Below are 57,671 nucleotides of genomic sequence, written 5' to 3'. Positions count from 1 at the left end.
TCTTCTATTGTGAAAGGAGGAAGGTCTGAACTGTTTAAAATTTCTAAATCGCTGACTAGTAATTCTACTTCACCAGTAGGAATATCTTTGTTTTTGCTCTCTCTTTCTATAACCTCACCCTCTACCTGAATTACGAATTCTCTAGATATCTCTTTTACTCTGTTAATCAATGATTCCTCTGTGCGTCGTTGATCGAATATCAATTGAGTTATGCCATATCTATCACGAATATCTACCCATATAAAAAAACCTTTGTCGCGAATTTTTTGGACCCAACCACTCAATTTTACCCTTTTACCCACATGAGATATATCCAAATCGCCACAAGTATGTGTTCTGTACATCTATTTATTTTTTTAAAAAGAAAAAACTATTTGAGAGGAACAAAAGTAACAAAGTTAAATACAGTTTTAACACTTAAAATTTAAGTTTGGAATAAAAAGACTTTAAAGAAAAAAAGTAAACTTTATTTAGAATAATAAGTGATAAAAAGTATAAATTTGCGCCCAGTTATATGGTCCATGGTGTAACTGGCAACACGTCTGGTTTTGGTCCAGAAGAGTCTAGGTTCGAGCCCTAGTGGACCAACTTTAATTTAAAGAGAATCTTTAAAAGGGTTCTCTTTATCTTTAAAAGATTTTCATCTCATCGGCCTTTACGTATCCTCGTCTATTATGGATATTTGTGAATTTTCCCTTCCAAACGGAATAAGGGTGGTACATCAAACTGTAAATAATCCCATTGCGCATTGCGGCATATCTATAAATACTGGAACCAGAGATGAAAATGAGCATCAATATGGCATGGCTCACTTTGTAGAGCATCTATTATTTAAAGGAACTAAAAAAAGAAAACCACATCACATTCTAAGTAGGATAGATGAAGTAGGTGGATATATAAACGCCTTTACTAGTAAGGAAGACACTTCTGTCCACGCCTCTTTTCTATGCGAATATTACAAAAGGGCTATAGAACTTTTGTTCGACATAGTCTTTAACTCTACCTTCCCAGAGATAGAAATAGAAAAAGAAAAAAAAATAGTAATAGACGAAATAAATTCCTATAAAGATTCTCCTTCAGAATTAATATTCGATGAGATAGAAGAGCTAGTATTCAAAGGATCCCTAATGGGAAATAATATACTAGGAGATGAAAAAAGCATAAAAAGTTTCGGCAGAGATCAAGTCATTTCATTCTTAGATGAGAAATACAATACCGATGAAATAGTATTTAGTTTTGTAGGAAATATCAGCCTGACAAAAATAGAACGAGAAATTAAAAAACACGCCCTATCGATAAAAACTAATACTAGAAAATCCCAACGGGAAAAAGTAGGAGAATACAAAGCTATCTACTTAGAAAAGGAGATGAACACACATCAATGTCACGCTGTAATAGCAAACAGATCTTTGGATTTAAACCACAAGGACATATATACAGTATCGCTGATAAACAATATACTTGGAGGACCTGCTATGAATTCACGTTTGAACCTAATCGTGAGAGAGAGATACGGACTAGCATACAATATAGAATCTTTTTGTTCTAGTTATTCCGACACAGGTATCTTAGGAATCTACGTAGGATCTGATAAAAAAAATATCTATAAAAGTTTAAACATCATAAAAAAAGAGCTGAAAAAGTTAAGCACAAAAAAGATAAGTTATACTCAACTTAAGAAATATAAAATCCAATTTATAGGACAGTTGACCATAGGACAAGAAAATAATGCTTCTCGTATGTTAGCCAATGCAAAATCTATATTGTCATGCCCAAGGATAGAGACCTTTTCGGAAATAAGAAAAAGAATAGAATCAATAGAAGAAAGTGATATAATAGAGGTTGCAAACCTCTTGTTTAGAGAGAAAGACTTAACTACACTTATATATAAATCACAATGAACGACATTTTAATAAATCAAAAAATAGAAGAATACATCATCAATCACAGTGATGACGAACCAGAATTATTGTATTCTCTTTATAGGGAAACATACCAAAAACACGTAAATCCAAGGATGTTATCTGGGCATTATCAAGGACGTATCCTCTCTATGATAAGCAAGATAATCAGGCCAGAAAAAATATTAGAAATAGGAACATTTACAGGATACTCATCACTTTGCTTGGCTGAAGGATTAAAAGAAACAGGACGTCTATACACCATAGACATAGATGAGGAACTAAAAGATATAATCTCTAAATATTTTAAATTATCTAAATACTCCAATCAACTAACGAATATCGTAGGAGATGCTATAGAGGAAATCCCTAAAATAAAAGAAAAATTCGACCTAGTATTCATAGATGCAGATAAAGAGAATTACTGCAATTATTTCAACATGGTTTTTCCTAAACTCAACAAAAATGGAATAATCCTAACAGATAACGTTCTATGGAGTGGTAAAGTTATAGAAGAACTAAATGACAAAGACTCAGATACAAAGGCAATTATAGAATACAACAAAATGATAAAAGAAAATCCTCTGGTAGAGGTAGTCGTACTACCCATAAGAGATGGACTGAGTTTAGTCAGGAAGATATAATACACGAAGAAGCTGTCTCAAAACCGAGGCAGCTTTTTTTCTGTTTAAAAGTGTAGTTTTTACCTGTTAGTTTATCTCACTAACTGATTGATAATCAAATAGTATGAATACAAATTTCAGGGACTACAACCAATGACAAAATGGCCTTTTCCCACCTAGTATCGAAGAATTGATTCCTGCAGATCATCCTGTGCGAGTTGTCAATGGCGTGATTGAACAGATGATACTCAAAGTGATGGTATATGCTTACATGGATAACACCTATTCTTCAAAAAAAATTAAGAAAGCAACGCGTGAAAACATCATTTATATGTGGCTTTCAGCTCAACAGGTAGTAGATCACAATACCATTGTTCGATTCCGTAGTAAAAAACTCAAGACCATTTTTAAAGATATTTTCAAACAAGTGGTCTTGTTATTAGCGGATGAAGGTTTGTTAACCCAGATTATTCATAGTCGTATGAATTTTTCGGATAGAATCTATCACTTTATCCAGTATTTATAAGCAGTCATTGATGAACTCAGAGTTATAAATGGTATATTTTTATTCCTCATTTTTGGGCTATATCTAAAGTGGTTATTTTTGGTTGAATCCCTTTAAAAATAGCACTTTATATTCAAATTGAAATACAAACCATGAATAATCCAGGTTAACACTCAAGGAAGTCTTTACAGATGGGACTAAGATTGAATCCATGGCAGAACGTTATATTTTTGTTTGGGGTAATGCGATTAAGACTCGTAAAGAGAAAATGTCCGAGCAGCTGGAAAATATGTGGCAGTATGCTCAGAGTATCGCAGATGAAGAAGATCTAGATTCTACCCCTCAAGACTTTAGCAAGAACAAATACTATCAACCTGAGTTCGATTAATAATTTGTTTAGTAAAAATGCTTGAAAGCCTTGTATTAACTAGGGTTAAAGAGACTCGGGTTTGTGATAAATTGAATGTTTTTGTGCAAAAAGTATCAAAATTTCATTAAATCGGTCTAAGTGTACAAAAGAATTCCAATAACTACACTAGCAACCTCTTAAATCCCAATAAATTTAAAAGATTCAAGTGATTTTATTAATCGAACTCAGGTTTTTAGAATTAAAACGTTGAATTTTAGAGCGTTAAATTACTCTAATTCCATTGTTTTTATTGACTATTTTACACCTAATTATTAATCGAACTCAGGTATAAAGGGATGAAAAAAGCAGAATTAGAATTAGAATTTGGATTACATGCTTTGGCACACAATCTTCGAAAAAAGGTATCATAAAAAGGAACTTCCTTTTAAAAGGAAAGTAAAATGTATCGCTACATACCAAAAATTAAAAACCCCCTCATTTCATTAATGAGACGGCTTCTGAAGTTGTTTTGAACTAAAAAAATGCACTATGAAAAAAATATTTTTATTACTCTCACTTTTATTTGTTTTTAGCACATCTATAAATGCCCAAGATGCCTTTAGTGGTAATATAGAACCAAAAACTAAAAGTATAGTCAAAGCTGATGTGGGTATATTGTTATTATCTGCAGCAGGTAGTTACTTTAACAAGGATGATGAGCTAATATTAGCTTTACCACTTAGTTATGAAAAGATGATAAATAATCATCTGTCTTTTGAAATTGGAATATCCACAGTTATTCGTATTATTTATGTTATTTATGACAAATTTATTCCTATTTCTACTACTTTTATTTTGGGACCAAGAGTTTCTTTGAGATATTATTTTTTTTCAATTACTTCTCCTGTTATAGGAGTTTATTCTGATCCTATAGGCTTTTATTTATCACCTTTTTTAGGAAATAATTTTATTATTGATAGTGAAAGGGTGGGGATCATAGATTTTAATGGAGGTTTAACAATGGGCTATCAGTGGATTACATCTGATACAGATATTTATTACGATGTCGAACTTGGAATTTTATTTGGAGGCGAATTTACTGGAAATGGCATTCGCCCATATATTGGGGCAGCAGTTTCATTGTTTTCTATAGGTTATCTTTTTTAGGTAATTTAGGTTTAAGGCTGATAGTGGGGGGGTGAGTACTTGCGCTCATGAGGCTATTTTTATTAGAAATTTGACATTTCTTACAAAGGAAACATTAACTAAATGGGAATATTCTAGCAATATTACACTCGTAATAATGAAATAAATCTTAACCTAGAAATCTGACTATAAGCGCTTTATCTTATTCAAAAGCTATTTATTTTAAAAGAGTTTAAATGGGGAATTTAATTATCGCAATGAAATTTTATTATATTGACCCGATCAATTCATAAGAGAGCTTCTCTCTTTGAAGTTGTTCTGAACTAAAAAAATGCACTATGAAAAAAAACTTTTTATTACTCTCACTTTTATTTGTTTTTAGCACATCTATAAATGCCCAAGATAACCCTAATAGCAATATAGAACCAAAAACTAACAGCATAGTCAAGGCTGATGTGGGTATGTTGTTATTGTCTCCACCACATAGTTACTTTAAGAATAAGAATAACAAGCACAATAACAATAACAAGGATGAGGAGATAACATTAGCTTTTCCATTTAGTTATGAAAAGATAATAAATAATCATCTGTCTTTTGAAATTGGAATATCAACATTTATTCATATTAATTATAATGGATCTTTTCCTCCTCCTACTACTACTACTTTTACTTTGGAACCAAGAGTTGCTTTGAGATATTATTTTTTTTCAATTACTTCTCCTGTTATAGGAGTTTATTCTGATCCTGATCCTATAGGCCTTTATTTATCACCTTTTTTAGGATATAATTATAGTATTAATAGTGAATGGGTGCGTGGCGTACAACGTTTTAATGGAGGTTTAACAATGGGCTATCAGTGGATTATATCTGATACAGATATTTATTGCGATGTCGCACTTGGAATGTTATTTGGAGCGGTATTTACTGAATATGACATTCAGCCATATTTTGACTCAGCAGGTTCATTGTTTTCCATAGGTTATCGTTTTTAAGTAATGTATAAATCAAATATTTAGTTTTTTATAAATAAAATATCCTATTAATCTCTCAATTAGATCATAAAACTGACTTTCAGTATAGAAATGTTAAATTAAAAAAACGCATTATGAAAAAAATCTTTTTGATATTCACTCTCTTATTTATTTTCAATTCATCAATAAAGGCTAAAGATGCCCTTAGTGGTAATATAGAGCCAAAAGCTAATAATATAGTGAAGGTTAACGTAGGTGGTGTATTACTTTATGCAATCCAGGGTTTGATGAACTTAAAACCGGATTTAACTTTACCGATTAGTTATGAAAGAGTCATAACTAATAAATTATCTTTCGAGATTGGAATAACATCGACTATTATTGATGGGGATGGGAATGACAATGAGATTAATTATTTTTCCAATTTTGGAGCAGATGTTGCTTTGAGATATTATTTTTATTCAGATAGTGCTCCTATAGGTTTTTATTTATCTCCTTCTTTAGTGTATGGTGGTGAAGGTAATGTATTAGGCCCAGAGTTGCTAATTGGATATCAACACATCATGGGTAATACTAGTATTTTTTTTGACATTGCATTGGGGGCTGGATATGAAGTTTATTCTGAACAACGTTCTTGGTGGCCAACAGCTTTATTGTCTATGGGCTATCCTTTTTAGGGGAATTATAATTCACGAAACTAAATTAGCAGTTTATATAAACAGAATACTAACCTGAGTTTGATTAACATATTAGTCGAATTCAGGTTATAAATTTAGGATTAATGTTTTTTATTGAGTTAAATTTGTGCGCACTACCTAAAATAAAAATAATTGAGTAATATGAAAAAGGATCTTAAAATTTTTGAATTAATAGAAAAGGAAAAGAACAGACAGATTAAAGGTTTAGAGCTGATTGCTTCGGAGAACTTTGTCAGTGATGAGGTCATGAGAGCTTCGGGTTCTATACTTACCAATAAATATGCTGAAGGATTTCCCAATAGGCGCTATTATGGCGGATGTGGTGTTATAGACGAAATAGAACAGTTAGCCATAGATAGAGCTAAAACTTTATTCAATGCAGAATACGCAAATGTTCAGCCTCATTCAGGCTCTCAAGGTAATGCGGCTATATATTTTTCTTGTTTAAATCCTGGAGATAAGATTTTGGGTTTTAATCTTTCTCACGGGGGTCATTTAACACATGGTTCTCCAGTAAATTTTTCTGGGAAAATATACAACGCTTCTTTTTATGGCTTGGAGAAAGAAACGGGGAGATTAAATTACGATGATATACAATCCATGGCTATAAAGGAAAAACCCAAGATGATTATAGCTGGGGCTTCTTCTTATTCTAGGGATATTGATTTCAAAAAATTCAGGGAAATAGCCGATAGTGTAGGAGCTCTTTTATTAGCAGATATATCACATCCTGCTGGATTTATAGCTAGAGGTATTCTAAACGATCCTATTCCTCATTGTCATTTTGTTATGACTACTACCCATAAGACTTTGAGAGGTCCTAGAGGAGGGATCATCATTATGGGGAAAGATTTCGATAATACATTAGGTATAAAAAACCTTAAGGGCGGAGGCTTGAAGAAGATGTCATCAATTATAGATTCAGCTGTTTTCCCGGGTTGTCAGGGAGGTCCGTTAGAGCACACTATAGCAGCTAAGGCCGTGGCTTTTGAAGAGGCTATGTCTGATGATTATTTCGACTACATATTACAGGTGAAAAAAAACGCGGAAGTATTGGCAGAAGAGCTAGTTAAAAAAGGTTATGATATAATTTCTGGAGGAACTGATAATCACTGTATACTCATAGATTTAAGATCTAAAAATATTACTGGTAAGGAGGCTGAGGATTGCCTATGTAAAGCAGATATTACTGTAAATAAAAATATGGTTCCTTTTGATACGGAGTCTCCTTTTATAACGTCGGGCATTAGAATAGGTACTTCTGCTATAACTACTAGGGGCTTAAATGCAGCAGATATGCCTATGATTGCCGATCTAATAGATAGAGTTATAATAGATAATGATGACGAGGATATGATAGAGGGAGTCAAGGCAGATGTGAATAAATTCATGGAGGATAGACCTCTTTTTGCTACTCAAAAAATATAGGGGAGATAGCCTAAGTAGTATATTTTTTTTTCTTTGAAAATATGAATAAAATCATTAGATTGCTCTGATTAGGGGAAGTGATTTTATATTGCTTTATTTTTTTTGTTGTAGGTGGTAGAAAAATTGATCATGGCAAATGATTTACAAATAGAGAAGAGAAATATACTGCGTAGCTATAGGTCTTTATTAAAAAATCCTTATCAAAAGTTGAGCGATGGTGATATAAGAGACATAAGGAAATCTTTTGATTTTGCTTTAGAGGTTCACAAAGATCAACGTAGGAAGTCTGGGGAGCCTTATATATATCATCCAATTGCTGTAGCGAAGATCGTAACCGAGGAGATAGGTTTAGGAAAAGTATCTATAATTTCTGCTCTGCTTCACGATGTGGTGGAGGATTCTAGTTATACATTGCATGATATAGAGGAGCATTTCAGTCCAACAGTAGCTAAAATAGTAAAAGGCCTCACAAAGATTACAGAGGTAAAAAACAGCAATTCTTCTCAGCAAGTTGAGAACTTTAGAAATATGTTGTTGACTCTCTCCGATGATGTTAGAGTAATACTTATAAAGTTAGCAGATAGGTTGCACAATATGCGGACTTTAGATTCCATGTCTCGCAATAAGCAAATAGAAAAAGCATCAGAGACTTTGTTTATCTATGCTCCTTTGGCTCATAGATTGGGTTTGTATAATATAAAATCTGAATTAGAGGATTTAGGTTTGAAATATACTGATCCACACTCTTACAATAGCATTCAGTTGAGGATAAAAGAATCAGAGTCAAAACAGAAAGAGTATATAAGAAAAATTTCAGAAATAGTAAGTGAAGAGTTAAATAGGCACAGTATTAAATTCGAAATAAAAGGCAGGCCTAAATCCATATATTCCATAAACAAAAAGATAAAAGAAAAGGATATAGATATAGATCAGATATATGACATCTTTGCCATACGTATTATTTTCGAATCTAATATAGAAGATGAAAAATTTAATGCTTGGAAAATATATTCTATAGTAACAGATAAGTTTAAACCTAAACCTTCGCGTCTAAGAGATTGGCTCTCTACTCCAAAAGCCACTGGTTATGAAGCTTTACACACCACGGTGATGGGCTTGGATGGCAAGTGGGTAGAAATTCAGATTAGGTCTCAGCGTATGGATGAGATTGCAGAGAGGGGATATGCTGCTCACTACAAATACAAAAATGCCAATACCAAGGATAATTTTGACACTTGGATTTTGAAGCTCAAAGATATGTTGCAAGATCTAGATGTGGATTCTGCAGAATTTGTAGGAGATTTCACATCTAATTTGCATCAAGAGGAGGTGTATGTATTTACTCCAAATGGAGATTTAAAGTCATTACCGTTAGGGGCTTCTGCTCTTGATTTTGCTTTTGAAATTCATGCAGAGATAGGTCTTACATGTCTTGGAGCTAAGATCAATGGTCGTCTATTTCCTCTTTCTCATAAGTTGAAAAATGGAGATCAGATAGAAATAGTGACTTCTAAAAATCAAAAGCCAAAGGCTGATTGGTTAAATTTTGTTATCACTGGCAAGGCAAAATCAAATATAAAAGCATCTCTTAGAGAAGATAATAGAAAGATAGTCAAGGAGGGCAGGGAGATTTTGACCCAAAAATTGAGTGTGTTAGGAACTGATTTTGATGAAAAAACTACTAACAGTTTAGTTTCATTTTTCAAAGAGAAAAAAATTTCTGATGTGTTCTATAAAGTTGGTGTTGGTGCCATTAGGAGTACTAATATAAAGAGGTTTGTAGAAAGCAGGAAGGGCATAATAAGGAATATTAGAAGTAGGTTAAAGAGAAAATACGATTCACTGAGGCAGAAGAGAGCTTTGCTCCTTAAGGACAAGGAGCAAAAGTATAAGACTATAGTTTTTGGTTCAAATGAGCAAGAGTTAGAGTATAAATTATCTGTCTGTTGTAATCCAGTTTATGGAGATAATATATTTGGGTTTACCTCTATCAATGATAATATTGTAAAAATTCACAGAGAAGATTGTCCTAATTCTGTCAATATGATATCCAACTACGGCCATAGGGTTATTAGGGCAAGGTGGGTAGATTTTGCAAACGATACTAGTTTTTTGTCTTCAATTAAAATAAAAGCGGTGGATAACAATGGCTTATTAAGTGGGGTAACTAACATTTTATCTACAGAAATGAATATAGTCATAAAGAGTCTCAATGGATTTGAGAAATCAGGTGTTTTCGAAGCTAATCTATCTGTTATGGTTCATAGCCTTGGGCAGTTGGAAGATTTATTAGGTAGATTAAAAAAAATAGAGGGAGTTTATTCTATCAAGAGAGTGTAGCTTTGCGATCTATTTTATCTAGTATGGTGTTTTGTAATTTTTTTATGTAATTTTCTTATGTTAAATGATGATTTAGGGTTTATTAAAAGGGATGAGTCAAATCAGGGGAGATTAAAAGTTATTATAGGTATTTTATCAATTTTATTATTTTCTGCAATTGGATTTGCTCTATACGAGTGGAATGACAGTGTTGAGGTGCAGAGGTTTTTAAATGAACAAAAGAAAGATTTAGAAAGAGAGTTAAGTGATATTGCAGATAGTTATCAAGTCGTTTTATCTGATAAGGATAGTCTAAATACTCTTCTTCACTCCGAGCGAGACAGCGTATTGAAATTAGTCAATTCTGTAAAGAAAATGAAAGCTACTATAACTTCTTTAAAGAGGTATAAATTTCAAGTAGAAGTTTTAAGGAGAGAAAAAAAGGAGTTGTTTAGGCTTGCAGATTCTTTGGACAGAGCAAATGAAGTTTTGATTGCACAGAGGGATAATGCCGAAAAAAAATTAAAAGAGGAAATAGATAAGGGTGAAGTGTTAAAAAATGAAAATAAAAAATTAAAAAATAATGTAGAGATAGCTAAAACTCTAGAGGCTAGAAGTATAAAAAGCGAGGCTATTATAGTTAATGAGAGTGGAGCATTGGAATCTACTGATTATGCTTTTAGGGCTGATAAGGTAAGGGTTTGTTTTACATTATCTAAGAATAATATAATTTCCAAAGGATACAAAAACATATATGTCGTAGTCAACACTCCTGATGATAAACTATTAGGTGTGTCTGTACATGGTAACAGAGAATTTAAAGATGTCTATGGCGATCAGAGAGCTTATAGTGCTACTAAAAAAGTGTATTACGACAATGAAAATTTAGATGTCTGTGTATATGTAGATTCAACTAAAGGGGATATTATTTCAGGAACTTATTTGGTGGGTATGTTTGTAGAGGGGAAATTTATAGGTGAGGAGACAATGGAGTTAAAGTGATGTTAGTTTTGTCTACTAAAAAAATACCTGCGCAATACAAGAGAATTTTTAAGAGTGGAATAGAGTTTAAGGAGTATTCTTTTATCAGCATAAAGTATACACCTCCAGTTCTAGAGGAGGTTAAAAACAGTAATATTATATTCACTAGCAAGAATTCGGTAAGGTCTATTGAGAGTCAGATATGTAAGTGGCGTAAAAATAGTTTCTATTGCGTTGGGGAGCAAACTTTTGATTATTTACAGGTTTTAGGTATAAGTGAGGCATTTTCTTTTTTTAATGTAAGTGATTTAGCTGATTTTCTAGTTCAGAAAAAAATAGACGACATTTTATTTTTTAGAGGGGATATTAGCTTAGATGTTTTGAGTACTAGAATTGGGAATTCTAGTGTTAAATACAGAGAGATCGTAGTTTACAAAACGGTGTTAAATCCAATAGAGGTCGATGAGAAAAGAGTTTCCATAATTATGTTTTTTAGTCCTTCGGCCGTGAGGAGTTTTTTTTATAAAAACAGATTGTGTTCCAAGACAAAATGTCTTTGTATAGGTCTTACTACGGCTATGGAGCTGAGAAAATACTCTGACAATTGTTTTTATACACCTAAAACCCCAAGTGTTAAGGGTGTGATAGAACTATTAAAAGCAGAAATTAAAAATGATAAAAAATGATATTCTTTTAAGGGCTTTAAGGGGTGAAGAGCTATCTAGGCCTCCTGTTTGGATAATGAGGCAGGCTGGCAGGTATTTGCCAGATTTTAGAGCGATAAGGGCTAAGTATTCATTTTTCGAATGTTGTCAAAGGCCTGAATTAGTTTCAGAGATAACCATTATGCCAGTAAAGCAGATAGGGGTAGATGCTGCTATATTGTTTTCTGATATACTGGTCGTTCCCAAGGCTATGGGCATAGATATAGAGATGAAAGAGGGCATAGGTCCTTATATTCAAAATCCAATAAGGTCTGAGAGTGATTTAAAAAGAATCTTTTTAGATGGTGTCATTGAAAATTTATCTTACGTATTTAAGGCTGTTGGGCTCACAAAGAGAGAGTTGAATGGACAAGTCCCTTTGATAGGTTTTGCAGGATCCCCTTGGACTATACTTTGTTATATAACACAAGGTCAGGGCAGTAAGGTCTTTGACAAGACAAAAGAGTTGTGTTATAGGGAGGCCTCTTTTGTTCATAGATTACTTCAATTGATTACAGATGTCACTATAGAGTATCTCAAAGAGAAGATTAGGTCTGGTTGTGATGTAATTCAAATTTTTGATAGTTGGGGGGGTATATTATCTCCTTATGACTATGATAATTTTTCATGGAAATATATTCAGCAAATAATAGATGCTATTAAGCCTATGACAAAAATTGTGGTGTTTGCCAAGGGATGTTGGTATGCTTTGGAAAAGATGAGTGAGTCAGGAGTCGATGCTTTAGGCATAGATTGGACTATATCTCCAAAATACGCGAGATCTGTTACTAATGGGCGCATTACCCTTCAAGGTAATTTAGATCCTAGTTGTCTTTTTTATCGGGCTTCTGAGATAGATAAGGTAACTAATGAGATGATAGATAATTTTGGCAGCACAAAGTACATAGTCAATTTGGGTCATGGAATACTGCCAAATATACCATTAGATAATGTAAAGACATTTGTAGAATCAGTAAAAAAATATAGTAGAGAACAATAGATAAAAAGTTATACTTTTGGGCATTGTATTTTGTTGATACAAGCAGTGTTTTATAAGTAAAAAAAAATTGTAAAGTTAAAGTTAAAGTTAAAATCATGTCAGATATTGCATTAAAAGTAAGAACAATTATAGTAGAGAAGTTGGGTGTTGATGAAAATGAGATAACTCCAGAGGCTCAGTTTTCTACTGATTTAGGAGCAGATTCTTTAGATACTGTAGAGCTTATAATGGCGTTTGAAAAGGAATTTGATATCAGTATCCCTGATGATAAGGCTGAAAACATTACTACTGTAGCTCAGGCTATAGAGCATATAGAAAAAGAGCTGGCTAACAAGTAATTTTATATCTATTTCTATGCAGTTAAAACGAGTTGTAGTTACGGGAATGGGTAGTTTGACTCCTATAGGAAATACTGTAGATGAGTATTGGGAGTCTTTGTTGAAAGGGGTAAGTGGAGCAGCTCCTATCACTTATTTTGATGCGTCTAATTACAAGACTAAGTTTGCTTGCGAGTTAAAGAATTTTTCTGTGTCTGATCATATTAGTAGAAGGGATATCAATAAAATGGATCTCAATACTCAGTATGCTATGGTATCTGCTCATGAGGCTTTTTTAGATTCTGGCATAGATTCTTGCAAAGAAGTTAATAAGGATCGTGTGGGGGTTATTTGGGGATCTGGAATAGGAGGATTGAAAACCGTCGAGGAGGTGTTGTTGGATTTTTATGAAGGAGGCGGTGAGATGCCGCGTTTTTCTCCTTTTTTTATACCAAAGATGATAGCGGATATTACTGCTGGTCACATATCTGTTAGATATGGGTTTAGGGGGCCTAATTATGCTACTGTGTCTGCTTGTTCTTCATCGGCTCACGCTTTGATAGATTCTTTTAATACAATTCGTCTGGGTAAAGCTGATATTATTTTTGCTGGAGGTTCGGAGGCTACTATTACTAGATCTGGTATAGGTGGATTTAATTCTATCAATGCTCTCTCTGTTAGAAATGACGATCCTTCTACGGCATCTCGTCCTTTTGATAAGGATAGGGATGGCTTTGTTATGGGCGAGGGGTCAGGCACGATGGTATTAGAAGAATATGAACATGCTAAAAATAGGGGGGCGAAAATATATGCTGAATTTATAGGTGGAGCTATGTCGGCAGATGCTCATCATATTACTGCTCCTCATCCAGAGGGTTTGGGGGCTAAAAATGTTATGATTGAGTGTATAAAAGATTCGGGTTTGTCCAAGGAGGATATAGATATGGTTAATATGCATGGCACTTCTACTCCTTTGGGAGATATGGCTGAAGTAAAGGCGGTTAAAGATGTGTTTGGCGATCATGTCTATAATATTAATATTAATTCTACAAAGTCTATGACTGGGCATCTTCTTGGAGCTACTGGAGTGGTTGAAGCTATATCTTGTGTTTTAAGTATTAGGGGATCTTTTGTGCCGCCTACTATAAATCATTTTACTGATGATGATTGTATAGATAGCAGGTTGAATTTTACTTTTAATAAATCCCAGAAAAGGGATGTAAATGTAGCTATGAGTAACACATTTGGATTTGGAGGGCACAATGCTTGTGTGATGTTAAAAAAGATATAAAATTTTTTTAGTTTTATTACAAAACTATAATTACATTTGCAGCCTTGGAGCTATTATTAATTTTAGAAGTTAAGCCGATGTAGCTCAGTTGGCCAGAGCAGCTGATTTGTAATCAGCGGGTCGTGGGTTCGAATCCCTCCATCGGCTCTTTGTTTTTTTTGGGGAGATACTCAAGCGGTCAACGAGAGCAGACTGTAAATCTGTTGGCTTCGCCTTCGTAGGTTCGAATCCTGCTCTCCCCACATAAAATAGGCGGGAATAGCTCAGTTGGTAGAGCATCAGCCTTCCAAGCTGAGGGTCGCGAGTTCGAGTCTCGTTTCCCGCTCTAAAATTTTAGAGGCCGGTGTAGCTCAGGGGTAGAGCGCTTCCTTGGTAAGGAAGAGGTCACGGGTTCAACTCCCGTCATTGGCTCGGTATTTTTTGTTGGTATTTGTAACTTAGTTGGTAGTTAGTAATTTTTTTAAAAGTAAAAAGTAGACATGGCAAAGGAAAATTTTAATCGTTCTAAGCCGCATTTGAATATCGGAACGATAGGTCACGTGGATCATGGTAAAACCACTTTGACAGCTGGTATTACAAAGGTTTTGGCTGGTAAAGGGTTGGCAGAAGGTAGAGATTTTGAAACTATCGATAATGCTCCAGAGGAAAAGAAAAGAGGTATTACGATAAACACTTCTCATGTTGAGTATCAGACTGAAAACAGACATTATGCTCATGTGGATTGTCCTGGTCATGCCGATTACGTTAAAAACATGGTTACTGGTGCGGCTCAGATGGACGGTGCTATATTGGTTGTAGCAGCGACAGATGGTCCTATGCCTCAAACTAGGGAACATATTCTTTTAGCTCGTCAGGTTGGGGTTCCTCGTATTGTTGTTTTCATGAATAAATCAGATATGGTTGATGATGAGGAATTGCTTGAGCTAGTTGAGATGGAGATAAGGGATTTGCTTTCTTTCTATGAATACGATGGCGATAACTCTCCAATAATAAGAGGGTCTGCTTTAGGAGCTCTCAATGGAGAGGAAAACTGGGTTGCTAAAGTGGAAGAATTGATGGAATCTGTAGATAGTTGGATAGAATTGCCTCAGAGAGATATAGATAAGCCTTTCCTAATGCCTGTAGAGGATGTATTTTCTATTACTGGTAGGGGAACGGTAGCTACTGGAAGTATAGAAACTGGAGTAGCCTTAACTGGTAATACAGTTGATATTATTGGTATGGGGGCGGAAAAGTTAACTTCTACTATCACTGGTGTGGAGATGTTTAGGAAAATATTAGATAGGGGTGAGGCTGGTGATAATGTTGGATTGTTGTTGAGAGGGATCGAAAAAGATCAGATAAAAAGAGGTATGGTTATATGTAAGCCTGGTTCTATAACTCCACATACAAAATTCAAGGCAGAGGTTTATATACTGAAAAAAGAAGAGGGTGGTCGTCATACTCCATTTCATAACAAGTACAGGCCTCAGTTTTATTTGAGAACTACTGATGTTACTGGTGAGATACAACTTCCTGAAGGTGTTGATATGGTTATGCCTGGTGATAACTTAACTATTACAGTTGAGCTGATAAATGCAGTAGCTTCAAGTGTTGGATTGCGTTTTGCGATTCGTGAAGGAGGTAGAACTGTAGGTGCAGGTCAGATAACTGAGATTATTGAGTAGGTTATAGAACTTTGTTTTAGTTTATGGTAATATTGTTCTGGCTGCTTTGTTAAAAATTTTGGTTTAAATTTTGATGTTTGTTTAATGGAGGTTTTGATTTGAACCTATAAAATTTGGAGGCCATAGCGCTAGACTACGGGAATAGCTCAGTTGGTAGAGCACTGGTCTCCAAAACCAGGTGTCGGGAGTTCGAGTCTCTCTTCCCGTGCGGCAAGAGGTTGGATAAGTTAAGACAAAATAATTAACTATTATGTTTGTAAATAGATTTGTGGATTATATCAAGGAGTCGTATGTCGAGTTAAAATTTAAGACTTCTTGGCCTACTTTAGAGGATTTACAGGTAAACGTCATTGTAGTTGCTGTTTCATCTATCCTTTTTTCCATAATGATATTTTTAATAGATAAGGTGTTTAACAGTTTGATATCCAATTTTTTTAGTTTACTGTGATCTATGGACAGAGATAAGTGGCATGTCATACGCGTCGTAAGCGGTAAGGAGAAAAAAATAAAATCTCATATAGAGAATGAAGTCTCTGTGTTGGGGCTCAGTGAGTCTTTGTATCAGATTTTGGTTCCTACTGAAAAAGTTTATCAAATAAAAAACGGGAAAAAAATTAGTAAGGATAAAATTCACTTTCCAGGATATGTGATGATAAATGCGGATTTGAGTGGAGAGCTTCCTCATATTATAAAGTCTACTCCTAACGTGGTTGGTTTTTTGGGCGAAAGGAAAGGAGGCGATCCTATCCCTATGCGTAAGCATGAGGTGAGTAGGATGTTGGGTGATATAGATAAGTTCTCAGAATCTGATGAGAGTGTTAGTATACCTTATATGGTTGGGGAGTCTGTTAAGGTCATAGATGGAGTTTTTAGCGGGTTTATTGGGGAAGTTGAGGTTATTAATGAGGAGAAGAGAAGGTTAGAGGTTATGGTCAAGATTTTTGGTAGAAAGACGCCTTTGGAGCTAAACTATATGCAAGTAGAGAAAATATAGTTTTAGTTCGATATGGTTTATTAAAATTAGTGGGGATTGGGCTTGAAAACAAGATTAAAAAATGGCAAAGGAAGTTAAAAATATAATAAAATTACAAATAAAGGGAGGTGCAGCTAATCCTTCTCCGCCTGTTGGGCCTGCTTTGGGTGCTAAAGGGGTTAATATTATGGAGTTTTGTAAGCAATTTAATGCTAGAACTCAAGATAAACCTGGTAAAGTTGTTCCAGTAACTATATTTGTTTACAGTGATAAATCTTTTGATTTTGTCATAAGAACGACTCCAGCTGCAATACAGCTTTTAGAGATAGGTAATTTCAAAAAAGGTTCTTCAGAACCTAATAAATCTAAAGTAGGTGCTGTAAATTGGGATCAAATAAAGTCTATAGCAGAAGACAAGATGTCAGATCTAAATGCTTTCACTTTAGAGTCGGCTATGAGTATAATCGCGGGCACAGCTAGATCTATGGGGATTAATATAGAGGGAAATAAACCTTTTTGAACATTGAATAAATCAATATGGCAAAATTAACAAAAAAACTAAAATTAGCTATTGCAGACGTAGATTTGACTAAAGGTTATTCTATTAGAGAGGCTAGTGAAATAGTAAAGAAAATAACTTATGTGAATTTTGATTCTTCTGTAGATCTATCAGTTCGTTTAGGTGTTGATCCTCGTAAGGCTGATCAGATGGTAAGAGGTGTTGTAGCTTTACCACATGGTACAGGTAAGGATGTTAAAGTATTGGCTTTAGTGACTCCTGATAAAGTTCAGGAAGCAAAAGACTCAAATGCTGATTTTGTAGGTTTAGATGAATATCTTCAGAAGATAAAGGGCGGTTGGACTGATGTAAACGTTATAGTTACTATGCCTAGTATCATGGGTAAGTTAGGGCCTTTAGGTAGGATATTAGGGCCTAGGGGATTGATGCCCAACCCTAAGACAGGCACTGTGACTATGGATATAGGTAAAGCCGTTGAAGATATCAAATCTGGTAAGATAAATTTCAAGGTTGATAGATATGGTATAGTAAACGCTTCTATAGGTAAGGTTTCTTTTGAGCCAAAGAAGATAGAAGAGAACATAATGGAATTATTGGAGACTTTAAACAGATTAAAGCCTGTGTCTTTGAAAGGAACCTATGTTAAGTCTGTTCATCTTTCTAGCACTATGAGTTCTAGTATTAGAATAGAGAATAATTAAGTTAACCTTTAAAGTTCTGAGAATATAAAATGAGAAGAGAAAAAAAAGAAGAGCTTGTAAATGATTTGATAGATAAAATTGATTCGGCTAACAACATATATTTAGCCGATATATCTGGATTGAATGCTAAGAGCAATAGCAGTTTGAGGAGGGATTGCTTTAAGGAGAACGTCAAATTATTAATGGTTAAAAATACCTTGATAAAAAAGGCTATGGACGCTTCTACAAAAGACTTAGAAGGCGTTTATATTTCCTTGAAAGGCAGTACTTCTGTTATGTTGTCTGAGGTTGGAAACACTCCTGCTAAACTAATAAAGAAAAATAGAGCAAAGGGCAGTAAGTTGCCGCTTTTAAAAGCAGCTTATATAGAGGGAGATACTTATATAGGCGATGATAAATTAGAGTCTTTAATAAGTATAAAATCTAGAGAAGAGATTATTTCTGGAATTGTGGGTCTACTTCAGTCTCCTGCTAAGAATGTTATTTCTTCTTTACAGTCTGGAGGTCAAAAGTTATCAGGGGTTATTAAAAGTCTATCTGATAGATAAATTTAGATTAGAAGAATTGTTACGCACTAAAAAAAGTATATATTAAAAAAGCAAAAATTAAGTAGATAAAATGGCAGATTTAAAAAAATTAGCAGAAGAATTAGTAAGTATTTCTGTTAAAGAGGCTAACGAGTTAGCTAAAATTTTAAAAGAAGAATACGGTATAGAGCCTGCTGCAGCTGCAGTGGCTGTGGCAGCTGGTCCATCTTCAGGAGGAGGGGAAGCTCAAGACGATGAAAAAACATCTTTTGATGTTATCTTAAAAGATGGAGGTGCTTCTAAATTAAAAGTTGTAAAAGTTGTAAAAGAGCTTACAGGTTTGGGACTTAAAGAAGCAAAAGCTATTGTAGATGGAGCTCCTGAAGTTGTAAAAGAGGGTGTTTCAAAAGATGAAAGTCAGGCTCTTAAATCTCAATTAGAAGAAGCGGGAGCTACAGTAGAGATTAAGTAGGGGGTACTACTTTTTTACTTTTAAGATGTTTGAAAATGAAATAATGAAATGTTATTTCATTTTCGATCTTTTTTTGCTATATAATAGTTTTTAATTTTTTAATATTCCATTCCATTGTCATTAGCAGACCACTCAGATAGAAGAATAAATTTTGCTTCAATAAAAGATATAAAGGATACAGTAGACTTCTTAGATATACAAACCAAATCATTTGAGGATTTCTTTCAGTTAGAGACTAAGTTTGAAGATAGGGTAAATGAAGGTTTATTTAAAACTTTTAATGAAAATTTCCCTATTACTGATACTAGGAATCAATTTGTTCTAGAGTTTGTGGATTACTTTGTAGACTCTCCAAGGTATTCTGTCGATGAGTGTATAAGTAGAGGACTGACCTTTAACGTGCCTTTAAAGGCTAGGTTAAAACTATATTGTACTGATCCGGAACACGAAGAGTTTAAGACAGTAGTTCAGGATGTCTTTTTGGGTAATATCCCGTATATGACCAAGAGTGGTACTTTTATAATAAATGGTGCGGAAAGGGTTGTGGTTTCACAATTACATCGTTCTCCTGGAGTCTTTTTTGGTCAGTCTTTTCACGCTAATGGAACTAAATTGTATTCTGTTAGAATAATACCTTTCAAGGGGTCATGGATAGAGTTTGCTACTGACATAAATAATGTTATGTATGCATACATAGACAGGAAGAAGAAATTACCCATGACCACTTTATTGAGAGCTATAGGTTACGAGAACGACAGGGATATATTGGAATTATTTGATATGACCGAGGAGGTTAAAGTATCTAAAGCTGGACTCAAGAGAGTGTTGGGGAGGGTCTTAAACGCGCGTGTGTTAAAGACATGGCGTGAAGATTTTGTAGATGAAGATACTGCTGAGGTGGTTTCAATAGACAGGAATGATATAATCATAGATAGGGGTGTAATCTTAGAGAAGGAGCATATACAGCAGATTTTAGATAGTGGTGTAAAATCTATTTTTATCAATAAGGAGGATGGCTCAGATGGCGATTACGCTATAATAAACAATACTCTTGAGAAAGATACTACAAACTCTGAGAAAGAGGCTGTAGAGTACGTTTACCGTCAATTGAGAAATACTGAACCGCCAGATGAGGAAACGGCAAAAGGAATTATAGATAAGTTATTTTTCTCTGAAACTAGGTATAGTCTTGGAGAGGTTGGTAGGTATAGAATAAATAAAAAGCTGTCTAGGGATGTAGATTTAGACATGCAAGTCTTGACTAAAGATGATATTATAGACATTGTAAAGCATTTGATACAACTCATTAACTCTAAAGCTGATGTAGATGATATCGATCACCTTTCAAATCGTCGTGTCAGAACCGTTGGAGAGCAATTAGCTAATAGATTTAGTGTAGGTCTTGCTCGTATGGCTAGGATGATGAGAGATAGAATGAATGTTCGTGATAATGAGGTCTTTACACCTGTAGATTTGATAAATGCTAAGACATTATCTTCTGTTATAAACAGTTTTTTCGGAACTAGTCAACTATCTCAATTTATGGATCAGACTAATCCATTATCTGAGATTACTCATAAGAGGAGGTTATCTGCTTTGGGGCCTGGAGGACTTTCTAGAGAGAGAGCGGGCTTTGAAGTTAGAGACGTACACTATACACATTACGGTAGGTTGTGTCCTATAGAAACTCCTGAAGGGCCTAATATTGGACTTATATCTTCTCTGTGTGTATACGCTAAAGTAAACAGATTAGGATTCATAGAGACTCCTTATAGAAAAGTTAATAATTCCATTGTAGATTTAGATTCTGAACCTATTTATTTAACGGCTGAAGATGAGGAAGACGCTGTTATAGCTCAAGCTAATGCTAAGATAAACGAGGCGGGCGAATTTATTAAAGATAAAGTTAAATCTAGGCAGGAGGGAGATCTACCTATTATAGAGCCACATAAGGTAAACTATATGGATATTGCTCCTAATCAGATTGCCTCTATATCTGCTTCGTTGATACCTTTTTTAGAGCACGATGATGCCAACAGAGCTTTGATGGGATCTAATATGATGCGTCAGTCAGTGCCTCTGTTAAATCCCGAAGTTCCTATTGTGGGAACTGGATTGGAAAGTAAGGTAGCTAAAGATTCTAGAGTGTTGATCAATGCAGAGGGCAGTGGGGAGGTGCTAGATGTAGATTCTCAACACATCTATATAAGGTATGAGAGGTCAGACTACGATAGGTTAATAAGTTTTGACGAGGATGTTAAGAGGTATGATTTAGTCAAATTTAGAAGGACTAATCAGAGTACTGTTATAAACCTAAGGCCGATTGTTAAAAAAGGACAAAAAGTAGTTAAGGGACAGGTCTTATGTGAGGGTTTTGCTACTAAGCAGGGTGATTTAGCTCTAGGGCGTAATTTAAAGGTTGCTTTTATGCCTTGGAAGGGGTATAATTTTGAAGATGCCATAGTTATAAGTGAGCGTGTCGTTAGGGAGGATATCTTCACATCTATACATATAGATGAATATTCATTAGAATCTAGAGAGACTAAATTAGGCCCTGAGGAGTTCACTTCAGATATCCCTAATGTCAGTGAGGATTCTACTAAAGATTTAGATGAAAATGGAATAATCAGGATAGGTGCTAAGATTGGTCCTGGTGATATTTTAATAGGTAAGGTTACGCCTAAGGGTGAAAGTGAGCCTACTCCAGAGGAAAAATTATTGAGAGCTATTTTTGGTGATAAAGCTGGTGATTGGAAGAATGTTTCACTAAAAGCTCCTTCGTCTCTTAACGGTATAATTGTCAATACTAAATTATTTTCTAAGAGCATCAAGAATAAAGATGTAAGAGCTAAAGATAAGATAGCTTTAAAGAAAGCTGAAGACGAGTATTTGGAAGAAGTAAACAAGTACAGAGAGATTTTAATAGCTAAGATTTACTCTTTAGTATCTGGCAAGAAATCTAAGGGGGTATTTTCAGATTCGGGAGAGGAGATAATAGCTAAAGACGTAAAGTACACTTTAAAAGTTTTGAGTTCTGTAGAGGTAGATTTTGATACCTTAATTGGAGGGAAGTGGGTTTCGAGTAGTGAGATTAATGAAACTATTTCTAAGATTTTAAATAGTTTCAAAATAAAAGTAGGTTACATCAGAGCCAAGTACAAGCGTCAGAATTTATCCATTATGATAGGTGATGAATTACCTATTGGTATACTGAATTTAGCTAAGGTTTATGTAGCTAAGAAGCGTAAGCTAAAAGTGGGGGATAAGATGGCGGGTCGCCACGGTAATAAAGGTATAGTATCGAAAATAGTTCGTGAAGAGGATATGCCATTTTTGGAAGATGGAACTCCAGTGGATATAGTATTAAATCCTTTAGGTGTACCCTCTCGTATGAATTTAGGGCAAATTTATGAAACGGTATTGGGTTGGGCAGGAATGGAATTGGGCAAGAAATTTGCGACTCCTATATTTGATGGAGCTTCTTTGGAAGAGATAACAAAGTACACAAGGGAGGCAGGGATTCCAGATTTTGGCCATACTTATCTGTATGATGGAGGAACAGGAGAGAGGTTTGATCAGCCAGCTACTGTGGGTGTTATATATATGTTGAAATTAGGACATATGGTAGATGACAAGATGCACGCTCGTTCTACTGGACCATATTCTTTGATTACTCAACAGCCTTTGGGAGGTAAGGCCTTATTTGGTGGACAGAGGCTAGGAGAGATGGAGGTATGGGCATTAGAGGGATTTGGAGCTTCTAATATTTTAAGAGAGATGCTGACTGTTAAATCAGATGATATAACAGGTAGGGCTAAGACTTATGAGGCTATAGTTAAGGGGGAAGAATTACCTGAGCCAGGTATACCTGAATCTTTCAATGTATTATTACACGAGTTGAAAGGCTTAGGTCTTAAAATGTCTTTCGAGAATACAAAAAAAAATAAAGTTTAATTAAACTACTACACTACTATATAAATTATGAGGGTAACTAATGATAGCGTGAATAGCGATTTCGATAAGATTACTATAAGCCTAGCGTCTCCAGAGTCTATTTTAAGTTCTTCATACGGTGAAGTTCTAAAGCCAGAGACTATAAATTATCGAACACATAAGCCTGAGAGAGATGGTTTGTTTTGTGAGAGAATATTTGGTCCTGTTAGAGACTACGAGTGTTCTTGTGGGAAGTACAAGCGTATAAGATACAAAGGTATAATCTGTGATAGATGTGGTGTAGAAGTAATAGAAAAGAAGGTTAGGAGAGATAGAACGGGGCATATAACTCTGGCAGTTCCAGTGGTTCATATTTGGTATTTCAGATCATTGCCAAATAAGATAGGTTATTTATTGGGTATTTCTTCAAAGATTTTGGATTCTATAATTTACTATGAAAAATACGTAGTAATCCAGCCTGCTGGTGTATTGAATTCTAAAGGAGAGCCTCTGAATAAGATGGACTTATTAACTGAGGAAGAGTATTTAGATATAGTTGATAAATTACCGGTAGATAATCAGTATTTAGAGAATACTGATCCAAATAAGTTCATAGCTAAGATGGGGGCAGAATGTCTTTATGACATATTAGAATCTACAGATTTAGACAAGTTGAGTTATGAGTTGAGGGATAAAGCCAATAATGAAACCTCTAAGCAGAGAAAGCAGGATGCTTTAAAGAGGCTTCAGGTGGTTGAATCTTTTAGAGATGCTAGGAGTAGGGTAGAGAATAAGCCAGAGTGGATGATTCTAAATATATTACCTGTAACTCCACCAGATTTAAGGCCTTTAATGCCTCTTGATGGAGGTAGATTTGCCACTTCAGATTTAAATGATTTGTATCGTAGGGTTATAATTAGAAATAACCGTTTAAAGCGATTGCTAGATATAAAGGCTCCTGAGGTCATTTTGAGGAATGAAAAACGTATGCTACAGGAATCGGTGGATTCTCTCTTAGACAATACTAGAAAATCCTCTTCTGTAAACACAGAGGTCAATAGGCCTTTGAAGTCTTTATCTGATTCTTTAAAAGGTAAGCAGGGGCGTTTCCGTCAGAATTTGTTGGGTAAGAGGGTGGATTATTCAGCTCGTTCTGTAATTGTAGTCGGGCCTGAACTGAAAATGCATGAGTGTGGTTTACCTAAAGATATGGTGGCAGAATTATACAAGCCATTCATTATAAAGAGACTTATAGACAGGAACATAGTAAAGACGGTAAAATCAGCAAAAAAGATAATAGATAAAAAAGATCCTGTAGTTTGGGATATATTAGAAAATGTAATAAAGGGTCATCCCGTGTTGTTAAACCGAGCTCCTACTCTTCACAGATTGGGGATTCAGGCTTTTCAGCCTAAGTTGATAGAGGGTAGAGCTATTCAGTTACACCCTTTGGTGTGTACTGCTTTCAACGCCGATTTTGATGGGGACTTAATGGCTGTGCATTTACCTTTGGGGCCAGAAGCTATATTAGAGGCTATGTTATTGATGTTGGCTTCTAACAATATATTAAACCCAGCCAATGGAGCGCCTATAACTGTTCCTTCTCAAGATATGGTATTAGGGCTTTACTATATGACTAAAATGAGAGTCTCCACTGATGATTATAAGGTAAAGGGAGAGGGATTAGTATTTTACTCTCCAGAGGAACTCATGATAGCTTATAATGAGCGAAAGGTAGAACTCCATGCCTCTATAAGAATTAGAATGGTCAATGAGCAGGGTGTAAGTGAGATAATAAACACTACCGTAGGTAGGGTTATATTCAATCAGGTTGTTCCCAAAGGGGTTGGATACATAGATAAGGTTTTGACAAAAAAGACTTTGAGAGATGTTATCTCTAGTGTATTGGAAAAAACCGATGTTCCTACTACTGCTAATTTCTTAGATGATATTAAAACTCTTGGTTATGAGAACGCTTTCAAGGGAGGCTTATCTTTTAGTATAGGAGATATCATTGTGCCTGAAGAGAAAACAGATATGGTATCTAAAGCCAATGATAGTATAAATGTCATCACTGGTAATTATAACATGGGGCTTATAACTAACAATGAGAGGTATAATCAGGTAATTGACGTGTGGACGGATACTAATGCTACACTTACAGAATTAGCTATGAAACGTTTGAAAGAAGACAATCAAGGTTTTAATTCTGTTTACATGATGTTAGATTCTGGTGCGAGGGGATCTAAAGAACAGATTCGTCAGTTGAGTGGTATGCGTGGTTTGATGGCTAAGCCTCAAAAATCTGGCTCTTCAGAGGGAGAGATTATAGAAAATCCTATTATAGCTAACTTCAAGGAGGGATTATCCATATTAGAGTACTTTATATCAACTCATGGAGCTCGTAAAGGTCTTGCCGATACTGCATTAAAGACTGCAGATGCAGGGTATCTGACTCGTCGTTTGGTCGATGTAGCACAAGATGTGATAATTAGAGAAGAAGATTGTAATACTCTAGTAGGAATAGAGGTATCTGCATTGAAGAAAAATGAAGAAGTTATAGAGACTTTGTATGAAAGAATTATAGGTAGAATTTCTCTTCACGATGTATATGATCCTGTTAGTAATGAGTTGTTGGTAGCTATGAATGATGAGATAACAGAGAGAGAAGCAGCTCTTATAGAAAAATCATCTGTAACATCTGTGGAAGTTAGGTCTGTTCTTACTTGTGAATCTGAGAGAGGTGTATGTGTGAAGTGTTACGGAAGAAATCTATCTAATAATAGAATAGTTCAAAAGGGTGAGGCTGTTGGTGTTATAGCTGCCCAATCTATTGGAGAACCAGGTACACAGCTTACCTTACGTACTTTCCATGTGGGTGGTACTGCAGGAAATATATCAGAGGGATCTAGTTTGATAGCTAAGTTTGACGGTGAGATCAAATTAGAAGATATAAGAGTTATATACAAGAGGGATGATGAAGGTAAAGATGTTTCAGTAGTAGTTTCTCGTTCATCTGAAGCTAAAATTCTAAATTCTGAAAATAAAAATATCCTTTCGGTAAATAATATTCCATACTCTTCCACCATTTTTGTCAAAGATGGAGATAAGGTGAAAAGAGGAGATGTTATTTGTTCTTGGGATCCATATAATGGAGTTATCATATCTGAGATAGAAGGAACCATAAAGTATGAAAATATAATTCAAGGAGTTACCTATCAGGTAGTCGTAGATGAACAGACCAGGTTTAAAGAAAAGGTTATTACAGATTCTAGAAATAAGAAAATTATATCTATGTTATCTGTATTAGATCGAGATGGAAATGTTGTAAAGTCTTATAATTTACCTGTGGGAGCGTATCTTATGGTAGAGGATGAGGAGGAGGTGAAAATTGGAAAAGTCTTGGTTAAGATTCCTAGAAAATATGCTAAGGCGGGGGATATAACAGGGGGTCTACCTAGGGTGACAGAGTTATTTGAGGCTAGAAAATCTTCTAATCCAGCTGTTGTTTCAGAGATAAATGGTGTAGTTTCTTTTGGAAAGATAAAAAGAGGTAACAGAGAGATTATAGTAGAGTCCAAACAAGGTGAGATCAAAAAGTATTTGGTTAAGATGTCTAATCAAATATTAGTTCAAGAGAATGATTATGTAAAGGCAGGATTAGCCCTTTCTGATGGAGTTATTACTCCTCAAGACATTTTAAATATAAAGGGACCTACTGCTGTACAAGAATATTTGGTCAATGAGGTACAAGATGTGTATAGGTTGCAGGGGGTAAAGATAAACGATAAGCACTTTGAGGTTATAGTTCGCCAGATGATGACTAAGGTTCAGATCGTAGATTCTGGAGACACTAAGTTTTTAGAGGGGGCAGTAGTACATAAACGAGATTTCCATAAAGAAAACGACTCTGTACTCAACAAGAAGATAATAGAAGATTCTGGAGACAGTGAGAAGTTTTCTAATGGACAGATAGTTACAAATAGAGAGTTTAACGATGAGAATTCTAAGTTAAAGAGAAGTGATAAAAAAGCTATGATGTCTAGGGATGTGATACCAGCTGTGGCAACTCCAGTGTTACAGGGGATTACTAGGGCTTCTCTACAGACTAAATCTTTTATATCTGCTGCTTCTTTCCAAGAGACTACTAAGGTATTAAATGAGGCTGCTGTCAATGGTAAATCAGATTATCTAGAGGGATTAAAGGAAAATGTAATAGTGGGACATAAGATACCTGCTGGTACTGGTATTTTTGATATTGATAAAACACAAGAGAATATAGAAAGTGAATTAGTAGAGGAGCTTAAGGTAGAGTAAAAATTAAAAAAACATGTTATATGAGCAATATTGATAATAAAGCAAATAACAAGGAGAATCATTTAGATATAGAAATAGAGTTAGATGAGTCAGTATCTGAGGGGACCTATTCAAATCTAGCTATTATAAATCATTCTGCCACGGAGTTTATTATAGACTTCATAAATATAATGCCAGCTATGCCTAAGGCGAAAGTCAAGTCTAGGGTTATTTTGACACCTCATAATATCAAGAGGCTATCTATGGCTTTAGATAAAAATCTAAGTAAGTACGAGTCTCAATTTGGTGAGATAAAAGTAGAGGAGGAGGTATTACAGGGCAATATGCCTATAACTTTTGGATCTACAGGAGAAGCTTAGTTATTTTATTGAATAATCACTATTATGGAAGTTGTCAAGTGTTTGATAATAGGTTCTGGTCCAGCTGGTTATACGGCTGCTATATATGCATCTAGGGCGGATTTGAAACCGGTAATGTATACTGGATTAGAAGTCGGAGGGCAACTAATTAACACTACAGATGTGGATAATTTTCCTGGTTATCCAGATGGGGTTAAAGGTAGGGATATGATGGAAGATCTAAAAAATCAAGCTGGTAGATTTGGCACTGTTTTTAGATTTAAAAATGTAGTAGATATAATTCCATCGCTAGAAGAGGGAGGTTTACATAAAGTTGTCATTGAAGATGGAACAGAGCTCAGTGCTAAGACAGTTATTATATCAACTGGTGCTACGGCTAAATCCCTTGGCATACCTTCTGAAACTAGACTGAAAGGATATGGAGTTTCAGCTTGTGCTATATGTGATGGTTTTTTCTATCGTGGTCAGAGTGTCGCTGTTGTTGGGGGAGGGGATACTGCTGCTGAGGAGGCTTCGTATCTATCGAATATATGTTCTAAAGTAACTTTGTTAGTTAGAGGAACTGAGATGCGTGCTTCTAAGGCAATGCAAAATAGGGTTCTAGATAAAGAGAATATAGAGGTATTGTTTAATACTCAGGTGCAGGAGGTTTTAGGGGATAGTGAAGTCACAGGTGTCAGCATTATAAATAGTAACACAGGTGATATAAGAGAGCTGAGTATAAGTGGATTATTTGTAGCTATAGGTCATAAGCCTAATACGGATATATTTAGAGGGAAGTTAGATATGGATGAGATGGGTTATATCATAACAAAGCCTGATTCTACAAAGACCAATTTACCTGGAGTGTTTGCTGCTGGTGATGTTCAAGATAAACATTATCGTCAAGCGGTTACTGCTGCTGCTACTGGTTGTATGGCTGCTTTGGATGCAGAGAGATACATACAGAATAGCAATTAATTTTGGTTTGAGACAACTTTAAGCGATAGTGTCATACCTCATTATTGAGAACTCCTCCTTGTAGACTATAACAGTTTTTAAATCCTCTTTCCCTCAAAATGTTTACTGCTTTTAAACTTCTTTGTCCTAATTGACAAATTAAAACTAGACTCCTTTGATCGTCTATTTCATTTATCTCATCCAAAATAGATTCGATATTTTTTTCAACTACTTGTATTTTTTTTATTCTGGGCAATTCATCGAGATTTCTAATGTCTATAAATAATGTATTAGGATTCTTTTTTGCTAATTCGAGAGATATTTCAAGAGATGATAAACTGTGAATATCACAATTTAAAAGGTCATAATTTTCGCCTTTAAAATAATTATTTGATGATGTTTTTACATCCTCATCTATATTAGTTTTACAAATATCAAAAATGGAAATATCGTTATTTAAGGAATTGAATGTCAATAATTTACCTGAAAGAGGGACACCTATCTTTAAAATTATCTTTAATATTTCATTAGCTTGAATACTTCCTATTATCCCTGGGAGCACTCCCAATACGCCACTCTCTGAACAAGAAGGAATAAAAGCTTGAGGAGGATGCGCAAATAAGCTTCTGTAGTTTGGGCCTCCTTTATAATTAAATACAGATACCTGCCCTGAAAACTCATTTACAGAAGCATATACTAATGTTTTATCCAAGGCTACACAAGCGTCATTTAGTAAATATTTAGTAGAAAAATTATCTGTTCCATCAGCTATTATATCATAGCCTTCAATAATATGAGATATATTTTTTCTAGTTAGTCGATCCGCATAAGACTGTATGGAGATAGTAGGGTTTAGATTGTAGAGCTTTTTTTGGGCTATATGAGATTTATATTTACCTATGTCGTCTGTTCCAAACAGGACCTGCCTTTGTAGATTAGACTCTTCTACACGATCGTGATCTATAATACCTATTTTTCCTACTCCTGCTGCTGCTAAATATTGTAAAATAGGACAACCCAGGCCTCCAGCTCCAACTATCAAGACCTTAGCCTTAAACAGTTTTTGTTGGCCTTTATGACCTACATCTCTCAAGGAAATATGTCTATCGTATCTCGACATAGCACGGACAAAATTATCTTAAATATTCACAAATAATAAAATGAAAAACTATAAAAACAAAAACAGACAGTCCTTTACACGGCTGCCTGTTTAGAGTTGAATGAATGAGTGTGGTTTTAAATTAGTTTGATTTAACCACCTTAACCCAATAATGACCCTTTATATCAGTATTCTCCTTAAGAGTATACTTTACTTCTGCTCCATTAGAAAAATCTTTAGCGCCAGTAGGATCTGCTGTTAAAGTAAGACTAGAAGGAGAAGTAATATTAAAGGTAAGTGTTAAAGTATCTAAACCTGTAGTGCCAGAAGACACGGTAATGGTTATAACCCTAGTAGTCTCATCAACAGAAGTTACATTAGCTCCAGTAGAAGGAGAAGTAACAGTTATATTTCCTGCAGTCACAACCTTAGTAGAATCATGTATAAAGACATCATATTTTTTTGATGTAGAGCCATTTTCAGCTCTTACTGTATATGTAACTGGATTTTCATAAGAAAAAGTTTGTTCTCCACTTGGAGAAGTTATAGTAGCATAATCTGATTGTTTTATAGTAGGAGTTGAACTTGCTGGAGGGCTGGTCACAGGTACAACTATTCTGCCTTTATCATCAGTACTGCCAGTAACTGTCTCTGTAATATCACCTTGATCAGAATTAATTGCAAAAGATGTAATTTGAGCTAGATTTGATTTTGTCCTAGTTACTGTAACTGCATAAGTTTTTGTCATTCCATTAGCTGTTACTGTATAATCAACAGCGGTGCCGCTAGTAAACTGCTGAGGGTTATCCTTAGCAGGATTAACAGTAGGAGAGCCATCTCCTCCCAACTCAATTGTAGGAGTTAGAATTATTTTATTCTCAGTCCCTTCCGAATCCTTCTTAACCGTAGCAGGAAGCGTTACTGTTATGGTACTATTAGCATGATCAATTGCCCCAGTTACATCGGTATCACCTAGATTTTTACCATTATTGCCACTAGTGTCTTTTCCAAACTTAAATGACTTAATAAATGGCCCTTTAACGGCTTGTACAGTATAAATACTTTTAGAGCCAGTATCGGTTTTTATTAGAGTAAATTGTTTGCCATTAATATCTCCAGATGTCCCCGAAGCAGGAGTTAAAGTATAGCCTTGAGTAGGCTCACTCGTATAATTTAAATTTGTTAAATCAATATCAGTGCTACGGCTAGTAACTTTATGATCAAACTTTAATTTTATTGTTCCAGTATTACTAGTGCCGCTAGGATGCGTAAATTCAGCAATTACCTCACCTGCAATGCCATTTGTTTCATTAGCTTGTATAGTAAACCCTGTCAATTTTGGCGCCGCTTCTTTAGTTAGAGTTACAGTGTATGTTTTTGTATATCCTGGCAAATACTGATTTGGAACGTTAACAGTTTGAGTATTATTACTACTAAAATCCAAAGCAGTAGGAGTAACATAATCTGCAGCAATATTATCCCCAGTAATAGAAGCTTTTAAATTTGTTATATCAACCGTATTAGCTACTCTAATTGCTATAGTTCCAGATCCTAAAAAATTACCGTGATTAATAGGTGAAGCGCTATATTCAGTTGGACTAGTAGGAAACCCACTATTACCTGCATTTTGAGTTTTAGTAAACTTAAATTCAGTTATTCTTGGCTCTTTATAAACTTTTACAGAATACACTTTTCTTCCTCCAGCAGGACCTACTGCACTATATTTTACAGCAGTTGTATGAGAAGAGCTGAAATCAGTAGCTTCAGTATAAGAAGTAGTTCCAGATTCTCCCTTGTATATTTGAGTTCCAGAAGGAGCGGTGCTAGCTGTAACAGTTGGTACTAACTCAGTTAAAGTAGCATCATGAGGAACTTTAACAATTATAGTTCCATCATCTTTAACATCACCTGATATATCATTTACAATATTTTTACCACTATTACCGCTTTGAGTAAATGTAAAACTTCCTATCTGAGGTTCAGTATTTTGAGTTACAGAAACTGTATATACTTTAGTAAAATCTGTAGCTGAAGAATTAGACGATGTTACAGTATATTTAACAGGAGTAGCAGTAGATTGAGAAAAATCTGTCTGAGCAGAAGGAGTAAAATCAGGTTTAGTATTCTCTCCCACTTCGATTGTAGGAGTTAAATTAGATAAAGTAACACCATTAGGAACTGTTACAGATATAGTGCCAGCAATGTGATCGATTATCCCTGTTACACCTTCACCAGTTATACCCGTATTAGTAGAACTCCCGCCAGACTCAGCAGCAGCAAACTTAAATGATTCAATATAAGGCCCTTTAACTACTTCAACAGTATAAACTCTTTGAGAACCTAAAGCAGTTTTCAAAGTGAATTCTTTGCCATTAATATCTTCAGATATTGTGCCAGCAGCTGGATCTAAAGTGTGATTATCTGGAATGGTAGCAGTAAAACTTAGACCAGTAAGATCAATACTCTCATTATAAGGAATCTTCAATAAAATCCTACCTGTAGCAGTTTCAGTGTCATCAGTTATAACAGCAGCAACCTCAGCTTTAATGCCTTTCCCTTTATCAGCATTTATTAAAAAACTTGATAAAACAGGTGTCGATTCTCTAGTCATATAAACAGTGTAGTCTTGAGTAGTATTGTCAGGAGAAGTCAACGTAAATACTTTTTTATAACGTTTAGGAGAAGGTGTTTCAGTAGACTGCTCAGAAGGTTCCTCAGTAGACTCTTCAGAAGGGTTTTCAACAAGTTCAAAATCAGTTTCTTCACCACTAGCAGGGGATATGGTAGTCCCTTCACATGAGGTTATATTAAACTTTAAGCCAGTTAGTTCAGCCGAACTAGGAACTGTTAATGATATAGTATGATTGTTAATATCTATATCACAGTTTATATCAGAACCTAAATTTTTTCCCTCATTTTCAGAATCCAATAAGGAAAATGATTCTATGCATATATTCATATTATCTTCTATAATTTTCTTTTTATCACAAGAGAAAAAAATTATCGATAACAACACGAAAGAGAAAATAATACTCTTTACAAAATAATTTTTCTTAAACATAATTTTAATAATATAACTGGTAAAAAAACTACAATCCTTTAAATGCCACAGCATTCAAAGTATTAGCCATAAGACTTATCCTAATCTCTACCCCAAAGAACAGAGAATTTAATATACCAGCTAAGATAGTAGTAATTATTTAATCCCCGTTTTTTTTATATAAACAAAAACAGACAGCCGTAAAACTGACTGCCTGTTTAGAGTTGAATAAGTATAATTGGAATTTATTTATTAACCAGCTGAACCTTCAACCGTTACCTTAACCCAATAATGACCCTTTACAACATTATTCTCCTTAATAGTATACTTTACTTCTTTTCCTGCAGAAAAATCTTGAGCGCCACCAGTAGGTTCTATGCTAAGATTAGAAGATGTAGTATCAGTCAAAGTAAGCGTTAAACTACTAAGATCAGTATTCTCAGGCACAGTAACAGTTATAACTCTGGTAGTTGCATCAATAGATGCAGAAGCTCCACTAATATCATTAGTTCCATCTGTTATTTTCAAACTATCAGCAACTATAACCTTAGTAGAATCATATATATAAACGTTATAACTCTTTGTTCTACTATTATCCTCAGATGTTACAGTATATTCTTTTGACTCATCATACGAAGTAAAAGTTTGAGCTCCAGTTGGAGAAGTTATAGTAGCATAATATAATGTTTTTACAGTATAATTTGTTGAAGTTATTGGAAGATCGGTCACAGGCACAATTATTCTTCCTTTATCATCAGTGTCAGTCTCCGAAATAAGACCTTGTCCTGATTCTATTGCAAATGATTTAATCATAGCTTCAGTTGAAGGTGTTCTAGTTACAGTAACTTGATACGTTTTTTCCATTCCATCTTTACCTGTTACTGTACAATTAACTGGGGTGCCACTAGTAAACTGTGTAGAAGTATTAGTATTAGGAGAAACAATAGTAGGATTATCTCCTCCTAACTCAATTGTAGGAGTTAGAGTTATTTTATTCTCAGCCCCTTCCGAATCCTTCTTAACTGTAGCAGGAAGCGTTACTTTTATGGTATTATTTTCGTGATCAATTGCACCTGTTATAGGGCTACTAGAACCTATACCTTTCCCGCTATTTTTAGAATCTTCAAATTTAAAAGACCTAATAAAAGGCCCTTTAACTGCTTGTACAGTATAAGTTCTTGTAGAACCTAAGGAAGTTGTTAGAGTAAATGTTTTCCCATCAATGCTTCCAGTTACTGGAGTACCAGGAGTTAAAGTATGCCCATCGATAGGAGCGCTAGTATAACTTAATCCATCTAGGTTAATTTCAGTAGCAGTGTCTCTAGGGAATTTTAATTTTATTGTTCCAGTAGCGACGTTATCGGCACCATCATGAGTTAATTCAGCATTTACCTCATTTTGAATACCTTTACTAGAATTAGCGTTTATTTTAAAGCTTGTCAATTTTGGCGCTAATTCTTTAGTTACAGTTACTTTATAAGTTTTTGTTGTGCCATCTTGAGCTGTTACAGTATACTCTACTTCTGAGCCAGATGTAAAAGTATTAGCTTTTTCATCTCCTGGACTAACTGTAGCTCCAGAACGTACCTCTATAGTAGGCTTAAGATCTGTTAAATCAACAATGTTTGGAACAATTAATGATATAGTAGCTTCTCCATTTTCTAACTCTATTATAGTTCCCGTTATGTCTTTTACAAGGCTCTTACCATTATTTTTTTCATTAATAAATTTAAATGAACTAATAGCGCATTCATTAGATAGCTCTTTAGTTATATAAACAGGATATTCTTGAGACTTATCATCCTTTGTTACAGTAAACACCTTTTTGTAACGTTGTTGATAATAAGGCTCAGAAGCAGTTTCTTCCTTAGTAGATTCTTCAACGATAGGTTCAAAATCAGTTTTTTCACCACTAGCAGGGGATATGGTAGTCCCCTCACATAGGGTTATATTAAACTTTAATTCCGTTAGTTCAGCCGAACTAGGAACTGTTAATGATATAGTATAATTCTCAACATCTATCTCACTGTTTATATCAGAACCTAAATTTTTTCCCTTATTTTCAGAATCTAATAAGGAAAATGATTTTATTAATGATTCTATGCATATATTCATATTATCTTCTTCAGCATTCTGAGTTACAGAAACTGTATATACTTTAGTAAAATCTGTAGCTGAAGTATCATTAGATGTTACAGTATACTGAACATTAGAACTGAAATCTGTCTGAGCAGAAGGAGTAAAATCAGCTTTAGTGTTCTCTCCCACTGTAATTGTAGGAATTAAACTAGATAAAGTGACACCACTAGGAACAATTAGTTTTATGGTGTTTTCTTCGTTATTAATCGTAGCTTCTACTTCCTTAGTTATACCTGTATTAGCAGTTCCTCCAGCAGGATTAGGTTTAAATTTAAAGGCACTAATATAAGGCCCTTTAACTACCTCCACAGTGTAAACTCTTTTAGAACCTGTGTCAGTTTTTATCAGAGTAAATTGTTTTGTAGTAATATCTTCAGCTATTGTACCAGCAACTGGATCTATAGAGCACCCTTCAGGAACATTGATAGCAGATGTTAATCCTGTTAAAGTAATAGCTCCTTTGTAAGGAATCTTTAATAAGATTTTGCCAGTATCAGAACCTTCCTCATGAGTTAATTTAGCAGTTACTTCATCTTTAATGCCTTTATTTTCATCAGCTGATATTTTAAACTCAGTCAATTTTGGAGCATCTTCTTTAGTTATGTATACAATGTAATCTTGATCCTTACCATCTTTTGTTACAGTAAAGACCTTTTTATAACGTTGAGTAGAAGGCTTTTTAGGAGCTTTTTCAGAAGCCTCCTTAGTAGTAGTTTCTTCCTCAGTCGATTCTTCTACAACTTCAAAATCAACTTCTTCACCACTAGTAGGGGATATGGTAGTCCCTTCACATGGAGTTATATTAAACTTTAATCCAGTTAATTCAGCTGAATTAGGAACTGTTAAGGATATAGTATAATTTTCAGCATCTATTTCACAGTTTATATCGGAACCTAATTTTTTTTCTTTATTTTCAGAATCCAGCAAGGAGAAAGATTCTATACATACACCTAAATCATCTTGGTAAACCTTATTTTTCTCACAGGAGAAAATAATTATCGATAAAAACACAAAAGAGAAAATAATACTCTTTACAAAATAATTTTTCTTAAACATAATTTTAATAATTAAAGAACAATAATCCTATAAATCCGATAGGATTAAAAGGATTAGCCATAATATTTATCCTAATCTCTATCCCAAAAGACAGAGAACCGATCATCTCAGCTAAGATAGTAGTAATTATTTGAATAGCGTTTTTTTATATAAACAAAAAAAGCTGCATCGGTTTTGAGACAGCTTCTTAGAGTTGAATATGTGTTGTTTTAAATTAATTTAGCTTGATTTAACCACCTTAACCCAATAATGACCCTTTACATTACTACTACTATCTTTAAGAGTATACTTTATTTCTTTCTCATTAGAGAAATTTTGAGTGCCAGTAGAATCTGCTGTTAGAGTATAGCTAGGAGTGGTGCCACTGCAAGTCAAAGTAAGTGTTAAATTATCTAAATTGGTAGTACTAGAAGGTACAGTAATGGTTATAACCCTAGTAGACTCATCAACAGAAGTTACACTGCTTCCAGCAGGAGCATCAACAGTTATATCACTATCAGTTAGTTTCTTAGTAGAATCATATATATAAACTTCATAAGTCTTTGAAGAGTTATCTTCAGCTGTTACAGTATATGTAACAGGATTTTCATATGAATCAAAAGTTTGAGCTCCACTTGGAGCTATACTAGCATAATCTGATTGTGTTATAGTAGGAGTTGAACTTGCTGGAGGGCTGGTCACAGGTACAACTATTCTGCCTTTGCTACTGGTATCAGTAGCGCTAGGGTGTGTAATATTACCAGTAGCAGAATCAATTGTAAATGATGTAATCTGAGCTATAGTTGATTTTTCTCTAGTTACAGTAACTGTATAAGTTTTTGTCATTCCATTAGCTGTTACTGTACAATTAACTGGGGTGCCACTAGTAAACTGTGTAGAAGTATTAGTATTAGGAGAAACAATAGTAGGATTATCTCCTCCTAACTCAATTGTAGGAGTTAGAGTTATTTTATTTTCACTTGATTCCCTTGCTACCGTAGCAGGAACTGTTATAGTTATGGCTCCAGTTTCATGGTTAATATTTCCACTCACAGCATTGCTTATACCCGTATTAACGCTCCCGCTAACAGCGGCAAACTTAAACGACTTAATAAATGGCCCTTTAACTGCTGTTACAGTGTACTTTGAGGTAGAACCTAAAGCAGTTGTTAGAGTAAATTCTTTTTCATGAATACTTTCTGAAGCTCCTAAAGGAGTACTAGGAGCTAAAGCATGTCCATCACCAGGAACGCTAGTAAAAGCTAATCCTGTTAAATCAATATCTCCATTATGGCTTTGAACTTTATGCTCAAACTTCAATTTTATCTTTCCACCCTTTCCATCACTATCACTAGCAGGATGCTCAAATGTAGTAGTTACAGAATTTTCTGCTATACCTTTACCAGTATTAGCTGTTATTTTGAACTCTGTCAATTGCGGCGCTGCTTCTTTAGTTAGATTTACAGTATACTGTTTTTGAAATGAATCCAAATATTCATTCTGAACTGTAATAGTTGCAGAATAAGGAGAAGTGTCACTAGTAGTAAAATTCAAAGCAGTAGGAGTAGATGTAGAACCAAGATTACTGCCAGTAATAGTAGGAGTTAAGGACGCCACATCAACAGTATTAGCAACTGTGATGGTTATAGTTCCGTTTGCTGAAAAATCACCCTGAGTAATATTCCCGCTATATTCAGCTGGACTAACAGGAAACCCACTATTATCTGTATTTTGAGCTTTAGTAAAGCTAAATGCCTTTATCCTAGGCTCCTTATAAACTTTTACAGAATATACCTTTCTTCCTCCAGCAGGACCCACTGCACTATATTTTACAGGAGTTGTATGAGAATCTTCAAAACTAGTAGCAGCAATAGCGCCTTGTCCAGTATCTCCACTATATACTTGAGTATTAGCCAAAGTAGAAGCAGGTGTAATGGTTGGAGTTAACACATCTAAACTTGCATTATGAGGAACTTTAACAGTTATAGTTCCAGAATTATGATCGATAGTTCCTGATATATCATTTCCAAGATTTTTATTATTGTTAGAAGCAGTCGTAAACTTAAATGTCTCTATCTGGGGTTCAGCGTTTTGAGTTACTGTAACTGTATATATCTTAGTAAAATCAGTCGCTGAAGGATTAGAAGACGTTACTGTATACTCAATAGGAGTAGTAGCAGATTGAGAAAAATTTGTCTGAGCAGAAGGAGTAAACTCAGCTTTAGTGTTATCTCCAACTGTAATTGTAGGAGTTAAACTAGATAAAGTGACGCCATTAGGAACTGTTACAGATATAGTGCCAGCAATGTGATCTATATTCCCCGTTACACCTTCAGTACTTATACCCGTATTAGTAGTTCCCCCAGTAGGATTACTTTCAAATTTAAAATCACTAATATAAGGCCCTTTAACTGCGGTAACAGTGTAAATTCTTTGAGAACCTAAAGCAGTTTTCAAAGTGAATTCTTTGCCATTAATATCTTCAGATATTGTGCCAGCAGCTGGATCTAAAGTGTGATTATCTGGAATGGTAGCAGTAAAACTTAGACCAGTAAGATCAATACTCTCATTATAAGGAATCTTCAATAAAATCCTACCTGTAGCAGTTTCAGTGTCATCAGTTATAACAGCAGCAACCTCAGCTTTAATGCCTTTCCCTTTATCAGCATTTATTAAAAAACTTGATAAAACAGGTGTCGATTCTCTAGTCATATAAACAGTGTAGTCTTGAGTAGTATTGTCAGGAGAAGTCAACGTAAATACTTTTTTATAACGTTTAGGAGAAGGTGTTTCAGTAGACTGCTCAGAAGGTTCTACAAGTTCCAAATCAACTGGATCGCCGCTAGCAGGTGATATGCTAAATTTATCTGAGAGCTTTATATTAAATTTTAATCCTTCTAAAATAGCCGTATTAGGAACTGTTAGTGATATAGTATACTGAGCAGTATCTATCTCACATGTTATATCAGAGCCTATTTTTTTTTCATTATTTTCAGAATCAAATAGAGAAAATGACTCTATACCTACACCAAAATCGTTATTGTAAATGTTCTTTTTCTCACAGGAAAAAATGAATACAGATAACAATACAAAAGAGAAAATAACGCTCTTTGCAAGAGAAAATGTCTTCATGTTTTTTTTTTTAAATTAATATAATCTATCAATCGCTTTGAATATCAAAGTATCAGTTACAAACTTCATTCTAATTCTTAGCCCAAAGTTAAAGAATTGAATATACCAGCTAAGATAGTAGTAATTATTTAACTATACTTATTTATTAAGTAATAATAAATACAGAAAAAACAAAAACAGACAGCCATAATAAGTGACTGCCTGTTTTTTAGAATTGAATGAGTGTGGTTTAAAATTAATTTAGCTTGATTTAACCACTTTAACCCAATAATGACCCTTTATATCACTATTCTCCTTAAGAGTATACTTTACTTCTTTTCCACCAGAAAAATCTTGAGCGTCAGTAGGCTCTATACTAAGATTAGAAGATGGAGTGGTATCAGTCAAAGTAAGCGTTAAACTACTAAGATCAGTACTCTCAGGCACAGTAACAGTTATAACTCTGGTATTTGCATCAATAGATACAGAATCTTTATTAATCTCAGTACTGCCATTTGTTACTTTAAGATTAGTATCAGTTATAGTTTTAGCATTATCATATATATAAACATCATAACTCTTTGTTATAGTAGTATTTTCAGCAGTTACGGTATATGTAATAGGATTTTCATATGAATCAAAATTTTGAGCATCTGTTGGAGAAGTTATAGTAGCATAATCTGATTGTGTTATAGCAGGAGTTGTGTTTGTTGGAACACTAGACACAGGCACAACTATTCTTCCATTTGCACCGTTGCTGTTCTCCGAAATACTACTTGATTGTCCTGATTCTATTTCAAATGATTTAATTTGCGCTAGATTTGATTTTGTTCTAGTTACAGTAACTGTATAAGTTTTTGTCATTCCATTAGCTGTTACTGTATAACTTTTAGCTATGTCAGATGTAAACTCCTGAGAGTTTCCACTAGTGGAATCAATAGTAGCACTATCCCCTCCCAACTCAATTGTAGGAGTTAGAGTTATTTTATTCTCAGTCCCTTCCGAATCCTTCTTAACTGTAGCAGGAAGCGTTACTGTTATGGCTCCAGTATTATGGTCAATACTTGTTGCACTTATTTCACCATTTATACCTTTATCAGTATTCTTACTATTTTCAAACTTAAAAGACTTAATAAACGGTCCCTTAACTGCTTCAACAGTATAAACACTTTTAGAACCTGTATCGGTTTTTGTTATAGTGAATGTGGTACTACCAATTTCTCCAGACACCTCTGTGTTACTAGTTGGATTTACAGTACAACCTTCAGGAGAAGTTATGGCAGGTGTTAATCCTGTTAAAGTAATTTCATGTTCATTATTCTTAGGAAACTTCAACTTTATTGTCCCAGTATTACTAGTGCCGCTAGGATGTGTAAACGTAGCACTTACTTCACCTGCAATACCATTCTCAGTCTTAGCTGGTATTTTAAATTCTGTCAATTTTGGCGCTGTTTCTTTAGTTAGAGTTACAGTGTATGTTTTTGTATATCCTGGTAAATACTGATTTGGAACTTCAATAGTTTGAGGATTAGTACTGAAATTCAAAGCAGTAGGAGTAATATAATTTGCAGCAATATTATCCCCAGTAATAGAAGCTTTTAAATTTGTTACATCAACTGTATTAGCAACTGTGATAGTTATATTATTGCCTGAAACTGAGCCGTCATATTCAGTTGGACTATTAGGAAACTCACTATTACCTGCATTTTGAGATTTAATAAACTTAAACGTACTTATTTTTGGTTCTTTATAAACTTTTACAGAATACACTTTTCTTCCTCCAGCAGGACCTACTGCACTATATTTTACAGAACCATCATGAGAATTACTGAAATCAGTAGCAGTACTATTAGCATCATCAGTATTACAATCTTCTCCTTTACACACTTTAACGTTAGAAGCACCTGCAACAGTCGGAGTTAAATCGGTTAAGGTCGCATTATAAGGAACTTTAATGATTATATCGCTGCCATTAATATCACCTGTAATATCATTTCCAAGATTTTTATTACTGTTGGAAGCAGTAGTAAATTTAAATTCAAATATAGTAGGTTCAGCATTTTGAGTTACTGTAACTGTATATTCTTTAACAAAATCTGTAGCTAAAGAATTAGAAGATGTTACTGTATACTTAACTTCAGAACTGAAATCTGTCTGAGTAGAAGGAGTAAACTCAGATTTAGTGTTCTCTCCCACTGTAATTGTAGGAATTAAACTAGATAAAGTGACACCGCTAGGAACTGTTATAGATATAGCGCTAGTAGTGTGATCTATATTTCCTATTAATTCACTAATTATCCCTGTATTAGCAGTTCCTCCAACAGTATTAGGTTCAAATTTAAAGGCAGTAATATAAGGTCCTTTAACTACCTCAACAGTGTAAACTCTTTGAGAACTTGTGCCAGTTTTTGTTAAAGTAAATTCTTTACTTTCAATACTTTCACTTATCACGCCAATAGCTGGATTTAAAACATGATTGTCTGGAATAGCAGCAGTAAAACTTAGACCAGTAAGATCAATACTCCCATTGTAAGGGATATTCAATAAAATCTTGCCTGTAGCAGTGTCAGTATCATCAGTTATAACAGCAGTCATCTCACCTTTAATCCCTTTACTTTCATTAGCTGATATTTTAAACTCTGTCAACTTAGGCGCTGATTCTTTAGCTATATATACAGTATACTCTTGAGACTTATCACCCTTTGTTACAGTAAACACCTTTTTGTAACGTTTAGAAGAGGATCCCTCAGAAGGCGCTTCAGAAGGTTCCTCAGTAGACTCTTCAGAAGGGTTTTCAACAAGTTCAAAATCAGTTTCTTCACCACTAGCAGGGGATATGGTAGTCCCTTCACATGAGGTTATATTAAACTTTAAGCCAGTTAGTTCAGCCGAACTAGGAACTGTTAATGATATAGTATGATTGTTAATATCTATATCACAGTTTATATCAGAACCTAAATTTTTTCCCTCATTTTCAGAATCCAATAAGGAAAATGATTCTATGCATATATTCATATTATCTTCTATAATTTTCTTTTTATCACAAGAGAAAAAAATTATCGATAACAACACGAAAGAGAAAATAATACTCTTTACAAAATAATTTTTCTTAAACATAATTTTAATAATATAACTGGTAAAAAAACTACAATCCTTTAAATGCCACAGCATTCAAAGTATTAGCCATAAGACTTATCCTAATCTCTACCCCAAAGAACAGAGAATTGAATATACCAGCTAAGATAGTAGTAATTGTTTAACTATACTTATTTATTAAGTAATAATAAATACAGAAAAAACAAAAACAGACAGCCGTAAAACTGACTGTCTGTCTAGAATTGAAAAGTGTATTCTAAATTATTTAGCGCTTGCAGCTTTTTTAGTTACAGTTACAGTATATGTTTTAGTGAAAGATGTATCAGTAGAATTAGTTACCGTGTACTGAATAGCGGTACTCCCGTCAGGAGTAAAAGTCTGAGCAGTCGCACTAGTGGGATCAACAGCAGCAGTATCTCCTCCAACCTCAATTGTAGGAGTTAGGGTTACTGTATTGCCATCTGAACCCATCGTAACCCCACTAGGAACTTCTAACGTTATAGTACCAGCAGCATGATTAATTATCCCGTCAACATCGGCAGAACCTAGATTTTTATCACTATTACCACTAGTATCTTTTCCAAACTTAAACGACTTAATAAACGGTCCTTTAACTGCTGTTACAGTATATTCTGAGGTAGAACCTAGAGTAGTTGTTAAAGTAATTTTTTTACCTTCAATACTTTCTGAATCTCCTAGAGGAGTATTAGGAGTCAGAGTATGTCCATCAACAGGATCGCTAGTATAACTTAATCCCGTTAAAACAATTTCATCGTTACGGCTAGCAACTTTATGATCAAACTTCAACTTTATCTTCCCACCCTTTCCATCACTAGTAGGATGGTCAAATGTAGCAGTTACCTCATCTTTAATCCCTTTACTTTCATCAGCTGTTATCTTAAACTCTGTCAACTGTGGCGCATCTTCTTTAGATACAGTTACAGTATAATCGCTTGTAGTTCCATCTTGAGCAGTAACAGTGTAAGTTTTTTCACTACTAAAATCTTGCGCTGTAGTAGCCGCCTGTCCATTAATAGTAACTGTAGAACCATTATTCCCCAATACCTCAGGGGTCAAAGCAGTAACATCTGTATTATACGGAACTTTTACAGTTACTGTTTTAGCACTATGATTTATAACGCCTGATACATCTTTAACAATTTTTTTGCCACTATTGGCACCGTCATTCTTAAACCCAAAAGATTTCATCTTAGAATTCGAAGACTTTACAGTTACTTGATATGTTTTAGTGGTAGAGCCATCCTCAGCTGTTACAACATAATTTTGCACCTGACCATATGTAAATGTAGTAGATGCTTTAGATGCTGGATTTACTGTTGTAGCTCCTGCAGACAAAATTATTTCAGGACTAAGACTTACAGTAGAATTATCTTCTCCATCTAATACGATTATATAGTTTTCATCATCTGACTTGGTCCATTCTATTTCTGATGTAATCTTTGAGTTACCGCTATGATCTGAGGGTTTAATTTTAAACGAAGTAATCTCTGCTACTGCTTGCAATACAGGAATAGTTATATCGTAATTTTTAGTAGTTCCGTCTTGTGCTGTTACCACATATCTCTTTGCTGTACCTCGAGTGAAATTCTGTGCCTCTCCATCTGCTGGATTTGCTGTGGCACTAGCACTGATAGCTATAGTAGGCTTTAGGCCTGTTAAATCTGTAACAGTATGAGGGATTTTTGCAATACTAACATTTACATCATCATCTCCAGTAGCGCTAGGCATATTCTCTGCTGAATAATCAGTGTTGCCAAAATTCTTTCCAGAATTTACAGAATGTTTAAACGTAAAACTGCTTATCTCTTTAGCATTAGAAAGGTTCTTAGAAACAGACACTGTATACTGTTTTGTTTGACCATCTTGAGCTGTTACAGTATAAACCTTAGAATTGCTATAATCATGAGATGCAACATCTGGACTTATAGCAGCTCTTTCATGCTTAGTTATAGTAGGGATTAAAGCATCTATATTTGCTTGTGTAGATGCCTTTACTACTATAGTTCCATTAGCATCATTAATTGTAACGTCTACTGCTCTAGCCCCAGCAGAAGACCTAGTTAATTTTAAACCCGTATTAAGACTACTGCTATCATCTTTGTTAAACTTAAATTCAGAAATTCTATTATTAGAAGATAAGTCTTTGATATATTTTACTGCATAAACCTTTGTTTTTCCATCTGTAGTTACTGTGTAATTAACTGCAGTTGTGGTAATACTGTTTTCAGTAGTAGAAACTAGTTCTCCCGAAGTAATACTAGCCCCTGTATGAACTATTGTAGGATTTAAATTATCTAAAGTAGCAGCATCAGATACGTGTAATGTTATGGTAGAAGGCTCAGTATTAGTAGATTCAACAATATCACTATTCCTATCTGCGAAAATCTTGTTTTTATTTTTAGACTTCTCTAATTTAAAACTACTAATATAACAATCACTAGCTAAAGCTTTAGTTATATATACAATATAGTCTTGACTTTTGTCTCCCTTTGTTAAAGTAAATACCTTTTTATATCGTTGTTGAGGAGAAGGCTTTTTGGTAGATTCCTCAGAAACCTCATCAGTAGTAGTTTTTTTCTCAGTAGATTCTTGAACTTCTTCAAAATCAACCTCTTCACCACTAGCAGGGGATATAGTAGTCCCTTCACAGGGCGTTATATTAAATTTTAACCCAGTTAACACTGCTGAACTAGGAACTGTTAAGGATATAGTATAATTTTCAGTATCTATTTCACATTTTATATCAGAACCTAATTTTTTTTCTTTATTCTCAGAATCCAGCAAGGAAAAAGATTCTATACATACACCTAAATCATCTTGGTAAACCTTATTCTTTTCACAGGAGAAAATAATCGCCGACAACAATACAAAAGAGAAAATAATACTCTTTACAAAATAATTTTTCTTAAACATAATTTTAATAATATAATAGGTTAAAAAAACAACGATCCTCTAAATACCACAGCATTCAAAGTATTAGCTATAAGACTTATCCTACTCTCCACCCTAAAAGACAGAGAACGAACACCTTAGCTAAGATAGTAGTAATTATTTAGTTATGGCTCTTTTTTTAAGAGACATGATATTCTTTAAACAGAAAAAGGGGCCTAAAAGCCCCTTCCCTAATTGTAAATAATTGACCAGTTAAGTAATTTTCTCTCCAATTATTAATCTATTTCTAAAAACTGTTTAAATCCCAAAACTGATTATTAAGAATTCTTAAATGTCAACTTATAGTAGGTAAATGACGTTCCATTTTGAGCTACTACCCTAAACTGTATACCTTTATTATTATCTGCTGGAGTAAACCCAGTAGACATTGTAGGATCTGTTGGAGGGTGATTAGTTGTATCATTAGAGAACTCACTAGCAGTCACATCTATGAAAGCTCCATTTGGAAGTGTTAAAACATCTACTTTGAATTTCCAGCCACTTGATGAGGATATATCTTCATTAGCGAACTCTGTATTTTTAGTCATTGTAAGTTCAATGGGATTCTCTTTAGATCCATCTTTACTAGTATCAGTGCCCTTAGTAGGATAAACTGGACTTGCAGCTGTAGCACCAGTTTTTATTTTTTCATTAGGCTGACCAGATGTCCCTGTAGTAAACCCAAGCCCAGTAACTTTGGTCCCAGCAGTATCAAGAGCTAAAGCTGAAGTTATTGAAGGATCAGTATTATGTATAAAAACTACTTTAAATGATTTTTTAGCAATAACCTTATCGCCTTCTTTTTTAGAGATTTCAAAAGTCTTACTAACACCATTTTTTAGTTCACTATGAAGTAATTTAGTTGTAATAACATGATCAAAAGAAAGAGCATTAGCATCTAATTTATTACCATCTAAATAAACATTTTCACCAAGTTTTTCTTTTAAAGTGATAGTAGCTTTTAATGTTACAGGAGTAGTACTTGTTAATTTTGTATTAAACGGCACTATTACTTTAATAATACTATCCCCTTTAATGTCTGCATCAAGTTTGGCATCTAATGCAGCATATGCAGGAGCAGGAGTCTTTGTTATAAAGAGAGCTTTATAAGCTGCGGTAGCATCGGTAGGGTTTGTTGCTGTAGTGCTATTTTTATCCTTTGTAAAGACAAAGCTTTCAATATTTGCTATTTCTGTTTCAGCGTTTGGTTTATTACAAGAAAAAACCACAAGACCAAGAGTCAGTAATGATAAAATGTTTTTAAATACTTTGTTTGTTTTCATATCTAATATTGTTAAAAAATAAATGTTAACGACCTAAATGTATAAGTAAGCCATTAACCAAAAACTAAAACACTAAATTAGTAGCTTTATTTTAATTGAGAAGTTTTTATTTTTCGGAGAGCCTTAGCTCAAATTATTCATGGTTACATTTAAATTTGAGCATAAAGTATTGATTTTATTAGAACGTTAAATTACCCCAATTATATTGTTTTTATTCAGTTACCCTAAGTAATATCGAACACAGGTTAATACAACCATAAACACAGTAACTTGTCCAAATGGTTCAAAAACATTCATGCCGACACTAAACGACGACGGAATGTTAAAAATAATACTAGGGGAAGCTAAAAAAATGGTCTCGTTCGAATACGAACTGGATGCTTGTAAGGAACTCAAAGACAGCTTAATAGTTCAATTTAACGACGTTATAAAAGAAAATAAACATACAAAAACAAAACATAGCCGAAATGAGCTAATCCCACCTATTAACTAGAAATAATCAAACTGAATGAAGAGATAATAGGAAAACAAAAAGAAGATAAGTAAAGGTTCAAGACAACTTAAGCGGACTTTTTCTTAGCCATTTTGATAGATAAAAATACAAATTTTCATTGCTATAATTAAATCTCCATTCACACTCTTTTAGAGTGATAATAAAACTTGTTGCTTATGAACTCCTCTAAACCTGGATAATCGAACTTTACATAGTCTTCAAAAATTCTCAATTCCATTAATGTGATTTACTCCTTTAGCAAATTCATTTTCACTATGTTTTACTCTATAATGCCTTTTATAACCATAGTTTACCAAGCCGTCATAAGACTTAAATCCATCAGTGTAAATTGTACTTTCTTTACTTGCTATGCTCTCTATAATAGGTATTATTACTGATGATGAGCAGTTTTTTACAATTTGTATAAACTTTCCTTTCTCTCTTTAACATGCCAAATACAGGAACTTTTCCTCCTGATACTCGTCCCCTTTTTTCCCTAGCTCGTTTAGCTCCAAAATAACTCTCATCTAATTCTATTTTCCCTTGATTAAAGGGGCTTTCTTCTTCGCATTTTTGAGCAATTAACAAACGTAATTTGTCAAAAATTTTGTTGATAGTATAACGACTTACATTAGTCAATTTACTAACTTTTTTCGCTTGAATATCTAGGCAAAATAACCGTAAAATAGACCTGAATTTTGCCTCAGAAATTCTCAAACGAATTATATACTTATTTTTCATAGATAACATAAGGGTTTACGCATGTAAATTTACCTTAAGTTGTTTTGAACCTTTGTTAATTATGGCGTTGCTTATTTAGTTAAAGTTATATTATAGGTTTTAGTAAAACTAGATAAATGTTCATTCTGAACTGTAATAGTTGCAGAATAAGGAGAAGTAGAACCTGTAAAACTTATACCTACAGGATTAGTAGCGGTAAAATTATCCCCAGTAATAGTAGCTTTTAAATTTGCTACATTAACTGTATTATCAACTGTAATTGTTATACTTCCATTTGCTGATATCGCATTTTGAGTAATAGACGAAGCAGTATATTCAGTTATGCTAGCAGGGAAACTAGCTGCTGAATTTTGGCTCTGTTCAAACTTAAAGCTTGTTATGGCAGGCGCTTTATAAACTCTTACATTATAAACTTTTCTTCCTCCAGCAGAATCTACTGCACTGTATTCTTCAGGAGCACTATGAGAATTTGTAAAATTATTGCTAGAATTAGCGCTATTAGTACCAGTCCCCTTATACGCTGTAGCGCCAGAAGAAGTTGTAATAGTTGGAGTTAACGAATTCAAATCTGCATTATGAGGAACTTTAAGAACTATCTCTCCTGGAGTATTTCCAGAGTTCTGCGTAATAGTACCTGTAATATCATTTCCAAGATTTTTACTCATGTTGGAAGCAGTAGTAAATTTAAACTCAGATATAGTAGGTTCCGCTTCTTTAGTTACAGTTACAGTGTAATCGATTGTAGTTCCATCTTGAGCAGTAACCGTATAAGTTTTTTGACTACTAAAATCTTGCGCTGTATTAGCTCCTCCTGAAGGAGTGGTAATAGTAGCCCCTTTATATACTTCTATATCAGGAGTTAAAGCAGTTACAACTGCATCATGCGGAACATTAACTGTTACAGTATTACCAGTTATAGTGCCTGATATATCTTGAACAATTTTTCCAGTACTCTGATTAGTTCCATCACTAGTTTTAAACTTAAATGATTTTAGTTTGGAACTAGATCTTACAGTTGCTTGATATGTTTTTTGAGTAGTACCATCCTCAGCCGTTACAGTATAAGTTTGAGCTGTACCATAAGTAAATGTAGTTTGAACTTTAGAATCTGGATTTACTGTAGCGCCTGGAGACACTAATATTTCAGGCTTTAGATTTACACTAGGATCATCTTGACCATCTAATGCTATATCTATTGTATTACTACCTGCATTGCTCGATATATTTCCTGAAACCTCAGTTCCTGTCATTCTAACATTACTAGTAGAAGGAGGTGTATGATCTGATTGTTTAATTTTGAAAGAAGTAATATCTACTCCTCTTCTTGATATTATAGTTATATTATAATTTCTTTCAGTTCCATCTTGAGCTGTTACAGTATAATCTACAGGTGTACTACGAGTGAAACTTTGAGGGGCTAAATTAGCTGGACTAACCTGAGCGTCATCACTATACGTTATAGTAGGTATTAAACCATTTAGATCAGCAGTATTTGGAATTACAACTTCTACAGCAACATCAGCACTTCCAGTAGAATTTATAGCACCTGCTGAGCAATCCCCTCCAAGGTTTTTTCCAGGATTTTTAGAATCTTCAAATAAAAAAGATTTTATATCTTTCTCATTGGACAACTCCTTAGAAACAGAAACAGTATACTCTCTTGTTTGACTATCCTGAGCTGTTACAGTATAAACCTTAGAATTGCTATAATCATAAGCTGAAATAGCTGGACTTATAGTAGCATTAGCATGTTTGGTTATAGTAGGAATTAAAGCTGCTACATCTGCTGCAGTAGATGCTTTTACTGATACTGTTTCAGTATTAGTATCATTATTATTATCACTAATTATAACGTCACTAGCCCTAGTCCCAGTTGAAGATCTACTTAATTTTAACCCTGTATTATTGGTGTTATCTTTTGTAAACTTAAACTCAGAAATTTTATTATCAGAAGATAAATTTTTAGTAACTGTGACTTTATATATTTTTTCTTGACCATCCCCAGAAGTTACTTTGTAGTCTGTTGGAGAATTCTCAAAAGAAACAGCTGCTTCATTATCTGGACTAACACTGTTTCCTGATTTAATTATTGTAGGCTTTAATTCTGCTATATTAGCAGCATCAGATACGTTTAAGGTTATAGTTGGAGGAGTAACAGACTCATCTATAAGTCCGATTCTATCTGCAAAAATCTTACCCTCGTTTTTAGATTTTTCTAATACAAAACTTGTAATCGAACGATCACTAGATAAGGATTTGGTTATATTAACTGTGTAATTTTGAACGCTGCGATCTTGGGCTGTTACTTTAAATACTTTTCTATAAACTTCAGGATTAGAACCGCTTACTAGATCGAAAGTAACCTCTGACTCACTCTTGGGAGAAACGCTAGCATTTTCTGAAACGACTATCTTGACTTTTAGCCCTTGGAAAATTGCATCTGAGGGAACTTTTAATGATACTGTAAAATCACTATCTGCAACGATACCAGGAATGTCTCCTCTGAGATTCTTGCCTTCATTATCAGAATTAATCAATTCGAATGATATAATCTTATTCTCTGAACTCAGATTTGAGTTAACATCGGGATCTGCCTTTTTTTCCTTGATACAAGAAGAAAAAAAGGCAAATAACAATACAAAAGAAAAAACACTTTTTGTAAAAGAAAATATCCTCATAACTCCAATAATAAAAATATCAACCACTTAAATCGCTCAGAACCAAGCCTGTTAACCGTAAATTTCAACTAAACCCTTTCATTCATTCTTAAGAATGAATGACTTCGGCTAAAATAATGGTAATTTTTAATTCAAGCTTTGAAAAATTCTATAATAACTCATTCTAAAATTACAGAAATATTCTGTTTAGTCGGTGAATTCTTCAAAAAAAATATTTTATTTTCTACTTGATTATAAGATTAATAGTTTCCTAACTACTCATTGTTGTTAAAGGCTATTTCAAAGGCTGTTACAACCTAAAAACTCTTACCTAGATAAGCCCCAAATTTGTATGAGATCACTCAATATGTTTAGTATGTTTTTTATAGAGCTAAAATTTTCAACATGGAATTTTTTTCACTCTTATCTCATGTCTGCCTGCTTCAAAATCAGTCGACAAGAATACTTTTACCATTTCTATGGCTAATTCATGGCTTACAAATCTTTCAGGAATCCCTAAAATATTAGCATTGTTGTGTTTTCTGGCTAAATGTGAAAGTTGAGCATTCCAACAAAGAGCTGCTCTTATTTTACTGTGTTTATTAGCTGTCATTACGGCTCCATTACCACTGCCGCAGATGACAATGCCAAAATCTGTAACATTATCGCTCACACTCATGGCTACAGGATGTATGAAGTCAGGATAATCTACACTTTGCTCACTATATGTGCCAAAATCTTCCACCTCATGCCCATTACTCTCTAAGTAGTCTTTTATTATGGTTTTGTATTCAAACCCAGCATGATCAGAGCCTATTGCTATTTTCATTTTAATTACAGTTAAGTATAACTTTTACAAAATCAGTTAGTTTATTTAGAGTTTTTCTCTAACCTGAGTTTATGATTATTTATTTTTTCCTCCAATTTTGTTTGAAGTTGCATTTTGTCTTGTCATCTATTTTTGTAAATGTTTTGGTTATCCTTTCCTGTACCCATTTTTCAGATACTGAGTTTTGTTTAGCCTCTAAAGCTAAGGTTTTCAACTTTTGAAAATCCTCAGAAAGAGACGCTTTATGAGTGTTTTTCTTTTTATGAAGTTTGTAGATTACAAATATTTTTTTCTCTGGAAGTTCTCTATATACCACCTCTGATATATCGCCTTGGGATAAATTTTTAATAGCATAAGATATATCTGGATCTATAGATTTTAATTCTATTGAAGATTCTCTAGTTAGAGGATTGAGAACTTTTCCTTTGTCGAATTTTGATTGCATATCATCAGAGTGTATAGATACGGCTTCTTCAAATGTCAAGTCACCCTTTTGTATTTTAGATCTCAGACTATCTAAAGATGCCCTCGCTTCTTCAAGAGCTTCTGTATCATAAGTGTATTTTATCAAAATATGTCTTAAATCTAATTCTTCCCCACGTCTCTTTAATAACTGTACAATATGAAATCCATATTTAGTTTCAAAAGGTTGGGAAATTTCATTTTCACTTAAATTGAAGGCTACAGATTCAAAAGGCTTGACAAATTGCCCTCTTTTTACTCCTTTGTATTCTCCTCCCTTGGCTGATGAGCCTTCATCTTCTGAATACAAAATAGCTTTGGTCTTAAAACTATCGCCATTTTCTATGCTAGCTTTTATCTCTTTCAATTTGGCTATTATTTTCTCTTTGGATTTTTCTGTGACAAAAGGTTTTTTTACTATTTGTAATAACTCTACCTCAGTTGGGAACTCAGGTAAACTATCTTTAGGTATTTTGTTAAAATAATTTTTCACTTCCTCTGGGGTAATATCTACAGAAGAAATGACCTCTTGTTGCATCATATGAGCCAAAAGCTGATCCTCTACTATGCTAAACATATCCTCTTTTATATCACTCTCTGTCTTGTTGTATAACTCTTCTAATTTTTTAACAGATCCTACTCTTGCTATCAATTGATTCATTCTAGACTTCACAGACTCAGACACTTGCCCTTCAGGAAGTTTTAAACTATCTATAACGGCTTGATGAGACAGTAATTTTTCAAACATTAAGGTCTCTAATAATTCACACTTAGTTTTATCAGTGATTTCTACACCGCTATACTCTAAATTCAATAATTGTTTTTGTAAGTCTGATTTTAAAATAATCCTCTCTCCCACTACGGCCAGTATTTCATCTACAGGAACCTTATCTTGAGCAAAGGATAAATTAGCAAGAGTAGAGAAGATTAATAATATCTGGATTTTTCTAATTATCATTATTGTCAAATATTTCAAATTGTTGTTTTTTAATTGCATTTTCTAATAAGTTGTTCTCCATTTTTTCTATAAACTCTATCTTTTTCTTGTTATTTAAAGTGTTTATTATCATAGGTTTAACAAAAAATATTGGAGAGATTTCTCCTTTAATTAAATTTTCCTTTATCAACACGAAATAATTATTTATAGAGTCTTTTAGTCCTAAAAAAAGATTGTCTTTTTTTAATTTTTCCTCGAAAAGTTTCCTCTTAGTACTTAAGATGGGGATCTTGTCTATAATATCATCAGCATATATCCAAGTGCTATCGTCCAAGTGATAATTTTTAGCGTATTCAAAACAGTAATCTTTTAGTTTGAGCTTATCTTCTTCATTTTTAGATAAAAACCACTCCTCTGCATCCTTTATATTGGGAGCATCCAATTTTACCTCCATAAAATTTATTTTAGAGATAGGTCTATTTAGGATAAAACTGTTTTTATTGGAATTATAAAAATCGACTACATCATCTTCTGAAACTAAAGAGTCAGAGTATTTATTAACTATTTGTTGTACGTAATTATCTATAATTAAATCGTATCTATACTCTTTTACTATATCGTCAATCTTTTTGCTTGTACTAGTATTTAACCTAGCCTTAGCTAACATCAACTGCCTTTTAGCCCATTTTTTTATAAACTCATTTACCACAACTACACTGTCAGTATCCTCCAAGCCTGCCGATATATCTTTTAAATCAGAATCGTATAAGTAATTGTCATCTACACGGGCTACGGCTCTCTTTTGGGTTTCTTCTACAAAATACTCACAGGAACTCATTACCACAATAAAAAGGGTAATACACAATATTCGTATTATCATTTTTTATACTATATGTTTTACTGGAATAATTTTACAGATAAAAAAGTCATCTTTCTATTTTAAGGTGAAAATGACCACGGGCAAAGTTAATTATCTTAATGGAATAATCCCCTTGAAAGCATTGAACTGATATTGATAAGATCAAAAATGTAAGTATATCTCGATTATAACCAAATAACTAAAGATATATTTAACAAATAAAAAACGCAAAACCGAATAATTATCTAAGTTTGACCTCACTAATTAAACGAGTATTTCGCCCCATTTTTTAGAAGAAAATATTATGAGAGAAAAAATTATAGCCGGAAATTGGAAGATGAACAATGGAATAGATGAGAGCAAACAACTTTTAAAAGAATTATTAGCTCTAATTACTCCTTTAGATTTGAAGGTTAAAAAAATCATTGTATCTCCTTCATTTACAAATTTACATGGCGTTTCAAAATACTTAGATAACACTAAAATATCGGTTGCTGCACAAAATTTACACCAAGAAAACTCTGGAGCGTACACAGGAGAAGTATCAGCTCATATGTTAAAATCCATAAATGTCAATAAAGTTATCTTAGGGCATTCTGAAAGACGAATGCTCTTTGGAGAGACAAACGACATACTGGCTTCTAAAGTAAATGCCTCTCTTAAACACTCTATGGAAATTATTTTCTGCATAGGAGAATCCTTGGAAGATAGAGAATCTAAATCTCATTTTGAAGTAGTATCATCTCAAATAAAGGAAGGGTTATTTCATCTATCCAATAAAGATTTTAATAATATCATATTAGCATATGAACCCGTATGGGCCATAGGAACAGGAAAGACAGCTAGCCCAGAACAAGCACAAGAGATGCACAATTATATAAGAAATATCATATCTGACAAATACGGAGATGATATTGCCCAAAAAACTTCAATAATATACGGAGGCAGTTGTAATCCTAATAATGCATTAGATATCTTTTCTAAAAAAGATGTAGATGGCGGTCTTATAGGAGGAGCTTCATTAAAAGCCAAAGATTTCTTATCAATCATTAATTGTTTAAATCAAACTTACTAGTTAAACAAAATATTTTGTGATTTTTCAATAAACAAACTATCGCACAATAGATTGCTATTGCCCTTTTGGTTAGTTGGTTAAAAGAATCATCCTATATTTATGTGAGTTTCGGGGTATTCGTATTTTGCGGTTACTAATTTTTTGCTCAAAGCAAAAGCTAATGTAAGAGCTCCCACTCTTCCTATAAACATAGAAACCATTATTATTATCCTGCCACAAATTGATAAATCATTAGTTATACCCATGGATAACCCCGTAGTTGCAAATGCTGATATCTCTTCAAAAACGAGTTTCAAGATAGGAATATCGCCGTCTGTAATTGACAATAAAAAAACTGATACGAATATAAAACTCAAGGAAAACAATAGTATAGTTACAGACTTATTAACTAACTCAAATGAAATATTATATCTGGAGGTCTCTATTCTATTTTTCCCTCTTATAGTTGCGTAAGTCGACATAAATAGCAAAACTATAGTGCTAGTTTTAATACCTCCTCCCGTTGAGCCTGGAGAAGCTCCTATAAACATAAAAAGTGACATCATAATTAAAACTGGAGTACTTAAAATAGAGATATCTACAGTATTAAAACCTGCCGTCCTAGTAGTTATAGATTGAAATACAGAACTCACTATTTTCCCCCCTTGACTTAAATCTTTTAAAACACCTTTGTATTCGAGTACATATATTAGAATACTTCCAACAAGGACTAATGACAGAGAAGTGTATATAGAAAATTTTGTATTCGTGCACAAATTCAACCTATACTTCAACAGAGACTTTACAGTATTCGATGAAAATAAATCTTCTAAAGAAGAGAATCCAATTCCTCCAAAAAAAATGAGTGTTCCAATTACTAAGTGAACAGAATACATCTCTCTTACTCCCGTTTGAAATAGACCATCGGAAAAAATACTAAAACCAGAATTGTTAAACGCAGAAATGGAATGGAATACAGAGTAAAAAACTCTCTCGTATATATTCTCAAAATATATGCTGTTATCCCACAAAAAGAATATTAAAACAGCTCCTATAGACTCTATCAAAAGAGTGAATACAAATACTTTTTTTATTAGAGATCGACTGTCTCTGATAGATTCACTATTTAGGTTGTCTTTTATAATTGTCTGATGCTTTATTCGGATTCCATCTCTGACTAGCATGGCAAAAATCGTGGCGAAAGAAATAATATTAATACCTCCTAACTGTATTAATATCATAATGATAAACTGACCTTTTAAAGAAAAGAAAGTCGCTGTGTCTACTACTATTAACCCTGTTACACAACTAGCGCTTATGGAAGTAAAAAGAGCGTCTATAAAATCCATAGATCGTCCAGAAGCAGTTATTTTTGGCATCATCAATAACATGCTCCCTATAAGTATTAAAGCCCCAAAAGAAAACAATAGAATGAGAGAAGGACTCATATTTAGATCTGTTAGCCTATGACCCAATTTGCCTATCTCCAATAAGATAAACATAAATAGACAAAACTCTAGAAATACCATTTTTAGATACTCACTAGGATATAATTTTATAAATCCGCCTAACAAGTCTAATATATGCAGATTAAAATGCAAAAAAGATATCAGAGATAATGAGGTTATAATTAATAAAGTGAGCTCTAATTTACTTCTAGTCAAGTACTTTATCTTATCAAAGGAATATATAAATCCCAATAAGTATTTGAATATGAAAACACCTAGAATTACATTTATGCAGAACATAAAATTATCTTCCTGTTCTTTAGAGGCGCCAAAACCAAAGAGGTATATGATTATACCAAAACCAGAAATAGAAATAACAGGAGACAATACAGAAATAAATTTATTTATAGCATCTCTAGAATCGTATAGTTTTATTCGTATAAACTCTTGCATTTTTTTAAAAATGCGAATTATATATTCTTTTTTCATAATTGATGAATAGTAATAAAATCACTAATTATTTTTTCTTCTGAATTCAGATAGTAAAATTCCTGTGGCTACTGCTACGTTTAAACTATCGATCTTTTTCATTCCGAATTTAGGTATGGACACTCTATTATTAGATAATCTAGATAAATCCTTTGAAACTCCTACAGATTCATTTCCCATTATTAAAATTCCTGAAGAGGGTAATTTGGCATTGTATATATTTTCGCCATCTAGAGAAGATATAAAAACATCTTCCTTTTTATCAGATAAGAATTCTAATAAGTTAGTGTAGTGAACATCAACTCTTATTATAGAAGCCATAGAAGACTGAATTACTTTAGGGTTATACACGTCTACTGTATTTTCAGAGCACAGTATTTTTTTTATTCCAAACCAATCGCATACCCTTATTATAGCTCCTAGATTACTAGGGTTATTTATGCCATCTAATGCTAAAATCAATTCATTATTACCTATTGATATCTCTTTATCAGATGGTATTTTAAAGATAGCCAAAACCGTATCAGGTGTTTTTAATAGACTTATCCTAGATAGATATTTTTCATCTATAATAGAAATTTTATCTCTAGGAATTTTATCAATATCATTTTTTAAGAAGTCGCTATTTTCTAACAAAAACATCATCTCTAATGAAAAGTGACTAAACAACATCTCTTTGACTATTTTTTTACCCTCTGCCATAAAAAAACCAGTCTCTAATCTGTTTTTTTTTTCTCTTAATCCTCGTATTAAACTTATATATGCTCTGTTCATTGGTTCTTTGTATACAGCTGTAATGTATATCTTTGGCCTTTCAAAATATCACTTTAATAATTTAGGATAAAACTTGGGAGCGAAAGTATTACTATTTTCACTTACGGTAGTGATCTTGTACGGTTGTAGACCCACTAAAGGGTTGAGTTCGCGAGAGTATTTATTAATAGAAAATCAAGTTGATATAGAAGGGAAAAATCATATCATATCTGATATGGAGCTAAAAGAATATATAATTCAAAAACCCAACACCTTATTCTTAACCTTTCCTTATTATCTCAGTCTTTACAATTTATATAGTGAAAATCCTAAAGAGACATTTAAAAAATGGAAACAAGAAAATCCTGTTACAAACGACATCTTAACCTTTTTGTTTTCTAAAAAAGGGATGACTAGGATAGAAAACAACTATTTAGCTGTAAATGAATGGATAAAAACTAAATCTGAAGCTCCAGTTATATACAGTGAAACAGAAACTATCAACTCTGTAAATAGACTAAATAAGCATTTGCAAAATAAAGGCTATTTAAAC

41 protein-coding genes, 6 tRNA genes and 1 pseudogene (2 of these 48 running past the window's edge) are annotated in these 57,671 nt (G+C 33.8%); 33 read left to right on the top strand and 15 right to left on the bottom strand.

The features are described from left to right. Positions 1–344: the start of an aspartate--tRNA ligase gene (gene aspS, locus JBKA6_RS00695; RefSeq protein ID WP_096684784.1), read on the bottom strand. It extends 1,402 nt beyond the left edge of the window; the window shows 344 of its 1,746 coding nt (coding positions 1–344); the start codon lies at positions 342–344; its stop codon lies beyond the left edge, outside the window. A gap of 171 nt (positions 345–515) precedes the next feature. Here aspS and JBKA6_RS00690 point away from each other — a divergent pair. The 31 genes from JBKA6_RS00690 to trxB all read left to right on the top strand — a co-directional run bounded on the left by JBKA6_RS00690 (position 516) and on the right by trxB (position 28,662). Next, positions 516–588 (top strand) — tRNA-Gln (locus tag JBKA6_RS00690). Between the two features lie 86 nt (positions 589–674). Next, positions 675–1,901 carry a M16 family metallopeptidase gene (locus JBKA6_RS00685; protein ID WP_096684782.1) on the top strand — a complete coding sequence of 409 codons (1,227 nt, stop codon included), beginning with the start codon at positions 675–677 and terminating at the stop codon, positions 1,899–1,901. Continuing rightward, positions 1,898–2,545 (top strand): O-methyltransferase, encoded by a 648-nt coding sequence (locus JBKA6_RS00680; RefSeq protein WP_096684779.1) that lies wholly within the window; start codon positions 1,898–1,900, stop codon positions 2,543–2,545. Before JBKA6_RS00685 ends, JBKA6_RS00680 begins: the two co-directional genes overlap by 4 nt. Before the next feature lie 220 nt (positions 2,546–2,765). Beyond that, entirely contained in the window at positions 2,766–3,050 is a 285-nt protein-coding gene (locus JBKA6_RS00675) for a transposase (RefSeq protein ID WP_157776850.1), read from the top strand. Positions 3,051–3,240: 190 nt separating this feature from the next. Beyond that, on the top strand, positions 3,241–3,417 hold the full coding sequence (locus JBKA6_RS07420) for a hypothetical protein (protein WP_197703105.1): 177 nt from the start codon (positions 3,241–3,243) through the stop codon (positions 3,415–3,417). A 510-nt stretch (positions 3,418–3,927) separates the two neighbouring features. After that, entirely contained in the window at positions 3,928–4,545 is a 618-nt protein-coding gene (locus JBKA6_RS00670) for a hypothetical protein (protein WP_096684775.1), read from the top strand. 317 nt (positions 4,546–4,862) lie between these two features. Beyond that, positions 4,863–5,516, top strand: a complete 654-nt coding sequence (locus tag JBKA6_RS00665; protein ID WP_096684771.1) for a hypothetical protein — start codon at positions 4,863–4,865, stop codon at positions 5,514–5,516. A gap of 113 nt (positions 5,517–5,629) precedes the next feature. Then, positions 5,630–6,172: a hypothetical protein gene (locus JBKA6_RS00660; protein ID WP_096684768.1), complete on the top strand. Its 543-nt coding sequence runs from the start codon at positions 5,630–5,632 to the stop codon at positions 6,170–6,172. 162 nt (positions 6,173–6,334) lie between these two features. Continuing rightward, positions 6,335–7,621: a serine hydroxymethyltransferase gene (locus tag JBKA6_RS00655; protein ID WP_096684765.1), complete on the top strand. Its 1,287-nt coding sequence runs from the start codon at positions 6,335–6,337 to the stop codon at positions 7,619–7,621. Positions 7,622–7,750: 129 nt separating this feature from the next. Next, entirely contained in the window at positions 7,751–9,961 is a 2,211-nt protein-coding gene (locus JBKA6_RS00650) for a RelA/SpoT family protein (RefSeq protein ID WP_172843087.1), read from the top strand. Between the two features lie 57 nt (positions 9,962–10,018). Continuing rightward, entirely contained in the window at positions 10,019–10,942 is a 924-nt protein-coding gene (locus tag JBKA6_RS00645) for a hypothetical protein (protein ID WP_096684762.1), read from the top strand. Then, positions 10,942–11,607 (top strand): uroporphyrinogen-III synthase, encoded by a 666-nt coding sequence (locus JBKA6_RS00640; RefSeq protein ID WP_096684759.1) that lies wholly within the window; start codon positions 10,942–10,944, stop codon positions 11,605–11,607. The genes JBKA6_RS00645 and JBKA6_RS00640 overlap by 1 nt, the downstream gene beginning before the upstream one ends. After that, positions 11,594–12,625: a uroporphyrinogen decarboxylase gene (hemE, locus tag JBKA6_RS00635; protein ID WP_096684756.1), complete on the top strand. Its 1,032-nt coding sequence runs from the start codon at positions 11,594–11,596 to the stop codon at positions 12,623–12,625. The genes JBKA6_RS00640 and hemE overlap by 14 nt, the downstream gene beginning before the upstream one ends. A 95-nt stretch (positions 12,626–12,720) precedes the next feature. Further along, positions 12,721–12,963 carry an acyl carrier protein gene (locus JBKA6_RS00630; RefSeq protein ID WP_096684753.1) on the top strand — a complete coding sequence of 81 codons (243 nt, stop codon included), beginning with the start codon at positions 12,721–12,723 and terminating at the stop codon, positions 12,961–12,963. A gap of 16 nt (positions 12,964–12,979) precedes the next feature. After that, positions 12,980–14,233 (top strand): beta-ketoacyl-ACP synthase II, encoded by a 1,254-nt coding sequence (gene fabF, locus JBKA6_RS00625; RefSeq protein WP_096684751.1) that lies wholly within the window; start codon positions 12,980–12,982, stop codon positions 14,231–14,233. 73 nt (positions 14,234–14,306) lie between these two features. Beyond that, positions 14,307–14,380, top strand: a tRNA-Thr gene (locus JBKA6_RS00620). 13 nt (positions 14,381–14,393) lie between these two features. Beyond that, a tRNA-Tyr gene (locus tag JBKA6_RS00615) sits at positions 14,394–14,475 on the top strand. A 10-nt stretch (positions 14,476–14,485) separates the two neighbouring features. Continuing rightward, positions 14,486–14,558 (top strand) — tRNA-Gly (locus JBKA6_RS00610). A 14-nt stretch (positions 14,559–14,572) separates the two neighbouring features. Continuing rightward, a tRNA-Thr gene (locus tag JBKA6_RS00605) sits at positions 14,573–14,644 on the top strand. A 68-nt stretch (positions 14,645–14,712) separates the two neighbouring features. Continuing rightward, on the top strand, positions 14,713–15,900 hold the full coding sequence (gene tuf / locus JBKA6_RS00600) for an elongation factor Tu (protein ID WP_096684748.1): 1,188 nt from the start codon (positions 14,713–14,715) through the stop codon (positions 15,898–15,900). A gap of 135 nt (positions 15,901–16,035) precedes the next feature. Further along, a tRNA-Trp gene (locus tag JBKA6_RS00595) sits at positions 16,036–16,108 on the top strand. A gap of 42 nt (positions 16,109–16,150) precedes the next feature. Further along, entirely contained in the window at positions 16,151–16,348 is a 198-nt protein-coding gene (gene secE, locus JBKA6_RS00590; RefSeq protein WP_096684746.1) for a preprotein translocase subunit SecE, read from the top strand. Between the two features lie 3 nt (positions 16,349–16,351). Further along, entirely contained in the window at positions 16,352–16,894 is a 543-nt protein-coding gene (gene nusG / locus JBKA6_RS00585) for a transcription termination/antitermination protein NusG (protein WP_096684743.1), read from the top strand. Between the two features lie 61 nt (positions 16,895–16,955). Continuing rightward, the gene (gene rplK / locus JBKA6_RS00580) at positions 16,956–17,393 is read left to right on the top strand and encodes a 50S ribosomal protein L11 (protein ID WP_096684741.1); all 438 of its coding nucleotides are present in this window, start codon (positions 16,956–16,958) and stop codon (positions 17,391–17,393) included. A gap of 17 nt (positions 17,394–17,410) precedes the next feature. Next, positions 17,411–18,094 (top strand): 50S ribosomal protein L1, encoded by a 684-nt coding sequence (gene rplA, locus JBKA6_RS00575; RefSeq protein WP_096684738.1) that lies wholly within the window; start codon positions 17,411–17,413, stop codon positions 18,092–18,094. A 29-nt stretch (positions 18,095–18,123) separates the two neighbouring features. After that, complete coding sequence (gene rplJ / locus JBKA6_RS00570; RefSeq protein ID WP_096684736.1) at positions 18,124–18,642, top strand: 50S ribosomal protein L10; 519 nt, start codon at positions 18,124–18,126, stop codon at positions 18,640–18,642. Between the two features lie 70 nt (positions 18,643–18,712). Continuing rightward, the gene (gene rplL / locus JBKA6_RS00565) at positions 18,713–19,093 is read left to right on the top strand and encodes a 50S ribosomal protein L7/L12 (protein WP_096684734.1); all 381 of its coding nucleotides are present in this window, start codon (positions 18,713–18,715) and stop codon (positions 19,091–19,093) included. 108 nt (positions 19,094–19,201) lie between these two features. Then, positions 19,202–23,047 (top strand): DNA-directed RNA polymerase subunit beta, encoded by a 3,846-nt coding sequence (gene rpoB / locus JBKA6_RS00560; protein ID WP_096684732.1) that lies wholly within the window; start codon positions 19,202–19,204, stop codon positions 23,045–23,047. A gap of 24 nt (positions 23,048–23,071) precedes the next feature. Beyond that, positions 23,072–27,343: a DNA-directed RNA polymerase subunit beta' gene (gene rpoC / locus JBKA6_RS00555; RefSeq protein ID WP_394340185.1), complete on the top strand. Its 4,272-nt coding sequence runs from the start codon at positions 23,072–23,074 to the stop codon at positions 27,341–27,343. A 20-nt stretch (positions 27,344–27,363) separates the two neighbouring features. After that, on the top strand, positions 27,364–27,702 hold the full coding sequence (locus tag JBKA6_RS00550) for a DUF3467 domain-containing protein (RefSeq protein ID WP_096684728.1): 339 nt from the start codon (positions 27,364–27,366) through the stop codon (positions 27,700–27,702). Positions 27,703–27,726: 24 nt separating this feature from the next. Continuing rightward, positions 27,727–28,662 (top strand): thioredoxin-disulfide reductase, encoded by a 936-nt coding sequence (trxB, locus tag JBKA6_RS00545; protein WP_394340180.1) that lies wholly within the window; start codon positions 27,727–27,729, stop codon positions 28,660–28,662. 31 nt (positions 28,663–28,693) lie between these two features. On the opposite strand, the gene JBKA6_RS00540 is transcribed toward trxB, so the two are convergent. The 12 genes and pseudogenes from JBKA6_RS00540 to JBKA6_RS00480 all read right to left on the bottom strand — a co-directional run bounded on the left by JBKA6_RS00540 (position 28,694) and on the right by JBKA6_RS00480 (position 53,395). Further along, on the bottom strand, positions 28,694–29,761 hold the full coding sequence (locus JBKA6_RS00540; RefSeq protein ID WP_096684724.1) for a ThiF family adenylyltransferase: 1,068 nt from the start codon (positions 29,759–29,761) through the stop codon (positions 28,694–28,696). Between the two features lie 121 nt (positions 29,762–29,882). After that, a complete protein-coding gene (locus JBKA6_RS00535; RefSeq protein WP_096684722.1) occupies positions 29,883–32,801 on the bottom strand; it encodes a DUF5018 domain-containing protein in 2,919 nt (972 codons plus the stop codon). Positions 32,802–33,032: 231 nt separating this feature from the next. Next, positions 33,033–35,975, bottom strand: coding sequence for a DUF5018 domain-containing protein (locus tag JBKA6_RS00530; protein ID WP_096684721.1), 2,943 nt, complete (start codon positions 35,973–35,975; stop codon positions 33,033–33,035). Positions 35,976–36,194: 219 nt separating this feature from the next. After that, a complete protein-coding gene (locus tag JBKA6_RS00525) occupies positions 36,195–39,086 on the bottom strand; it encodes a DUF5018 domain-containing protein (protein ID WP_096684719.1) in 2,892 nt (963 codons plus the stop codon). Positions 39,087–39,326: 240 nt separating this feature from the next. Then, a complete protein-coding gene (locus JBKA6_RS00520; RefSeq protein ID WP_096684717.1) occupies positions 39,327–42,182 on the bottom strand; it encodes a DUF5018 domain-containing protein in 2,856 nt (951 codons plus the stop codon). A 240-nt stretch (positions 42,183–42,422) separates the two neighbouring features. Beyond that, positions 42,423–45,095: a DUF5018 domain-containing protein gene (locus JBKA6_RS00515; protein ID WP_096684715.1), complete on the bottom strand. Its 2,673-nt coding sequence runs from the start codon at positions 45,093–45,095 to the stop codon at positions 42,423–42,425. 296 nt (positions 45,096–45,391) lie between these two features. Next, positions 45,392–46,396, bottom strand: coding sequence for a glutathione S-transferase family protein (locus JBKA6_RS00510; RefSeq protein ID WP_096684713.1), 1,005 nt, complete (start codon positions 46,394–46,396; stop codon positions 45,392–45,394). 550 nt (positions 46,397–46,946) lie between these two features. Continuing rightward, positions 46,947–47,630: pseudogene (locus tag JBKA6_RS00500) on the bottom strand (IS1595 family transposase). A gap of 71 nt (positions 47,631–47,701) precedes the next feature. Further along, positions 47,702–50,308: a DUF5018 domain-containing protein gene (locus JBKA6_RS00495; protein WP_096684709.1), complete on the bottom strand. Its 2,607-nt coding sequence runs from the start codon at positions 50,306–50,308 to the stop codon at positions 47,702–47,704. A 379-nt stretch (positions 50,309–50,687) separates the two neighbouring features. Beyond that, positions 50,688–51,116 carry a ribose 5-phosphate isomerase B gene (rpiB, locus tag JBKA6_RS00490; RefSeq protein ID WP_096684707.1) on the bottom strand — a complete coding sequence of 143 codons (429 nt, stop codon included), beginning with the start codon at positions 51,114–51,116 and terminating at the stop codon, positions 50,688–50,690. Positions 51,117–51,195: 79 nt separating this feature from the next. Continuing rightward, positions 51,196–52,536, bottom strand: coding sequence for a peptidylprolyl isomerase (locus tag JBKA6_RS00485; protein WP_157776848.1), 1,341 nt, complete (start codon positions 52,534–52,536; stop codon positions 51,196–51,198). After that, complete coding sequence (locus JBKA6_RS00480) at positions 52,526–53,395, bottom strand: hypothetical protein (protein WP_157776847.1); 870 nt, start codon at positions 53,393–53,395, stop codon at positions 52,526–52,528. The genes JBKA6_RS00485 and JBKA6_RS00480 overlap by 11 nt, the downstream gene beginning before the upstream one ends. 283 nt (positions 53,396–53,678) lie before the next feature. On the opposite strand from JBKA6_RS00480, the gene tpiA reads away from it, so the two are divergent. Next, on the top strand, positions 53,679–54,449 hold the full coding sequence (gene tpiA, locus JBKA6_RS00475) for a triose-phosphate isomerase (RefSeq protein WP_096684701.1): 771 nt from the start codon (positions 53,679–53,681) through the stop codon (positions 54,447–54,449). Between the two features lie 86 nt (positions 54,450–54,535). Here tpiA and JBKA6_RS00470 read toward each other — a convergent pair whose 3' ends face one another. Then, on the bottom strand, positions 54,536–56,329 hold the full coding sequence (locus tag JBKA6_RS00470) for a TrkH family potassium uptake protein (protein WP_157776846.1): 1,794 nt from the start codon (positions 56,327–56,329) through the stop codon (positions 54,536–54,538). 60 nt (positions 56,330–56,389) lie between these two features. Then, positions 56,390–57,139, bottom strand: a complete 750-nt coding sequence (locus tag JBKA6_RS00465) for a TrmH family RNA methyltransferase (protein ID WP_096684697.1) — start codon at positions 57,137–57,139, stop codon at positions 56,390–56,392. A gap of 73 nt (positions 57,140–57,212) precedes the next feature. Here JBKA6_RS00465 and tamL point away from each other — a divergent pair, with 73 nt between their 5' ends. Continuing rightward, on the top strand, positions 57,213–57,671 hold the 5' portion of the coding sequence (tamL, locus tag JBKA6_RS00460) for a translocation and assembly module lipoprotein TamL (protein ID WP_157776845.1). 2,016 nt of this gene lie beyond the right edge of the window; 459 of the gene's 2,475 nt are visible here — the first part of the coding sequence; the start codon lies at positions 57,213–57,215; its stop codon lies off the right edge, out of view.

Origin of the sequence: Ichthyobacterium seriolicida, assembly GCF_002369955.1 — a bacterium.
Taxonomy (GTDB): Bacteria; Bacteroidota; Bacteroidia; order Flavobacteriales; family Ichthyobacteriaceae; genus Ichthyobacterium; species Ichthyobacterium seriolicida.
The sequence above is the reverse complement of the archived record's forward strand: the minus strand, read 5'-3'. Positions and strand labels throughout refer to the sequence as shown.

Coding starts and splice junctions, on each gene's coding strand:
- rplJ (WP_096684736.1), top strand. CDS start 18,124: ATGAGAAGAGAAAAAAAAGAAGAGCTTGTAAATGATTTGATAGATAAA.
- JBKA6_RS00550 (WP_096684728.1), top strand. CDS start 27,364: ATGAGCAATATTGATAATAAAGCAAATAACAAGGAGAATCATTTAGAT.
- JBKA6_RS00675 (WP_157776850.1), top strand. CDS start 2,766: ATGATACTCAAAGTGATGGTATATGCTTACATGGATAACACCTATTCT.
- JBKA6_RS00485 (WP_157776848.1), bottom strand. CDS start 52,536: ATGATAATTAGAAAAATCCAGATATTATTAATCTTCTCTACTCTTGCT.
- tuf (WP_096684748.1), top strand. CDS start 14,713: ATGGCAAAGGAAAATTTTAATCGTTCTAAGCCGCATTTGAATATCGGA.
- JBKA6_RS00540 (WP_096684724.1), bottom strand. CDS start 29,761: ATGTCGAGATACGATAGACATATTTCCTTGAGAGATGTAGGTCATAAA.
- JBKA6_RS00645 (WP_096684762.1), top strand. CDS start 10,019: ATGTTAAATGATGATTTAGGGTTTATTAAAAGGGATGAGTCAAATCAG.
- hemE (WP_096684756.1), top strand. CDS start 11,594: ATGATAAAAAATGATATTCTTTTAAGGGCTTTAAGGGGTGAAGAGCTA.
- JBKA6_RS00480 (WP_157776847.1), bottom strand. CDS start 53,395: ATGATAATACGAATATTGTGTATTACCCTTTTTATTGTGGTAATGAGT.
- JBKA6_RS00470 (WP_157776846.1), bottom strand. CDS start 56,329: ATGCAAGAGTTTATACGAATAAAACTATACGATTCTAGAGATGCTATA.
- secE (WP_096684746.1), top strand. CDS start 16,151: ATGTTTGTAAATAGATTTGTGGATTATATCAAGGAGTCGTATGTCGAG.
- rplA (WP_096684738.1), top strand. CDS start 17,411: ATGGCAAAATTAACAAAAAAACTAAAATTAGCTATTGCAGACGTAGAT.
- JBKA6_RS00520 (WP_096684717.1), bottom strand. CDS start 42,182: ATGTTTAAGAAAAATTATTTTGTAAAGAGTATTATTTTCTCTTTCGTG.
- JBKA6_RS00640 (WP_096684759.1), top strand. CDS start 10,942: ATGTTAGTTTTGTCTACTAAAAAAATACCTGCGCAATACAAGAGAATT.
- fabF (WP_096684751.1), top strand. CDS start 12,980: ATGCAGTTAAAACGAGTTGTAGTTACGGGAATGGGTAGTTTGACTCCT.
- JBKA6_RS00535 (WP_096684722.1), bottom strand. CDS start 32,801: ATGTTTAAGAAAAATTATTTTGTAAAGAGTATTATTTTCTCTTTCGTG.
- JBKA6_RS00660 (WP_096684768.1), top strand. CDS start 5,630: ATGAAAAAAATCTTTTTGATATTCACTCTCTTATTTATTTTCAATTCA.
- nusG (WP_096684743.1), top strand. CDS start 16,352: ATGGACAGAGATAAGTGGCATGTCATACGCGTCGTAAGCGGTAAGGAG.
- JBKA6_RS00655 (WP_096684765.1), top strand. CDS start 6,335: ATGAAAAAGGATCTTAAAATTTTTGAATTAATAGAAAAGGAAAAGAAC.
- JBKA6_RS00680 (WP_096684779.1), top strand. CDS start 1,898: ATGAACGACATTTTAATAAATCAAAAAATAGAAGAATACATCATCAAT.
- JBKA6_RS00670 (WP_096684775.1), top strand. CDS start 3,928: ATGAAAAAAATATTTTTATTACTCTCACTTTTATTTGTTTTTAGCACA.
- rplL (WP_096684734.1), top strand. CDS start 18,713: ATGGCAGATTTAAAAAAATTAGCAGAAGAATTAGTAAGTATTTCTGTT.
- JBKA6_RS00510 (WP_096684713.1), bottom strand. CDS start 46,396: ATGAAAACAAACAAAGTATTTAAAAACATTTTATCATTACTGACTCTT.
- rpiB (WP_096684707.1), bottom strand. CDS start 51,116: ATGAAAATAGCAATAGGCTCTGATCATGCTGGGTTTGAATACAAAACC.
- JBKA6_RS00465 (WP_096684697.1), bottom strand. CDS start 57,139: ATGAACAGAGCATATATAAGTTTAATACGAGGATTAAGAGAAAAAAAA.
- JBKA6_RS00650 (WP_172843087.1), top strand. CDS start 7,751: ATGGCAAATGATTTACAAATAGAGAAGAGAAATATACTGCGTAGCTAT.
- trxB (WP_394340180.1), top strand. CDS start 27,727: ATGGAAGTTGTCAAGTGTTTGATAATAGGTTCTGGTCCAGCTGGTTAT.
- JBKA6_RS00495 (WP_096684709.1), bottom strand. CDS start 50,308: ATGAGGATATTTTCTTTTACAAAAAGTGTTTTTTCTTTTGTATTGTTA.
- tpiA (WP_096684701.1), top strand. CDS start 53,679: ATGAGAGAAAAAATTATAGCCGGAAATTGGAAGATGAACAATGGAATA.
- JBKA6_RS00515 (WP_096684715.1), bottom strand. CDS start 45,095: ATGTTTAAGAAAAATTATTTTGTAAAGAGTATTATTTTCTCTTTTGTA.
- JBKA6_RS00525 (WP_096684719.1), bottom strand. CDS start 39,086: ATGAAGACATTTTCTCTTGCAAAGAGCGTTATTTTCTCTTTTGTATTG.
- rplK (WP_096684741.1), top strand. CDS start 16,956: ATGGCAAAGGAAGTTAAAAATATAATAAAATTACAAATAAAGGGAGGT.
- JBKA6_RS07420 (WP_197703105.1), top strand. CDS start 3,241: ATGGCAGAACGTTATATTTTTGTTTGGGGTAATGCGATTAAGACTCGT.
- JBKA6_RS00630 (WP_096684753.1), top strand. CDS start 12,721: ATGTCAGATATTGCATTAAAAGTAAGAACAATTATAGTAGAGAAGTTG.
- JBKA6_RS00685 (WP_096684782.1), top strand. CDS start 675: ATGGATATTTGTGAATTTTCCCTTCCAAACGGAATAAGGGTGGTACAT.
- JBKA6_RS00530 (WP_096684721.1), bottom strand. CDS start 35,975: ATGTTTAAGAAAAATTATTTTGTAAAGAGTATTATTTTCTCTTTTGTG.
- JBKA6_RS00665 (WP_096684771.1), top strand. CDS start 4,863: ATGAAAAAAAACTTTTTATTACTCTCACTTTTATTTGTTTTTAGCACA.